At 73.5% G+C, this 56,646-nt stretch carries 48 protein-coding genes, 2 tRNA genes and 1 other RNA gene (2 of these 51 only partly in view); 13 read left to right on the forward strand and 38 right to left on the reverse strand.

From position 1 onward, the window contains the following. Both ACH4OA_RS05705 and clpS read right to left on the reverse strand, forming a co-directional pair. Nucleotides 1-155 carry the beginning of a DUF2017 domain-containing protein gene (locus tag ACH4OA_RS05705; protein WP_397941170.1) on the reverse strand. 451 nt of this gene lie to the left of the window's left edge, so the window shows 155 of its 606 coding nt (coding positions 1-155); the start codon lies at nt 153-155; its stop codon lies off the left edge, out of view. Nucleotides 156-165: 10 nt separating this feature from the next. Then, on the reverse strand, nt 166-474 hold the full coding sequence (clpS, locus tag ACH4OA_RS05710) for an ATP-dependent Clp protease adapter ClpS (RefSeq protein WP_365876676.1): 309 nt from the start codon (nt 472-474) through the stop codon (nt 166-168). Between the two features lie 65 nt (nt 475-539). Between clpS and ACH4OA_RS05715 the strand changes: the two genes are divergently transcribed. Together ACH4OA_RS05715 and ACH4OA_RS05720 are read left to right on the forward strand one after the other, a co-directional pair. Then, complete coding sequence (locus ACH4OA_RS05715; protein WP_365876678.1) at nt 540-1,886, forward strand: nicotinate phosphoribosyltransferase; 1,347 nt, start codon at nt 540-542, stop codon at nt 1,884-1,886. Between the two features lie 97 nt (nt 1,887-1,983). Then, the gene (locus ACH4OA_RS05720) at nt 1,984-2,577 is read left to right on the forward strand and encodes an isochorismatase family protein (protein WP_365876680.1); all 594 of its coding nucleotides are present in this window, start codon (nt 1,984-1,986) and stop codon (nt 2,575-2,577) included. A gap of 7 nt (nt 2,578-2,584) precedes the next feature. Here the strand turns inward: ACH4OA_RS05720 and ACH4OA_RS05725 are convergent, their stop codons facing one another. Together ACH4OA_RS05725 and ACH4OA_RS05730 are read right to left on the reverse strand one after the other, a co-directional pair. Continuing rightward, nucleotides 2,585-2,905 carry a hypothetical protein gene (locus ACH4OA_RS05725; protein ID WP_397941173.1) on the reverse strand — a complete coding sequence of 107 codons (321 nt, stop codon included), beginning with the start codon at nt 2,903-2,905 and terminating at the stop codon, nt 2,585-2,587. A 130-nt stretch (nt 2,906-3,035) separates the two neighbouring features. Further along, entirely contained in the window at nt 3,036-5,393 is a 2,358-nt protein-coding gene (locus ACH4OA_RS05730; RefSeq protein WP_397947361.1) for an immune inhibitor A domain-containing protein, read from the reverse strand. A gap of 360 nt (nt 5,394-5,753) precedes the next feature. On the opposite strand from ACH4OA_RS05730, the gene ACH4OA_RS05735 reads away from it, so the two are divergent. Continuing rightward, nucleotides 5,754-5,990: a hypothetical protein gene (locus tag ACH4OA_RS05735; RefSeq protein ID WP_397941177.1), complete on the forward strand. Its 237-nt coding sequence runs from the start codon at nt 5,754-5,756 to the stop codon at nt 5,988-5,990. Between the two features lie 48 nt (nt 5,991-6,038). Here ACH4OA_RS05735 and ACH4OA_RS05740 read toward each other — a convergent pair whose 3' ends face one another. Further along, nucleotides 6,039-6,773, reverse strand: a complete 735-nt coding sequence (locus tag ACH4OA_RS05740) for an RDD family protein (RefSeq protein ID WP_397967787.1) — start codon at nt 6,771-6,773, stop codon at nt 6,039-6,041. Nucleotides 6,774-6,846: 73 nt separating this feature from the next. Continuing rightward, nucleotides 6,847-8,343, reverse strand: a complete 1,497-nt coding sequence (locus ACH4OA_RS05745) for an RDD family protein (RefSeq protein WP_397967789.1) — start codon at nt 8,341-8,343, stop codon at nt 6,847-6,849. 233 nt (nt 8,344-8,576) lie between these two features. On the opposite strand from ACH4OA_RS05745, the gene ACH4OA_RS05750 reads away from it, so the two are divergent. After that, nucleotides 8,577-8,990 (forward strand): SsgA family sporulation/cell division regulator, encoded by a 414-nt coding sequence (locus tag ACH4OA_RS05750; protein ID WP_365883200.1) that lies wholly within the window; start codon nt 8,577-8,579, stop codon nt 8,988-8,990. Nucleotides 8,991-9,007: 17 nt separating this feature from the next. On the opposite strand, the gene ACH4OA_RS05755 is transcribed toward ACH4OA_RS05750, so the two are convergent. Continuing rightward, the gene (locus ACH4OA_RS05755; RefSeq protein ID WP_397967791.1) at nt 9,008-10,414 is read right to left on the reverse strand and encodes an FAD-binding oxidoreductase; all 1,407 of its coding nucleotides are present in this window, start codon (nt 10,412-10,414) and stop codon (nt 9,008-9,010) included. A 92-nt stretch (nt 10,415-10,506) separates the two neighbouring features. Between ACH4OA_RS05755 and ACH4OA_RS05760 the strand changes: the two genes are divergently transcribed. Continuing rightward, on the forward strand, nt 10,507-11,994 hold the full coding sequence (locus ACH4OA_RS05760) for a tetratricopeptide repeat protein (RefSeq protein WP_397967792.1): 1,488 nt from the start codon (nt 10,507-10,509) through the stop codon (nt 11,992-11,994). A 9-nt stretch (nt 11,995-12,003) separates the two neighbouring features. Here ACH4OA_RS05760 and hppD read toward each other — a convergent pair whose 3' ends face one another. After that, the gene (hppD, locus tag ACH4OA_RS05765; protein ID WP_365883202.1) at nt 12,004-13,152 is read right to left on the reverse strand and encodes a 4-hydroxyphenylpyruvate dioxygenase; all 1,149 of its coding nucleotides are present in this window, start codon (nt 13,150-13,152) and stop codon (nt 12,004-12,006) included. A gap of 122 nt (nt 13,153-13,274) precedes the next feature. Between hppD and ACH4OA_RS05770 the strand changes: the two genes are divergently transcribed. After that, on the forward strand, nt 13,275-13,763 hold the full coding sequence (locus ACH4OA_RS05770; protein ID WP_397941185.1) for an Lrp/AsnC family transcriptional regulator: 489 nt from the start codon (nt 13,275-13,277) through the stop codon (nt 13,761-13,763). A gap of 116 nt (nt 13,764-13,879) precedes the next feature. Here ACH4OA_RS05770 and ACH4OA_RS05775 read toward each other — a convergent pair whose 3' ends face one another. The 4 genes from ACH4OA_RS05775 to ACH4OA_RS05790 form a co-directional block, all read right to left on the reverse strand. Further along, a complete protein-coding gene (locus ACH4OA_RS05775; protein ID WP_397967794.1) occupies nt 13,880-14,671 on the reverse strand; it encodes a S16 family serine protease in 792 nt (263 codons plus the stop codon). Nucleotides 14,672-14,745: 74 nt separating this feature from the next. Beyond that, the gene (locus ACH4OA_RS05780) at nt 14,746-15,387 is read right to left on the reverse strand and encodes a helix-turn-helix domain-containing protein (protein WP_365878707.1); all 642 of its coding nucleotides are present in this window, start codon (nt 15,385-15,387) and stop codon (nt 14,746-14,748) included. 305 nt (nt 15,388-15,692) lie between these two features. Continuing rightward, on the reverse strand, nt 15,693-17,492 hold the full coding sequence (locus tag ACH4OA_RS05785) for a DEAD/DEAH box helicase (protein WP_365878705.1): 1,800 nt from the start codon (nt 17,490-17,492) through the stop codon (nt 15,693-15,695). A 243-nt stretch (nt 17,493-17,735) separates the two neighbouring features. Beyond that, on the reverse strand, nt 17,736-19,178 hold the full coding sequence (locus tag ACH4OA_RS05790; RefSeq protein ID WP_397941189.1) for an MFS transporter: 1,443 nt from the start codon (nt 19,176-19,178) through the stop codon (nt 17,736-17,738). Between the two features lie 217 nt (nt 19,179-19,395). Between ACH4OA_RS05790 and ACH4OA_RS05795 the strand changes: the two genes are divergently transcribed. Next, a tRNA-OTHER gene (locus ACH4OA_RS05795) sits at nt 19,396-19,493 on the forward strand. An 18-nt stretch (nt 19,494-19,511) separates the two neighbouring features. Continuing rightward, nucleotides 19,512-19,586 (forward strand) — tRNA-Cys (locus tag ACH4OA_RS05800). Nucleotides 19,587-19,656: 70 nt separating this feature from the next. On the opposite strand, the gene ACH4OA_RS05805 is transcribed toward ACH4OA_RS05800, so the two are convergent. The 8 genes from ACH4OA_RS05805 to ACH4OA_RS05840 all read right to left on the reverse strand — a co-directional run bounded on the left by ACH4OA_RS05805 (nt 19,657) and on the right by ACH4OA_RS05840 (nt 29,743). Beyond that, nucleotides 19,657-20,814 carry an SUKH-4 family immunity protein gene (locus ACH4OA_RS05805; protein ID WP_397967796.1) on the reverse strand — a complete coding sequence of 386 codons (1,158 nt, stop codon included), beginning with the start codon at nt 20,812-20,814 and terminating at the stop codon, nt 19,657-19,659. Between the two features lie 166 nt (nt 20,815-20,980). Further along, a complete protein-coding gene (locus tag ACH4OA_RS05810) occupies nt 20,981-21,109 on the reverse strand; it encodes a hypothetical protein (protein WP_365878674.1) in 129 nt (42 codons plus the stop codon). Next, entirely contained in the window at nt 21,106-23,415 is a 2,310-nt protein-coding gene (locus ACH4OA_RS05815; RefSeq protein WP_397967797.1) for a xanthine dehydrogenase family protein molybdopterin-binding subunit, read from the reverse strand. Before ACH4OA_RS05815 ends, ACH4OA_RS05810 begins: the two co-directional genes overlap by 4 nt. Next, on the reverse strand, nt 23,412-25,868 hold the full coding sequence (locus ACH4OA_RS05820) for a 2Fe-2S iron-sulfur cluster-binding protein (RefSeq protein WP_397967800.1): 2,457 nt from the start codon (nt 25,866-25,868) through the stop codon (nt 23,412-23,414). The genes ACH4OA_RS05815 and ACH4OA_RS05820 overlap by 4 nt, the downstream gene beginning before the upstream one ends. Beyond that, nucleotides 25,865-26,758: an FAD binding domain-containing protein gene (locus ACH4OA_RS05825; RefSeq protein ID WP_365878668.1), complete on the reverse strand. Its 894-nt coding sequence runs from the start codon at nt 26,756-26,758 to the stop codon at nt 25,865-25,867. Before ACH4OA_RS05825 ends, ACH4OA_RS05820 begins: the two co-directional genes overlap by 4 nt. Before the next feature lie 255 nt (nt 26,759-27,013). After that, nucleotides 27,014-28,651, reverse strand: a complete 1,638-nt coding sequence (locus tag ACH4OA_RS05830) for a beta-N-acetylhexosaminidase (RefSeq protein ID WP_397941237.1) — start codon at nt 28,649-28,651, stop codon at nt 27,014-27,016. Nucleotides 28,652-28,859: 208 nt separating this feature from the next. Then, nucleotides 28,860-29,141: a DUF3039 domain-containing protein gene (locus ACH4OA_RS05835; protein WP_397967802.1), complete on the reverse strand. Its 282-nt coding sequence runs from the start codon at nt 29,139-29,141 to the stop codon at nt 28,860-28,862. Between the two features lie 29 nt (nt 29,142-29,170). Continuing rightward, a complete protein-coding gene (locus ACH4OA_RS05840; RefSeq protein ID WP_365878662.1) occupies nt 29,171-29,743 on the reverse strand; it encodes a YqgE/AlgH family protein in 573 nt (190 codons plus the stop codon). Between the two features lie 274 nt (nt 29,744-30,017). Here ACH4OA_RS05840 and murA point away from each other — a divergent pair, with 274 nt between their 5' ends. Beyond that, the gene (gene murA / locus ACH4OA_RS05845) at nt 30,018-31,358 is read left to right on the forward strand and encodes a UDP-N-acetylglucosamine 1-carboxyvinyltransferase (protein ID WP_365941862.1); all 1,341 of its coding nucleotides are present in this window, start codon (nt 30,018-30,020) and stop codon (nt 31,356-31,358) included. Nucleotides 31,359-31,547: 189 nt separating this feature from the next. Here murA and ACH4OA_RS05850 read toward each other — a convergent pair whose 3' ends face one another. The 8 genes from ACH4OA_RS05850 to ACH4OA_RS05885 all read right to left on the reverse strand — a co-directional run bounded on the left by ACH4OA_RS05850 (nt 31,548) and on the right by ACH4OA_RS05885 (nt 41,506). Beyond that, entirely contained in the window at nt 31,548-31,829 is a 282-nt protein-coding gene (locus tag ACH4OA_RS05850) for an HU family DNA-binding protein (protein WP_023550134.1), read from the reverse strand. A gap of 294 nt (nt 31,830-32,123) precedes the next feature. After that, entirely contained in the window at nt 32,124-33,539 is a 1,416-nt protein-coding gene (locus ACH4OA_RS05855) for an NAD-dependent malic enzyme (RefSeq protein ID WP_397941240.1), read from the reverse strand. 386 nt (nt 33,540-33,925) lie between these two features. Next, nucleotides 33,926-36,313, reverse strand: a complete 2,388-nt coding sequence (locus ACH4OA_RS05860; RefSeq protein WP_397967804.1) for a HelD family protein — start codon at nt 36,311-36,313, stop codon at nt 33,926-33,928. 116 nt (nt 36,314-36,429) lie between these two features. Beyond that, on the reverse strand, nt 36,430-37,194 hold the full coding sequence (locus ACH4OA_RS05865) for a zf-HC2 domain-containing protein (protein ID WP_365871521.1): 765 nt from the start codon (nt 37,192-37,194) through the stop codon (nt 36,430-36,432). A gap of 62 nt (nt 37,195-37,256) precedes the next feature. Beyond that, on the reverse strand, nt 37,257-37,841 hold the full coding sequence (locus ACH4OA_RS05870) for a sigma-70 family RNA polymerase sigma factor (RefSeq protein WP_397941243.1): 585 nt from the start codon (nt 37,839-37,841) through the stop codon (nt 37,257-37,259). Between the two features lie 231 nt (nt 37,842-38,072). Further along, a complete protein-coding gene (locus tag ACH4OA_RS05875; RefSeq protein WP_397967806.1) occupies nt 38,073-38,666 on the reverse strand; it encodes a CGNR zinc finger domain-containing protein in 594 nt (197 codons plus the stop codon). A gap of 229 nt (nt 38,667-38,895) precedes the next feature. After that, nucleotides 38,896-40,047 (reverse strand): uroporphyrinogen-III synthase, encoded by a 1,152-nt coding sequence (locus tag ACH4OA_RS05880; RefSeq protein ID WP_397941246.1) that lies wholly within the window; start codon nt 40,045-40,047, stop codon nt 38,896-38,898. 85 nt (nt 40,048-40,132) lie between these two features. Beyond that, nucleotides 40,133-41,506, reverse strand: a complete 1,374-nt coding sequence (locus ACH4OA_RS05885; RefSeq protein WP_365871529.1) for a nitrate/nitrite transporter — start codon at nt 41,504-41,506, stop codon at nt 40,133-40,135. A 235-nt stretch (nt 41,507-41,741) separates the two neighbouring features. Here ACH4OA_RS05885 and ACH4OA_RS05890 point away from each other — a divergent pair, with 235 nt between their 5' ends. Further along, nucleotides 41,742-42,077 (forward strand): hypothetical protein, encoded by a 336-nt coding sequence (locus ACH4OA_RS05890; protein WP_365871531.1) that lies wholly within the window; start codon nt 41,742-41,744, stop codon nt 42,075-42,077. A gap of 737 nt (nt 42,078-42,814) precedes the next feature. Here the strand turns inward: ACH4OA_RS05890 and ACH4OA_RS05895 are convergent. Further along, the gene (locus tag ACH4OA_RS05895) at nt 42,815-43,792 is read right to left on the reverse strand and encodes a LysR family transcriptional regulator (RefSeq protein WP_397967809.1); all 978 of its coding nucleotides are present in this window, start codon (nt 43,790-43,792) and stop codon (nt 42,815-42,817) included. An 84-nt stretch (nt 43,793-43,876) separates the two neighbouring features. On the opposite strand from ACH4OA_RS05895, the gene ACH4OA_RS05900 reads away from it, so the two are divergent. Further along, nucleotides 43,877-45,130 carry an MFS transporter gene (locus ACH4OA_RS05900; RefSeq protein ID WP_397967812.1) on the forward strand — a complete coding sequence of 418 codons (1,254 nt, stop codon included), beginning with the start codon at nt 43,877-43,879 and terminating at the stop codon, nt 45,128-45,130. Nucleotides 45,131-45,987: 857 nt separating this feature from the next. After that, complete coding sequence (locus tag ACH4OA_RS05905) at nt 45,988-47,316, forward strand: helix-turn-helix transcriptional regulator (protein ID WP_397947376.1); 1,329 nt, start codon at nt 45,988-45,990, stop codon at nt 47,314-47,316. Between the two features lie 75 nt (nt 47,317-47,391). On the opposite strand, the gene ssrA is transcribed toward ACH4OA_RS05905, so the two are convergent. From ssrA to ftsE, 5 genes are all read right to left on the reverse strand, one after another. After that, nucleotides 47,392-47,761: a transfer-messenger RNA gene (ssrA, locus tag ACH4OA_RS05910) on the reverse strand. Nucleotides 47,762-47,854: 93 nt separating this feature from the next. Beyond that, nucleotides 47,855-48,334, reverse strand: coding sequence for an SsrA-binding protein SmpB (gene smpB, locus ACH4OA_RS05915; RefSeq protein WP_365871539.1), 480 nt, complete (start codon nt 48,332-48,334; stop codon nt 47,855-47,857). Between the two features lie 56 nt (nt 48,335-48,390). After that, nucleotides 48,391-49,566, reverse strand: coding sequence for a S41 family peptidase (locus tag ACH4OA_RS05920; protein ID WP_397967814.1), 1,176 nt, complete (start codon nt 49,564-49,566; stop codon nt 48,391-48,393). 68 nt (nt 49,567-49,634) lie between these two features. Then, complete coding sequence (gene ftsX, locus ACH4OA_RS05925) at nt 49,635-50,552, reverse strand: permease-like cell division protein FtsX (RefSeq protein WP_365871543.1); 918 nt, start codon at nt 50,550-50,552, stop codon at nt 49,635-49,637. A gap of 36 nt (nt 50,553-50,588) precedes the next feature. Next, nucleotides 50,589-51,278, reverse strand: coding sequence for a cell division ATP-binding protein FtsE (gene ftsE / locus ACH4OA_RS05930; RefSeq protein ID WP_020940379.1), 690 nt, complete (start codon nt 51,276-51,278; stop codon nt 50,589-50,591). Between the two features lie 263 nt (nt 51,279-51,541). Here ftsE and ACH4OA_RS05935 point away from each other — a divergent pair, with 263 nt between their 5' ends. Continuing rightward, complete coding sequence (locus ACH4OA_RS05935; RefSeq protein ID WP_365871546.1) at nt 51,542-51,742, forward strand: hypothetical protein; 201 nt, start codon at nt 51,542-51,544, stop codon at nt 51,740-51,742. A gap of 82 nt (nt 51,743-51,824) precedes the next feature. Here ACH4OA_RS05935 and ACH4OA_RS05940 read toward each other — a convergent pair whose 3' ends face one another. The 4 genes from ACH4OA_RS05940 to ACH4OA_RS05955 all read right to left on the reverse strand — a co-directional run. After that, entirely contained in the window at nt 51,825-52,847 is a 1,023-nt protein-coding gene (locus tag ACH4OA_RS05940; protein WP_397967817.1) for a hypothetical protein, read from the reverse strand. Nucleotides 52,848-53,143: 296 nt separating this feature from the next. Beyond that, the gene (prfB, locus tag ACH4OA_RS05945) at nt 53,144-54,250 is read right to left on the reverse strand and encodes a peptide chain release factor 2 (protein ID WP_365871549.1); all 1,107 of its coding nucleotides are present in this window, start codon (nt 54,248-54,250) and stop codon (nt 53,144-53,146) included. A gap of 118 nt (nt 54,251-54,368) precedes the next feature. Then, a complete protein-coding gene (locus ACH4OA_RS05950; RefSeq protein WP_397941262.1) occupies nt 54,369-55,598 on the reverse strand; it encodes a serine/threonine-protein kinase in 1,230 nt (409 codons plus the stop codon). A gap of 111 nt (nt 55,599-55,709) precedes the next feature. Continuing rightward, nucleotides 55,710-56,646, reverse strand: the 3' portion of a protein-coding gene (locus ACH4OA_RS05955; protein WP_397967818.1) for a serine/threonine-protein kinase. 800 nt of this gene lie beyond the right edge of the window; the window shows 937 of its 1,737 coding nt (coding positions 801-1,737); its start codon lies off the right edge, out of view; the stop codon is at nt 55,710-55,712.

The following is a 56,646-nucleotide window of genomic DNA, read 5'->3' on the forward strand; positions in this document are numbered from 1 at the left end:
AGCTCGGCGAGCGGGTCGGCCGGGGCGTCGCCGCCGGGGCCGGGGCCGATCAGCTCCAGGAGCTGGACGGCCAGCGACCGGATGATGGAGATCTCGACGTCGTCGAGCGCGACGGCCGCGCCGCCGCCGGGAAGCGGTTCGAAGTGTCCGGGCATCTGGATGCGTTTACTTCCGGTCCTGCTGGAGGGTGGCCCACAGACCGTAGCCGTGCATCGCCTGCACGTCACGCTCCATCTCCTCGCGGCTGCCGCTGGAGACGACCGCCCGGCCCTTGTGGTGGACGTCGAGCATGAGCTTGGTGGCCTTGTCCTTGGAGTAGCCGAAGTACGTCTGGAAGACGTACGTCACGTAGCTCATGAGATTGACCGGGTCGTTGTGCACGATCGTGACCCAGGGGACGTCGGGCTCGGGTACGGCGAAGACCTCCTCCGCCGACTCGGTGCGTTCGGTCTCTACGGGCGCGGGTGACGTCACACAGCCATGCTGCCACGGCGCACAAAAATCGTCACACCGACGAGAAGGGAGTACGATCGCTCCTCATGAACACAGCGGACCTTGGGCTGCCGGTGGATGTTCCGTCGACGGCGCTCTTCACGGACCAGTACGAGCTGACGATGCTGCAGGCCGCCCTGAAGGCCGGTACGGCCGAACGGCGCAGCGTGTTCGAGGTCTTCACCCGGCGGCTGCCGGACGGCCGCCGCTACGGCGTGGTGGCCGGCACCGGGCGCGTCCTGGACGCGGTGGAGAACTTCCGCTTCGACGCGGACGTCCTCGCCTTCCTGCGCGAGCGCGGGATCGTCGACGAGCAGACGCGGGACTGGCTCGCCGGCTACCGGTTCGGCGGGGACATCTGGGGCTATCCCGAGGGCGAGGTGTACTTCCCGGGCTCGCCGGTCCTGCGCGTCGAGGGCAGCTTCGCCGAGTGCGTCCTGCTGGAGACGGTGATCCTCTCCATCCTCAACCACGACTCCGCGATCGCCGCCGCCGCCTCCCGGATGGCCTCCGCCGCCGGCGGCCGGCCGCTGATCGAGATGGGCGCCCGGCGCACCCACGAGCTGTCGGCGGTGGCCGCCGCCCGCGCCGCCTACGTCGGCGGTTTCGCGACCACCTCCGACCTCGCGGCCGGCTTCCGCTACGGCATCCCGACCGTCGGCACCTCGGCCCACGCCTTCACCCTGCTGCACGACCGCGAGCGGGACGCCTTCCAGGCCCAGGTGGACACCCTCGGCCGGGGCACCACCCTGCTGGTGGACACCTACGACGTCGCCGAGGCCGTCCGCACGGCGGTGGAGGTGGCCGGTCCCGAGCTGGGCGCGGTCCGCATCGACTCCGGCGACCTGCTGCTGGTGGCCCACCGGGTGCGCCAGCAGCTCGACGAACTGGGCGCCACCCGCACGAAGATCGTGGTCACCTCCGACCTGGACGAGTACGCCATCGCCTCGCTGGCCGCCGCGCCCGTGGACGCCTACGGCGTCGGCACCCAGCTCGTCACCGGTTCCGGGCACCCGACCAGTTCCATGGTCTACAAGCTGGTGGCGCGCGCCGAGTCCGCCGACCCCGGCGCGCCGCTGGTGCCGGTCGCGAAGAAGTCCAGCGGCGGCAAGGTCTCCGTCGGCGGGCGCAAGTGGGCCGCGCGCCGGCTCGACGCGGACGGGATAGCGGAGGCCGAGGTCGTCGGCACCGGGCAGGTCCCGGCCGAGCTGGCCGGCCGGGAGCTGCTGGTGCCGCTGGTGCGGGGCGGCACGGTGATCGCCCGGGAACCGCTGGACGTGCCCCGCCAGCGCCACATCGCGGCCCGCGCGAACCTGCCGCTGTCCGCCACCCAGCTCTCCCGCGGGGAACCCGTCCTTCCGACGGAGTACGTCCAGGGGCGCTCGGGTAGCTAAACCGCGACCGCCGTCCGCCCCCGTGAACGCCCCCTCCCGCCCGGGCCCCGAAGTCTCTAGGCTCAGTTACTTCACTCTTAGTCGAAGGACATCCAGCATGCGCCGCGCCTTGATCGTCGTAGACGTGCAGAACGACTTCTGCGAGGGGGGCAGCCTCGCGGTGGCCGGCGGGGCGGACGTGGCCGCCGCCGTCACCGAGCTGATCGGCGAGGCGGCGGGCACCGGGTACCGGCACGTGGTGGCCACCCGCGACCACCACATCGCGCCCGGCGGCCACTTCGCCGACGACCCCGACTACGTCCGCTCCTGGCCCGCGCACTGTGTCGCGGGCACGGAGGGCGTGGGCTTCCACCCGAACTTCGCCCCCGCGGTCGCCTCCGGCGCCGTGGACGCCGTGTTCGACAAGGGGGCGTACTCGGCCGCCTACAGCGGTTTCGAGGGCACCGACGAGAACGGCGTCTCGCTGGCCGACTGGCTCCGGGAGCGGGAGATCAGCGAGGTGGACGTGGTGGGCATCGCCACGGACCACTGCGTGCGCGCCACCGCGCTGGACGCGGCGCGGGAGGGCTTCCGCACCCACGTCCTGCTGGACCTGACGGCCGGGGTCGCCCCGGACACCACCGAGCGGGCCCTGGAGGAGCTGCGCGGAGCGGGCGTGGAACTGACCGGCAAGCCGGTGGTGAGCGGCTGAGGGCGCTCTAGCGCACCACGGCCGGTCCCCGCAGCAGCGCCCGGATCGGGCGCCAGGGCTCGGTCCCCGGGACGGCGTCGCCGGTGTGGTCCGTGCGCCATATCAGGCCGTCGGGATGGTGCAGGACCGCCGTGATCTCGTCCGGCGTCGGAGGCGCGGTGTTCCCCCGGAGGTAGACCGCCCGCAGGCCCAGGTTGCGCAGCCTGGTCAGGGCCTGGGCGCGGTTGCGGGCGTGCACCAGTATCCGCACCCCGGCGGCGCCGTACGGCAGGTTCAGCGCCACCACCACCGTGCCGTTCGGCAGCTTGCTGAAGCCTCCAGCGGCCATGCGGTCACCTCTCCGTTCCGGTCGGTCCGGCCGGTGTCAATAAGCGGTCCACAGGACGCACCTAAACACGAACGGCGGCGACCCGCCAGGGGGCCGCCGCCGATACGTCCGTGACCTGCGGTGATGGGGACTACTTCACCGCGGGGCCGACCTTCAGGGAGATCGTCGAGCCGTCCTTGGCCTCCTTGACGATCGTGATCTTGGTGTTGGTGTCAGTGACCTTCACCCCGCCCGTCGGGTTCGACGGGTCGTAGTAGTCGCCGGCGTGGTCGTTGAAGACGCCGACTCCCTTGGAGCCCTTGATCTTCAGCGCGACGTCGGCCTTGTGCAGGGTGATGCCGTCCGTGGCGTAGAGGCTGAACGGCGAGTCGTAGGCCTGGACGCGGTTGCGCAGCAGCGTGCCGTCGGCCCACTTCAGCGCCTTCGGGTGCGAGTCGACCGGCAGGATCAGGCCGGTGCCCGGGTGGCCGTTGGTGCTGTTGGTGTTGTTGTCCGCCTGGGAGGTGTCCCACTTCCAGATCAGCAGGCCGTTCTGGTACGGGTAGTGCTCCACCCAGTCCGGACGCGACGTGAAGCCGAAGTTGTACGGGCCCGTCTTCAGCGTCTTGTCGTACGACACGTACTGGCGGTTCTCGGCGAGGTAGTACTGCTTGTAGTCCTTGGTGAAGGACGCGCCGATGCGGGAGAAGCCGTTCGCGGCCCAGCCGGCGTCCGCCTTCTCGGCGTCGTCCGAGAACAGCGGGGTGCCGTCGGCGGTCACGGTGATCTCGTCGGCCGTGAAGCCGTTCTCCGCGACACCGCCGTCGGTGGCGTAGCGGAAGCGCAGGTCGATCTTCTTGCCCGCGTAGGCGTCGAGCGGGAACGCCAGCTTCTTGTGCGTCTGCGAGAAGCCGCTCAGCGCCGGCTTGCCGCTGGCGTCACGCGGGAGGGCCTGGCCGTCGGCCGTGCCGTCCAGGGCGGTCCAGTTGGCGCCGCCGTCGGTCGACACCTCGGTGTAGACGTAGTCGTAGCCGTCCTCGGTGGCCCACCAGCCGTCCAGGGTGAGGCTCGCCGAGGTCTTGCCGGTGAGGTCCACCGACCGGGTCAGCGTGTTCTTCAGGTCGTTGCCGCTGCCGCTCCACCACTGTGCCGAGCCCTGCGCGGGCTGGGTGATCGTGGTGGTGACCGCCTTGTCCGGGAGGTTGACCACGAGGGCCTGCTTGTCCCAGGTGTTGTACTCGGCGAGGCCCAGCTTGTGCGTGGACTGCTTGCCGGCCGTGGCGGTGTCGTAGTTCAGCCAGCCGAGCTGGAGCTTGTCCCAGGCGTTCATGTCGCCGGGCAGGTCGCCGATGGCGTCCTTGCCCCGGCCGAGCCAGGAACCGGAGGACATCAGGGTCCAGAAACCGGTGGAGTTGTCGCCGCCGGCGGTGTCGTACTCGTCCGGCAGGCCGAGGTCGTGGCCGTACTCGTGGGCGTAGACGCCCAGGCCGCCGTTCTCGGGCTGGATGGTGTAGTCGCCGACCCAGATGCCGGTGTCGCCGACCTGGGTGCCGCCCAGCTTGTTGTTCTGCGGGCCGGTGGCGCCGGCGTCGGTGCCGAAGGCGTACCAGCGGTGGGCCCAGATCGCGTCGGTGCCCTGCGCGCCGCCGCCGGCGGACTCGTCCTCACCGGCGTGCACGATCTGGAAGTGGTCGACGTAGCCGTCCGGCTCGTTGAAGTTGCCGTCGCCGTCGTAGTCGTAGCGGTCCCACTGGTCGTACTGGGCGAGGTCCTTCTTGATGTCGGCGTCGGTGCGGCCGGCCGCCTTCTGCTGGGCGACCCAGGCGCTCAGACCGTCGCTCACGACGTTCCAGACGCTGGAGCAGTTGGTCGAGCCGCAGGCGTTGTTGCCGTAACGGGCCTCGTTGTACGGGACCTTGACCCAGTCCGTGACCTCGCCGGTGACCGAGTAGCGGCCCGAGGACTGCTTCTCGTAGTACTTCTTCAGCGACTCGGTCTTCTTGCCGGTGCCGAAGTAGAGGTCCTGGTAGTGCTTCTGGTCGTAGTCCTTCTGCCAGGCCGTGGAGTTGTCCTTGGCGCGGTCCGGCGCGGCGATCCGGTTGTGCAGCGGGCCCGCGGCGCCGCCGTACTTGGGGTCGGTCTTGTCGCCGAACTCCACCAGGATCGTGAAGATCTTGTCGGTCTTCTCGCGGCCCAGCTCGACGTACTTGCTCTTGCCCTTGCCGCTCTTGAGCTTGACGACCTTGGAGCCGTTGCGCTCCTGAGTGGTGGCCTTGCCCGATATGAGCTGCTTCAGGGCCTCCTCACGCTGGGCGTCCTGGGTCTTGCTCAGGGGGCCGTCCAGGTCGTGCTTCCGCTGCTTCACCGGTGCCGGGTCGTGCCGGTTCGAGGCGGCGGGCCGGGCCTGGGTGCTCGCCTCCGCGACGGCGTACGTCGCGAACGTGGCAGAGGCCGCGGCGAGGGTCACGCCTATGGCGGCCGCTCTGAACGTCCAGGATCTGCTGGTCACTTGAGTTCCTCCCCCGCGCCGCGCACACGGACAGGGGGTTCCGGGTAATGGAGGAATCCGTGCGCGCACGATCAACGCGTGTAGTCAAGTGACGACATTTGACTAGAGGTCTGACGGAAAAGACAGACCTTGACTTGAGCAGGACAAGTGCACTATGCGGAGCCGACGTTCGCTTTACGGACAGGTGTCATCGGACCGGCAACGGCGGTTGCCCGGCGCGACGTTGACTCCGTGCGCCCCCCGTGCACCGGTACCGTGGGTCAGGTCACGCTTACCGGGCTTCCCGCTCGGGCATGCACGCCAAGAAAGTCGCACGGCACCCCCGACTCCCGTCCGCAGACTGCCGAGGACACGATGGCCATGCCTCGTCCGACCGTCGCACAGCTCGCCTACGGTGCCTGCACCGTGGTCTTCTCCACGCTCGCCATGCTGGTGCTCTCCCAGACGGGTTCGGGCCCCGGGATCGTCGTCATCGCCCTGGCGGCACTCGCGCTGGGCCTGCTGGTGGCGTGGACCGTCCCGGCGCCCGGGGCGCGCACGGCGCGGGGGTCCGCCGCGGCCGTGACGGACGAGGAGCGCGTGCCCTCGTCCCTGTGACCGGCGCGGGCCCGGCGGCGCGGGACGCGGGCGCCGGCGGCGCCGTGCTCAACGGGTGGCGACCACCACCGTCTTGGCCGCCTTGTCGTGCAGACCCTGTTTGTACGGCTTGTCGAAGAAGCTCCAGCCGCCCGAGACCGCCGTCCACACGCAGGCGCAGCAGAAGGCGAACGGCACCCACAGCACCAGGGCGCGCAGCAGCGAGGTGCGCACGGACGGGGTGGCGCCGTCCGCGAGGTTGGCCACCCGCAGGCCCAGCCACTTCTTGCCCAGGGTCTGCCCCGACCTGCTGGTCGTGAAGGTGTCGTAGGCGATGTAGAGCACGGCCGCGATGACGGACTGGGCGAGGGAGCGGCCCACCTCGACGCGGTCGCCGTCGACGGTGTACTCGCGCACGCCGAACACCCAGGTGAGCAGCCAGACGACGATGCCGACCAGGATCATGTCCAGGATCCGCGCGACGGTCCGCTTGCCGCTGTCGGCGAGCGGGGGCATGCCGGCCAGCGGGTCGGCGGGGTAGCCGCCGGCACCGGACCCGTAGGGGCCCGCGCCGTACGGGCCGCCGCCCTGCGGACCTCCGCCGTGGGGGCTGCCCCCGTACGGGCTGCCGCCGTACGGGCTGCCGCCGTAGGGGCCGGTTCCGTAGGGCGGCGGCTGCTGCTGGTCGCCGCCGTGCGGGCTGTCGTACGGCGAGCCCGGTCCCTGGTCCGACGGGGGCCGCTTCCTGAACGGGTCGTCCTCGGGGGGCTGCTCTCCGGAGCCGGGGGGCGGTTCGCTGCTCATGGCCCGAGTGGAACCCGGGGGCCGCGGCCGCGCATCCGGCAGACGGCCGTACGGAGTACGCGCCCGCCCCGCCTCAGCCAGCGACGAACGTGTGCGCCGCCTTGTCGTGCCAGCACTGGTGCCAGGGCCGGTCGAACAGGCACCACAGCACGCCCACGATCCCGACGACCAGCAGCCCCGGCACGCTGAACACCAGCCAGCGGCGCAGCGCCGGGCCGAACGCCGGCGGCTCGTGCCCCTCGATGTCCCGTACCTCCAGACCGCACACCCTCTTGCCGAGGGTGCGGCCCCACTTGGCGGTGGGCAGCACCTCGTACAGGACGCCGGCGAGCAGCAGGACCGCGAGGACGATGCCGAGGCTGGTGCCGGTCTGGCCGTCCACCAGCCACACGGTGACCTCGTGGCCGGAGAGCCGGGCCGCGTCGATCTTCTGCTGGACGTGGTCCGCGGCCCGCAGGCCGAGCGGGACCGCGGCGGCGGCCGTCACGGCGCCCACCACCAGCAGGTCGATCAGCCGCGCGGCGCACCGCCTGCCGAGCCCGGCGGGGCGGGCGGCGGCCTGCCGGCGCGCGGCGGCCTGGAAGAGGTCCTCCACCGGCGGCTTCCAGGGCGCCAGGGGCTGTTCGTCCCCGCCCCCGGCGAGCTGGTGCACCTGCTGCGCCCAGGACGCCTGCCCGCCGCCGGGTCCGGTGGTCAGCGGGGTGACGGGAGCGGCGCCCTGGACGGGACCGGCCTGTTGCGGCACCGCGGCGCCCGGCGCGGGCTGCGCCACGGGAGGCGGCTGGGGCGCGGAGGCCGCCGGCGGGGTCTGCGCGGCGGCGGCCCGGGCCGCGGCGGCCTTGCCGGCGCCGAACCCCTGGTGCGCGGGCGCGCCGGCCGGTCCCTGGGGGCCGAAGCCGGCGGCCGGGCCGCTCCCGGCGCCGGGCGGGCCCGCGGGGTCGGCGGGCACCGGGCGGATGATCAACGTGCCGTCGTCGGCGGGGACGGCCGCCGGGCCGGGGACCGGGCGCCGGAAGACGAACGTGCCGGGGTCCGGGGCGCCGCCTCCGTCGGCGGGCGCCGCGGTGCCGTCGGTGCGGGCGGTGCCCTGGCCGGCGGCGCCCGGGCCCTGGGCCGGCACCCGCGGGTCCGCGCCCCGGGCCCCCGCGGGCGCGGCGTCCGCGCCGTAACCGGCCGGCTGGGCGGACCGGCTCCACTGCGCGCCCTGTGCCGCCTGGCCGGCCGGGGCCGGCCGGCCCGCCTGCACGGCCTGGCTGGCCCGGGTCCACGGGCCGGGCGAGCCGGTCCCGTCCGCCCGCGCCGCGGGTTCCGGGTGGCCGGTCTCGAGCCGGCCGTCCAGGGCGGGCGGGTCCTCGTCGAAGAAGTGAGGACCCGTCTCCTCCACGGACGGGACGGCCGGATGGACGCCGGACGGCGGGCTGAGCGGCTCGCCGTCCCGCGGCGCCGGGCGGCTGGTGCCGGGCACCCAGGAGGCGCCGTTCCAGTACCGGACGTAGCCGGGGATGGACGGGTCCGGGTAGTAGCCCTCGCGGGGCCTGTCGTCACCGGGTGCCGGGGTTGGGGCGCTCATGTCCGTCGTCCCGTATCTGCTCGGAGGTGGTAGGGGGCCTCCACATCTATCAGACACGGGCAGTCCGCAGCGCCAGTCCGGCAGGAGCCACTCCTTTCCGGGCAACGCCGTGCCCGCCTCGCACGTACTGCCGAAAAAGATTCCCCCCACTCGCGTAATGCCCCGGCCCGCGCCGCCTCTCCCCGGGCACGGGCCCGGCCGAAGCGGCCCCGGCAGGAAAGGAAACGCAGGTCATGCAGCACATCGTGGTGGAGCGCGAACTGGAACTCGAACTGGTCCTGTCCCCCGGGCACAGCGTCCCGGTACCGGCCCGGCTCGGCTACCGCTCCGACGATCCCTACGCCGTCCACATCGCCTTCCACATCGACTCCGACCACCCCGTCCACTGGACGTTCGCCCGCGAACTGCTGGTGGAAGGGGTGTTCCGGCCGTGCGGGCACGGCGATGTGCGGGTGTGGCCGTCACGCGCGGACGGGCGCGCGGTCGTCCTGATGGCGCTGAGTTCCCCGGCCGGCGACGCGCTGCTCCAGGCGCCGGTCCCACAGGTGTCGGCCTGGCTGGAGCGGACGCTGCGGGCGGTGCCGCCGGGCACGGAGGGCGGGCAGCCGGGCTTGGACGACGCCCTCGACCAGCTACTCGCCCGGTGAGGTGCGCGCGCCCGGACTCAGAACAGCTTGCCCGGGTTGAGGATGCCCAGCGGGTCGAAGACCTGCTTCACCGCCCGCTGCATCTCCACGCCGACCGGGCCGATCTCCCGGGCCAGCCACTCCTTCTTCAGCAGGCCGACCCCGTGTTCGCCGGTGATGGTGCCGCCCAGTTCCAGGCCGAGGGCCATGATCTCGTCGAAGGAGGCGCGGGCCCGGCGGGACTCGTCCGGGTCGCCGGCGTCGAAGCAGACGGTGGGGTGCGTGTTGCCGTCGCCGGCGTGCGCGCAGACGCCGATCGTCAGGCCGTGCTTCGCTGCGATCCGCTCGACGCCGGCCAGCATCTCGCCGAGCCGGGAGCGCGGCACGCACACGTCGTCGATCATCGTCGTGCCCTTGACCGCCTCCAGCGCGGTCAGCGACAGCCGCCGGGCCTGGAGCAGCAGTTCGGACTCGGCTTCGTCGTCGGCCGGGACGACCTGGGTGGCGCCGGCGGCCTCGCACAGGGCGGCGACGGCGGCGAGGTCGGCGGCCGGGTCCGGGGTGTCGAACGCGGCCAGCAGCAGCGCCTCGGTGGTCTCGGGCAGGCCCATGTGGGCGAGGTCGTTGACCGCCTTGACGGTCGTACGGTCCATCAGTTCGAGGAGGGACGGGACGTGGCCGCCCGCCATGATGCGGCAGACGGCGTCGCAGGCGGCGGTCGCGGAGGCGAACTCGGCGGCCAGCACGAGCTGCCGGGGCGGCTTGGGCCGCAGGGCCAGCACCGCGCGCACGACGATGCCGAGGGTGCCCTCGGAGCCGACGAACAGCCGGGTGAGGTCGTAGCCCGCGACGCCCTTCGCGGTGCGGCGGCCGGTGGACAGCAGGCGGCCGTCGGCGAGGACGACGTCCAGACCGAGGACGTACTCGGCGGTCACGCCGTACTTGACGCAGCACAGGCCGCCGGAGGCGGTGCCGATGTTGCCGCCGATGGTGCACGTCTCCCAGCTGGAGGGGTCCGGCGGGTAGTACAGACCGTGTTCCCCGACCGCGCGGGAGAGCGTCGCGTTGATCACGCCCGGTTCGACCACGGCGATCCGGTCGACGGGGCTGATCTCCAGGATGCGGTCCATCTTGGTGAGGGACAGCACGACACAGCCGTCGGTGGCGTTGGCGCCGCCGGACAGGCCGGTGCGGGCGCCCTGCGGGACGACGGGCACGCGCAGCTCGGTGGCGGTGCGCATGACGTGCTGCACCTGCTCGACGGTGCGCGGCAGGACCACGGCCGCGGGAGCGCCGGCCGGGCAGAAGCCGGCCATGTCGCCGGCGTAGGAGGCGGTGACGTCCGGGTCGGTCAGGACGGCCTCGGGCGGCAGGCCGGCCAGGAGCCGGTCGGTGAGGCCACCCGTGTGCGCGTCGCTCGGCGCTTCGATACGGCTCATGATCACAGCGTGGCACTCGCGGCCATCGGTGTGAACCCCGCCCGCGCCGTCCTTGGGCCACCCGGATGTGCTCGTCGTATTGACGCACAGTGAGCGCCATGGACAACCGGCAGAGCGTGGGCACGTCCCTGATCTCCGAGCGGCCGGCGGCGCGCCGGTCCCGGCGGGTGCTGCGGCGGGTGCTGGTCGTCGCGCTGGCGGGCGGTGCGGCCGCGGGCGCGGCGCTGGCGCTGCTGCCCGGGGAGCCGCAGCCGCGGCGGGCGGCCCGGCCGCCCGCCGCCGGCCCGCAGGCAGGGCCCCGGGCCCAGGCGCGGGACCAGGCGCAGGCGCTGACGGCGGTGACCTACGGCGTGCCGGCCGCGCTGCCCGGTCTGACGGCGCTGATCGGACGGCAGGAGCAGCGGGTGCGGGAGCAGCCCGAGGATGCCCGGGCCTGGGCGGTGCTGGGTGCGGCGTACACGGAGCGGGGCCGCCGGGCGGGTGACGCGGCGGACTATCCCAAGGCCGAGCGGGCGCTGCGGGCCTCGCTCCAGGTGCGCGGCACGCCGGGCACCGAGGCGCTGGACGGCCTGACCGCGCTGGCGCTGGCCCGCCGGGACTTCCCGGCGGCGAAACGATACGGCGAACAGGCGCTGAAGGCGGCGCCGAAGCGCTGGTCGGCGTATCCGCCGCTGATCGACGCCTACACCGGGCTGGGCGACTACGCGAAGGCCCGCGCGGCCCTGGACAAGCTGCTGGCCCTGCGCACCGGCGCGGAGGCACGGCCGGCCGTGCGGGCGCGGGCCGCCGCGGTGTACCGGGACCGGGGCTGGCGGGAGGACGCGGTGGCCCAGCTGACCGAGGCGGCCGCCGCCGCCCGCACCCCGGCGGAGCGGGCCGCCTGGCTGGCCGGCGTGGGGCAGCTCGCCTGGGAGCGCGGGGACCTGCCGGAGGCACTGCGGCACTTCGAGGGCGCGCTGCGGCTCGATCCGGACCAGCGGGCGGCGGCGGCCGGGCGGGCCCGGACGCTGGCCGCGCAGGGCCGCACCGCGGAGGCGCTGGCCGCGTACCAGGCCGCCGTCGCGCGGCAACCGCGCCCGGAGGACCTGCTGGAGCTGGGCGAGCTGTACGAGTCGCTGGGGCAGCGGCAGCCGGCCGAGGAGTCGTACGCGCGGCTGCGGGAGGCGGTGGCGCGGTCGGTGGCGGGCGGGGTCGACGAGGAGTTGCTGACCGGACGGTTCGAGGCGGACCACGGGGACCCGTGGGAGGCCGTGGACCGGCTGGAGGAGGAGTGGCGGCGGCAGCCGGGGACCGAGGTGGCCGACGCGCTGGGCTGGGCGCTGCACCGGACCGGCGCGGACCAGGAGGCGCTGGCGTACGCGACCGCCGCGACGGACAAGACGAAGGGCGGCGGGGTGCGCAGCGCGGCGTACGCGTTCCACCTGGGCATGATCGAGGCCGCGGTGGACCGGACCGGGCCCGCGCGGCGGCATCTGGAGGAGGCGCTGCGGATCAACCCGTACTTCTCGCCGCTGCTGGCGCCGGCGGCCCGGGAGGCCCTGCGGGAGCTGGGCGGCGTGCCCGACGAGCCGCCGCCCAGCGAGTGAGCGCCGCCGTTACAGGTTGCCCCGCTTGGCCTGCTCGCGCTCGATCGCCTCGAACAGGGCCTTGAAGTTGCCCTTGCCGAAGCCCATCGAGCCGTGCCGTTCGATGAGTTCGAAGAACACGGTCGGCCGGTCCTGCACCGGCTTGGTGAAGATCTGGAGCAGGTAGCCGTCCTCGTCGCGGTCGACGAGGATCTTCAGCTCGCGCAGGGTGTCGACCGGCACCCGGGTCTCGCCGGCCCACTCGCCGAGGGTGTCGTAGTAGGAGTCCGGGGTGTCGAGGAACTCCACGCCGGCGGCGCGCATGGTGCGGACCGTCTGCACGATGTCGTTGGTGTTGAGCGCGATGTGCTGGACGCCGGCGCCGCCGTAGAACTCCAGGTACTCGTCGATCTGGGACTTCTTCTTGGCGATGGCGGGCTCGTTGATCGGGAACTTGACCTTGAGGGTGCCGTCCGCGACCACCTTCGACATCAGCGCGCTGTACTCGGTGGCGATGTCGTCGCCCACGAACTCCTTCATGTTCGTGAAGCCCATGACCTTGTTGTAGAACCCGACCCACTCGTTCATCCGGCCGAGTTCGACGTTGCCGACGCAGTGGTCGACGGCCTGGAAGGTGCGGGCGGCCGGCGGCTCGACGAGCGGCTTCGCCGCGGTGTAGCCGGGCAGGTAGGGGCCGTCGTAGCCGGAGCGGTCGACCAGGGTGTGGCGGGTCTCGCCGTAGGTGGCGATCGCGGCGAGGACGACCGTGCCGTGCTCGTCCTTCACCTCGTACGGCTCGGTGACGCCCCGCGCGCCCTGCTCGACGGCGTACGCGTACGCCGCGCGGGCGTCCGGGACCTCGATGGCCAGGTCGATGACGCCGTCGCCGTGTTCGGCCACGTGCTGGACCAGGAAGTGGCCCCAGGCGGTGGCCGGCTTGATCACCGAGGTGAACACGAACCGGGCGGAGCCGTTCTCCAGTACGTAGCTGGCGGTCTCGCGGCTGCCGTTCTCCGGTCCGGAGTAGGCGACCAGCCGCATGCCGAAGGCGGTGGAGTAGTAGTGCGCCGCCTGCTTGGCGTTGCCCACGGCGAAGACGACCGCGTCCATTCCCTTGACCGGGAAGGGATCGTCCTGCCGGGTGGCCGTGCCGGGAGTGTGCTCTGTGGTCTGCGTCATAGCGGAAGGGTGGCCCCGCTCTGCAAGGTGCGCAATAGTTCGCGAATCCGCTGGGCAATGTGTTCAGTGGTACGCCGGGTCCGGCGGTCTTTCTGTACAGGATGACCATCTCAGGGGGTTCCGTGGCGATCGATCATCTGGACGGCCGGATCATCGTGCTGCTGGCCGAGGAGCCGCGCATCGGTGTGCTGGAGATGTCCCGGCGGCTGGGCGTGGCCCGGGGCACCGTGCAGGCGCGGCTGGACCGCCTCCGGTCCAACGGCGTCATCCGCGGCTTCGGTCCGCAGGTGGAGCCGGCGGCCCTCGGCTATCCGGTCACCGCGTTCGCCACGCTCCAGATCCGCCAGGGCCAGGGCGCGGACGTGCGGGCACACCTGGCGACCGTGCCGGAGGTGCTGGAGCTGCTGACCACCACCGGCAGCGGGGACATGCTGTGCCGGCTGGTGGCCCGTTCCAACGCCGATCTGCAGCGGGTGATCGACCGGGTGATCGCCTTCGACGGCATCGTGCGGGCGTCCACGGCGATCGTCATGGAGAACCCGGTGCCCTTCCGGATCATCCCGCTGGTGGAGCAGGCGGCCGGGGACCGGACGGAGCAGGACCCGCCGTGAGGCGGGGCCCCCGCCCGGGAGGCCGCCGTGAGACCGGTCCCCCGCCCGGGAGGCCGCCTGCCGTGCGGCGGCGCCCCGCCCGGGAGGCCGCCGTGAGACCGGTCCCCGCGGTCGGTTCAGCAGCTCGGGACCGCGCCCTTGCCCTGCTCCAGCGCCACCAGTGAGCCGACCGCGCCCTTGAGCGTGGTCACCGGGACCAGCCGCAGCCCCTTCGGCAGCTCGGCCTGGGCGTCGGCGCACTCCGCCCGCGGGACCAGGAAGACGGTGGCCCCGTCCCGGCGCGCGGCCTGGGTCTTCAGGGCCACCCCGCCGACCGCGCCGATCCGGCCGTCGGCGTCGATCGTGCCCGTGCCGGCGACGGTGCGGCCGCCGGTGAGGTCGCCGCCGCGGCCGTCGCCGTCCAGCTTGTCGATGACGCCGAGCGAGAACAGCAGGCCCGCGCTGGGGCCGCCCACGTCGGCCAGCCGCAGCGAGACCCGGACCCGGCCGGCGCCGAGCCCGAGGTACCGCAGCGCCGCCTGGGTGGCCGCGTCCTGGGACTGCCGCATCTGCGCCTCGTTGTGCTTCTCGATCTCCTTGACGGTGTCCCCGCTCGGGTAGACCGCGTCGCGCGGCATGACGGCCCGGTCGGTGCGGAACCAGTTGCCGGCCACGTCGGCGAGGGAGACCCGGGCGTCCGGCCCGGTCGCCTCGATGGTGGTCATCCGGAGCTGCCCGCTGGTCTTCCGGGTGGCCGCGCCGGACACGGTGATCACCGGGGTGCCCTGGTTCTCGCCGAGCACGTTCGCCGTCATCCCGGGCTGCGCCACCGAGAACGGCAGCGGCGCGAAGACCGCCGTGGCCAGCAGGGCCACGACGGGCGCCGCGCAGACGGCGAGGGCCTGGGGACGTGTGAGACGTGAGAGCACGGGATCAATCTAACGTGACGGAGCGCCGCGCCCGGCACGGTCCCGGCGGCGGCCGGCACGGACGGGGCCGCCGGTCAGCGCAGGGCCTCCGCGACCTCGCGGGCCGCTTCCATCACCCGCGGTCCGACCCGTTCCGGCACCGCGTCCGCCAGCATCACCACGCCCACGCTGCCCTCGACGCCCGTGACCCCGACCAGCGGCGCGGCGGCCCCGCTCGCCCCGGCCTCCAGTTCGCCGTGCGTGAGGGTGTACCCGGGCCCGGCGGACGGCGTCTGCCGCGCGGCCAGGATCGCCCGGCCCGCGGCGCCCCGGTCCAGGGGATGCCGGAAGCCGGCCCGGTAGGCCACGTGGTAGTCGGTCCACGTCGGCTCCACCACCGCGACGGCGAGTGCCTCCGTCCCGTCCACCAGCGTCAGGTGCGCGGTGGCCCCGATGTCCTCGGCGAGCGAGCGCAGCGCGGGCAGCGCGGCCTCTCGCACCAGCGGGTGCACCTGCCGGCCGAGCCGCAGCACCCCGAGGCCCACCCGGGCCCGGCCGCCGAGGTCACGCCGTACCAGCGCGTGCTGTTCGAGGGTGGCGAGCAACCGGTACACCACGGTCCGGTTCACGCCCAGTTTGGTGGACAACTCGGTGACGGTCAGCCCGTGGTCCGTGTCGGCCAGCAGCTTGAGGACGCGCAGTCCCCGGTCGAGCGTCTGAGAGGTCTCCGCGGTCACGACGCCCACTCCTTCGGCGGTGAGGGTCGGCGGACCCCCGAGCGGCGGATGCGTCACCGAGTCCCGTCGGCGACGCGCTCCAGAGGCCGCCGATCGGCAGGTCGGCCCGGAGGCTCCGGACCCTGTCGCTTCACGGCTGCGCTCCGCGGCGGCGCTGCCACGGGGCGTATGCGTAGCCGGACAGTAGCGAAGCCGGTTCGCTGAGCGGAAGCCTCCGTCCAGAATCCGGGCAAGGCCAGATCCGGCCTGCCTGCTTTCGTCCGGATACGCACACGGGACCGGGGGCCGGACGCCCTCTGACCGGGTCACTTCATACGGGTGGCCCACTCCTGGACCTTGGCGATCCGCTGCCGTAGCTGTCCCGCCGTGGCCTCCGCGCTCGGCGGCCCGCCGCACACCCGCCGCAGCTCGGTGTGGATCACGCCGTGCGGCTTCCCGCTCTGGTGCACGTACGCGCCGACCATCGTGTTGAGCTGCTTGCGCAGCTCCATCAGCTCCTTGTGCGTGACCACCGGGCGCCGCTCGGCGGGCAGCTCCAGCAGGTCGGCGTCGGTGTCCGGCTTCTTCCGGCTGTGCGCGATCTGCCGGGCCTGCCGCTTCTGGAGCAGCAACTGCACCTGCTCGGGCTCCAGCAGGCCCGGGATGCCGAGGTAGTCCTGCTCCTCCTCGCTGCCCGGGTGCGCCTGCATGCCGAACTCGGCGCCGTCGTAGAGCACCCGGTCGAACACGGCGTCGGACTCCAGCGCCTCGAAGGGCAGCATGTCCTGCTCGCCGGTGTCCTCGTCCTGCTGTTGGTTCGCCTCCTCCATCTCCTTCTCGGATTCGGCGTACGGGTCCTCCTCGCCCTCCTTCTTCGGCTTGTCCAGGGCGTGGTCGCGTTCCTTCTCCATCTCGTTGGCGAAGGTCAGCAGGTCGGGCACGGTCGGCAGGAACACGGACGCGGTCTCGCCGCGCCGCCGCGACCGCACGAAACGCCCGACGGCCTGGGCGAAGAACAGCGGGGTCGAGATCGTCGTGGCGTACACGCCCACCGCGAGGCGCGGCACGTCGACGCCCTCGGACACCATGCGCACGGCGACCATCCACCGGTCGTCGCCCGCGCTGAACTCGTCGATCCGCTGCGAGGCGCCGGCGTCGTCGGACAGCACGAGCGTCGCCCTGCTGCCCGTGATCTCCCGGATCAGCTTGGCGTACGCGCGCGCGGAGTCCTGGTCGGAGGCGATGACCAGCGCGCCGGCGTCCGGGATGGCCTTGCGGACCTCGGTCAGCCGCTGGTCGGCGGCGCGCAGCACGCTCGGCATCCAGTCGCCGCGCGGGTCCAGCGCGGTACGCCAGGCCTGGCTGACCGCGTCCTTGGTCATCGGCTCGCCGAGCCGGGCGGCGACCTCGTCACCGGCCTTGGTGCGCCAGCGCATGTTGCCGCTGTAGGAAAGGAAGATCACCGGGCGGACGACGCCGTCCGACAGCGCGGAGCCGTAGCCGTACGTGTAGTCGGCGGAGGACCGCCGGATGCCGTCCTGGCCCTCCTCGTACGTCACGAAGGGGATCGGGTTGGTGTCGGAGCGGAACGGCGTACCGGTCAGGGCCAGCCGCCGGGTGGCCGGCTCGAAGGCCTCCAGGCACGCCTCGCCCCAGGACTTGGAGTCGCCGGCGTGGTGGATCTCGTCCAGGATCACGAGGGTCTTGCGCTGCTCGACCCGGTTGCGGTGCAGCATGGGCCGGACCCCGACACCGGCGTACGTCACGGCGACGCCGTCGTACTCCCGGCCGAGCGGGCCCGCGCTGTACTCCGGGTCCAGCTTGATCCCTATCCGGGCCGCGGCCTCGGCCCACTGCTTCTTCAGGTGCTCGGTGGGCGCGACGACGGTCACCTGCTGCACGACGTGGTGGTGCAGCAGCCAGGACGCCAGCGTCAGCGCGAAGGTCGTCTTGCCGGCGCCGGGCGTGGCGACGGCGAGGAAGTCGCGCGGCTGTTCCTGGATGTACTTCTCCATCGCCCCCTGCTGCCAGGCACGCAGCTTGCTGGCGGTACCCCAGGGGGCCCGGCCCGGGAAGGCGGGCGAGAGGTGGTGGGAGGAGGCGGAGGAAGCGGCGGTGGTAGTCACGGTCTCCGGGCATCAGGGTCGGGCGGCTACGTATGACAACCGGGCCACCCTACCGGCGCCGCCACCCGCCCGCCCCGCGGACGAGCCCGGGTCGCCCGCGGGTGGGAGCCACGTCACAGTGGCCCCGGCGGACCCTCCGGTCACCGGCTCCGCGCCTCCCGGTCACCGGCCCGGCGGACCCTCCGGTCACCGGCCCCGCGCCTCCCGGTCACCGGCCCGGCGGACCCTCCGGTCACCGGCCTGTCACCCGGCGCGCGAGGGCCGTTCCCGCAGCCGCGTCGTCACCCAGGCGCCCGCCAGCGCCACCACCGCCATCGGCAGGAAGACGGCGGCGAAGGCGGCGGGGTGCCCGCCGCCCGCCGTGGTGGCCGCGGTGCTGCCGCCGCCCAGGGCGGCGAAGGCCGCGCCGGTCCCGGCCAGCAGGACCACGTTGGTCAGGGCGTCGGAGATCTGGAGCGCGGCGGAGTTGGCGCCGGCCTGCGCCGGGGCGGACAGCCGCAGCAGCAGCACGCTGGTGGAGGAGATCACCAGGCCCATCCCGAAGCAGCCGACGCCCCAGGCCACGGCCACCGTCCACACGGGCACGGCGTGGATCAGCACGCTCGGCGCGGTCGTGATCGCGGCGGCGGTCAGCACCATGCCGGCGGTCATCAGCCGCTCCCGGTGCGGCGCCAGGCGCGGCCGGGACTGCACGTACGAACCCAGCGCCCAGGTGCCGCCGCCGGCCGCCAGCGAGAACCCGGCGAGCGTCGGCGACAGCCCGCGCTGGGTGACCAGCATCAGCGGCACGAAGGACTCGGCGGAGATGAAGGAACCGGCGGCCAGCCCGCGCAGCAGCACGACGGAGGGCAGCCCGCGGGCCGCCCGGTAGGTGCCGCGCGGGAGCAGGCCGAGCACGGCGGGCACCAGCAGCGCGGCGCCGGCCAGCCCCGGGAGCAGGGAGAGGGGGCGCAGGTCCTGGGCGGCGTACTGGAGGAGCCCGGCACCCAGGGAGATGCCGAGCGCGAGCCGGATGCGCCGCCGGTCGACGGAGCCGGCGCCGGCCCGCCCGTCCACCGGGCCCGCCGCCCTGCGCCGTATCTGGGGCAGGGCGAGGGCGAGCGGGAACACGACGAGGACCGGGATGCCGACGAACACCCAGCGCCAGCCGAGGTGCTCGGTGACGGCGCCGGAGGCCAGGGGGCCGACGATGGACGGGACGACCCAGCCGGCCGCGAACGCCGCCATGATCGCGGGCCGCAGCCGTTCCGGATAGGCCCGGCCCACGACCACGTACAGCGCGACGATCACCAGGCCGCCGCCCAGGCCCTGCACGGCCCGGCCGAGGATGAACACCCACATGGCCTGTGCGGTGCCGGCGACGACGAGCCCCGCCGCGAAGGCGCCGATGCCGGCCGTCAGGGCGCCGAGCGGGCCCCGGCGGTCGGACCACTGTCCGGCGAGCACCATGCCGAAGAGGCTGGTCGTGAAGTAGCCGGAGAAGGCGAACGCGTACAGCGCCACGCCGTCCAGCTCCCGGGCGGCGACCGGCATCGCCGTGCCCACGGCGGTCGCCTCGAAGGCGATCAGCACGACGACGGACACGATCCCGACACTGAGCGCCCGGTAGGCCCGGCTCAGCACGCCGGACGCCTGCTCGGCGGGGGGATCGAGGACGGCGGGGTCACGGGATTCGAGGGCGCTCATGACCGTCAGGGTAAGGCCCGCAACCGACTTTGACCCCTGTCAGAAGACCGACCCGCGCTCCGCCCATGGTCGTAGATCCCGCGCCGTTTCATGAACGGCGTATGGCAGTCGCGTTGCGGCGCCCCACCGCCCCTTGAGCCCCACCGGCCCGCCCCCGTACGTTCGTCTCACGAACCCGGCGGCGTTCCCATCGCGGCCGAGTACGACAACTCAACACGGCCGTGTGCCCGAGTGGTTCAGGGACTCGCCTGCGCTGCATCCATCAGCGAGCTCCGCTCGCGGGGAGTCACGTGGGTCCGATTCCCCCCACGGCCGAGAACGACAACTCAACACGGCCGTGTGCCCGAGTGGTTTAGGGACTCGCCTGCAAAGCGAGTTACGTGGGTTCGATTCCCGCCACGGCCTCCATACCGGTACGCGGTCGGCCACTGGCGGGTGGCCGGCCGCGATGTCGGCGTTCCGTGCGGGGCCGGGGTGTTCAGAAGAGGGTGTCCGGGTCGTTGCGGAGCAGGTCCGTCCAGTAGTGCCAGGTGGTGTCCGGCAGGGTGCCGGTGGGGTCCACGCTGTTCAGGGTGTGGAGCATCGCGGCGGCCAGGTCGTCGTAGGCCCGGGTCGCCAGCTCACCGCCCAGGTGGGCGTCGATCGTGCGCTCGTGGTGGAGCAGCCAGAGGGTGAACGCCAGCGTGGAGACGTCGGTGTTCAGGGCGTTGAGCGTCGCGTCCGGGTGGCTGTAGGTCAGCACCGCGCCCGTTCTGCCGTCGACCACCAGGCTGGTCTCCTCGTCCAGCCGGCCCAGGCGGACCAGGTGGTCGCAGTGGGCCGGGAGCAGCGCGGCGGGACGGCCGGGGTGTTCCTCGGCGAAGTACTCCCGCAGCGTCGGGAGCGGGGCGTCCGTGTCGGCGTGGAAGAAGACCGCCGCCTGCGGCAGTCCCGTCTCGCACAGGAAGCGGCGGGTCGGCCCGTGGGTGAGCGTCGCCGGGAAGTCGACCTCCTCGTGCCGGGTCACCCTGCCGTGCCCGAACTCCTGGTCCAGCACGCGCGCGGGGACGTCCAGGGTGAGCCCGGAGGCCGTGCCGGGGCCGGCGACCAACGCGAGCGGGCGGATGAGGGCCGCCACCTTCCAGTACGGCGGGACGGCGCCGTCCGAGCCCTCCTCGAAGAGGGTGAGGAGGCGCCGGGACGCCTCGGTCACCGTCTGGGGGCCGTAGCGGCCGGCGAGGGCGGCGAACCGGCCGCGCAGGCCCGCCAGTTCCTCGGTGACCGCGGCGAAGCGCAGCAGGGTGTGCAGGGACGGCGCGAACGGGCGCGGCTCGGCCGGGTCGAACAGGAAGGCCGTCGTCAGCTCGCCCGTCGCACCGTCGAGCAGGATCGAGGCGCTCCCCCGGCCGGCCGGGGTGAGGAGTTCGCCGATGACCAGCCGGCCGCGCAGCTCCTCGGCGAGGCGGAAGGGGCCGTCGGCGGCGTCGGCGAGGGTGCGCAGGCCGTGCGTGCGCAGCGGCGAGAAGGTCAGCGCACCGGTCCGGGCGGGCAGGCCGGGGTCCGCGAGCAGGCCGCGCGTCGGCGCGTGGCTGACGTACCGGTCCAGCTCCGCCTCGGTCAGCGTGATCGCCGCGATTCCGGCGTCGGTCGTGCTCATCGCTCCCCCGCGATCTTCCCCGTGCGTGGCAGGCGCGCGCACCGCTTCGTGCGCGCCCCCGGGCAGGTCCCCCCACCACTCGGCACACTACGCCGGCCCACTGACAACGCCCCGCACGAGGGAAGACACCCGGCGGGCCCGGCACACGGTCCCGCCGGCCGGCACCTCAGGTGAGGTAGACGCCGCCCAGCACGACGGCGAGGGCCGCCACCGCGAACACCGCGATCCACAGCAGCAGCCGGCCCGCGCCGGGCGCGGGCTCGTAGCGCGGTCCGCCGGACGGTGGCGGGCTCACCGGTCCGCCACCACCGCCGCCTGCGGGCGGATCGGCAGCCGGTTGACCGGGCGGCCGGTGGCGGCGCGCACCGCGGAGGCGATCGCGGCCGGTGCCGTCACCACCGGGACCGCGCTGACCGACTTGGCGCCGAAGGGCGCCACCACGTCCCGTTCCTCGACCAGTTTCACGATCCGGATGTCCGGGGCGTCCAGCGCGGTCGGCAGGGCGTAGCCGGTGAGGTCGGGGTGGCGGACCAGGCCGCGCGGTGTCCGCAGGTTCTCGGTGAGGGCGATGCCCACGCCCTGGGTGACGCCCGCCTCGATACGGGCGGCGAGCTGGGCCGGGTTGAGGATCCGGCCGACATCCTGCGCGACCGCCAGCTCCACCACCCGGACCGAGCCCAGCTCCACGTCGACGTCCACCACCGCGCGGATCGCGCAGAACGCGAGGCCCACGAAGGCGTCGCCCTGGCCGGCGGCGTCCAGCGGTTCGGTGGGGTGCGGGCGGCACTGGGCCGTGGCCCACAGCTCCTTGCCCTCCAGTGCCTCCGCGACGGTGGTCGACAGCACCCCGTCGTACGAGGTGATCTTGCCGTCGGCGATCTGGAGCAGCTCCGTCGACATGCCGAACTTGTGCGCGAGCGGCTGGAGGAGCTGGGCGCGGACCATCTTCGCCGCGCGCTCCACCGCGCCGCCCGACACCCAGGTGTGCCGGCCCCGGCAGCCCGCGCCGGCCGGCGGCTGGTCGGTGTCGACGGGCGCGACGTGGACCTCCTCGACGCCCAGGGTCTCCTGGACGATCTGCCGGGCCAGCGTGGTGAAGCCCTGGCCGGTCTCCACGGCGGCGCACAGCACGGTCGCCACGCCGTCGTGGACCTTGACGGTGGCCGTGGACACCTCGTCGGCGCCCTCCGCGCCCAGCATGTGCACCATGCCCAGGCCGTAGCCGACGCCCCGGCGCACCGCGCCCGGTTCGCCCGCGCCCTCGGGGCCGCCGGGCAGCAGCCACTCCTCCTCGGGCAGGTCCACCGGCAGCTCGGGCAGCGGGAAGTCCCGGACGGCCTGGAGGAGTTCGGCGACCGGGGCCGGGCAGGTCACGGTCTGGCCGATCGGCAGGACGTCCCCGGTCGCCAGGACGTTGCGCAGGCGCAGGTCGGCCGGGTCCAGGCCCAGTTTCCGCGCCAGTTTGTCCATCTGCGCCTCGTAGGCGGCGCACACCTGCAGGGCGCCCTCGCCGCGTACGTGGCCGGAAGGCGGGTTGTTGGTGCGTACGGCCCAGCCCTCGATGAACGCGTTCGGCACCACGTACGGGCCGCAGGCGAAGGAGACGGCGGCGGCCAGGGCGTCGGCGGAGGTGTCGGCGTACGCGCCCGCGTCCAGCAGGATCTGGGCCTCCACCTTGACGAGTCTGCCCTCGGCGTCGGCGTGGTGGCGGTAGCGCAGCAGGGTGGGGTGGCGGTGGGCGTGGCCGAGGAAGGACTCCTCGCGCGTGGCGGTGAGCTTCACCGGGCAGCCGGTGCGGAGCGCGAGCAGGCCGAGCGGGAGCTGGAAGCCCTGGTCCTCGCGGTCCGCCGTGGCGCCGGGCACCCCGGTGACGACGATCTTCACCCGTTCGGGTGGCAGGCCGTAGCAGGCGGCGGCCGTGTTGCGGTCGGTGTGCGGGTCGGTGGAGGCGAGGTACAGCTCCACCCCGCCGTCGGGGCGCGGTACGGCGAGTCCGGCCTCGGCGCCGATCGGGGCCGGGTCCTGGCGGCCGATGCGGTACAGGCCCTCGACCACGACCTCGCCGGCCGCCTCCGGGTCGCCGTGGCGCAGCGGGATGTGCCGGATCAGGTTGCCGTCGGGGTGCAACGGCTGGGCTTCGAAGGCCCGTTCGGGGTCGGTGACCGGGTCGAGCACCTCGTACTCGACGATGACGGCGGCGGCGGCCATCCGCGCGGTGTCCGGGTGGTCGGCGGCGACCGCGGCGATGGGCTCGCCGTGGTGGCGTACGACGTCGGAGGCGAACACCGGCCGGTCGGGCGTGCCGCGGCCGTGCCGGGGCGTGCCGGGCACGTCCTCGTGGGTGATGACGGCCCGGACGCCGGGCATCTCGCGCGCGTGGGTGGTGTCGATGGACACGATGCGCGCGTGCGCGTGCGGGGAGCGCAGCACGGCGGCCCACAGCAGGCCCTCGGCCCACAGGTCGGCGGCGTACGGGAAGGTGCCCTCGGTCTTGGCCCGGGCGTCCGCGTGCGGCAGGGAGGCGCCGAGGCCGTGCGGCGACGGCTCGGTCGCGGAGGCGGGTTCCGCGGCGGTGGTCGCGATGCCGGCTTCGTTGCTCACGCCTGGCCTCCGTCCTGGCCGTAGTGCTGGTCCTGCGCTCCCGGGTGCTCGTCGGGCGGTCCGGGGGGTGTGCCGTACGCGTCGGGGGCGTCGTACGGGCCGGGTGCCTGGTACGGGCCCGGTGCCTCGTGCGGCTCCCGTGAGCGCGGGGCGGCGAACGCGCCCGGTGCCTCGAAGGCCGACGGGTGGACGCCGCCGGAGCCGGGGGCCGCCTGGTGCGGGATACGGGCCTCGTCCCCGTCCGCCCCGCCACCGCCGTGGGACGCCTCGCGCTCGGCGACGACCTCCTTGACGGCCTCCAGCACGCCCCGGTAGCCCGAGCACCGGCACAGGTTGCCGCACAGGGCCTGCCGGGCCTCCAGCTCGCTCGGCGCCGGGTTGCCCTCCAGCAGGTCGTGCACGGTCATCGCCATGCCCGGTACGCAGAAACCGCACTGCACGGCACCGCACCGGGCCAGCGCGCGCTGGACGTCGGAGGGCTGTCCGTCCACGGCCAGGCCCTCGACGGTGCGCACCTCGCTGCCGGCCGTGGTGACCGCCGGGACCAGGCAGGAGGCCACCAGACGGCCGTCGACCTGCACGTTGCAGGCGCCGCACTCGCCCTGCGAGCAGCCGTCCTTGGCGCCGGCCAGGCCCAGCCGTTCGCGCAGCACGTACAGCAGGGACTCGCCGATCCAGGCGTCGGTGACCGGCCGGTCGGCGCCGTTGACGCGCAGCACGTAGGAGGCGAGCGGGTGGTCGTCGTGCGGCGCCAGGGGCGCGGCGGCCGGTTCCCCGCCGTCCTCGGGCACGGCCGCGGCCACGCCCGCGGCTTCGGCTTCGGTCGCGGCTTCGGCTTCGGCTTCGGCTTCGGTCGCGGCTTCGGCTTCGGCTTCGGCTTCGGTCGCGGCTTCGGCTTCCGGGGCCGGTTCGGCGTCCTCGGGTACGGCGGCTACGGCGGACTCGTCCGGCTCGGCCGCGGCGGGCTCGGGTGCGGCCGCCGGCGCGGCGGGGGCGTCGGGGTCCTGAGGAGCCTCGGCGGCCGTGGTCGCCGCCGTGGCGGACCCGGACGCGTCGGCCGGACCGCTCGGCCGGTCGTGGCCCGCGGGAGCCTCAGCGGGGCGCTCAGGGGCGTCCGCGAGGGCGTGGACCTCCGCCTCCGGCGCCACACCGGGCCCGGTCTGCGGATGCGCCGGTGCGACCGGTTCGCCGGACGCGGCGGCGACGCCGGGCGCGTCGGCACCGCCGGACGCGTCGACAGCACCGGGCGCGTCGGCGTGTCCGGCGTGGGCGTGTTCCGCCTCGGCGTGACTGGCGACCGGGAGACCACCCTCGGTGTGACTGGCGCCCTGGAGACCACCCTCCGGGTGTCCGGTGTCGGCGTGTCCCGTCCCGAAGTACCCGGCGTCCGGGAGGCCACCCTCGGCGTGACCACCCTCGGTGTGACCGGCGTCCGGGAGCACGTCCTCCGGGTGACCGGCGTCCGTGGCACCAGCGTCGTCGGCGTGTTCCGCCCCGCCGTGACCGGCGTCCGCGTGACCGCTGTCGGCGTGTCCGGGCTGCGCGTGGGCACCCTCGGCGTGTCCCGGCTCTACGTGACCAGGCTGTGCGTGAGCACCCTCGGCGTGTCCCGCCTCCGCGTAACCAGGCTGTGCGTGAGCACCCTCGGCGTGTCCGGGCTCTACATGACCAGCCTGCCCGTGAACACCCTCCGCGTGTCCCGCCTCCGCGTCGGCGTTCTCCACGTGGCCAGGCTCCGCGTGACCGGGCTGCAGGTGACCGGGCTCCGCGTGACCGGGCTGCAGGTGACCGGGCTCCGCATGGCCCGGCGCCGGGTAACCGTGCCCCGTGTCCCCCGTGCCGCCCTGGTCGGGTGCCGGGTGTCCGTACCCGGTGGCCGGGGCGTACGCCTGGGGCGCGCCCGCGTCGATGTGGCCGGGGGCGTCCCACGCGTGGCCCGCGCCGTCCGTCGCCCAGGGGGCCGGCGCGCCGCCGGGCAGCGTGGACGGCGCGCCGCCCCACTGCCCGGCCAGCGCGGACGCGGTGAACTCGCCCGACTCGTCGGGGAGGTGGCCCCCGGCGACGGGGATGGACCACTGCCCGGTGACGTCGTGCCCCGGGGCGGCCGGTGCCGCGGGCTCCTCGTAGGCCCACTGCTGGGTGGCCTCGGGCTGGTAGGTGAACCGGTCGTCCGCGGTGTGCGGCGCGGCCCCGGCGTCCGGTCCGGGCCACTGGCCGCCCGCGTCCGGCACCGGCCAGACGGCGGCGCCTTCGGCGTGCGTGGCCGCGATCCGCGGCGGCACGTAGCCGTGCCCGGGCGCGGCCAGCGGGCTGTCGCCGGACAGCAGCGCGTCGATGCCGCCTTCGGGGAGCTTGACGAAGGCGGTGGCGCCGTCGTCGTAGTCGCCCTGGGGCAGCGGGTCCCAGCGTCCGCCGCCCTGGGGCGTGGCCTCTCCGTGCTGGTCGTCGGTCACGACAGCGCCCTCCCCAGTGCTCGTCGGGCCAGCGCGGCGACGGTGCGCCGCAGGTGCAGTACGGCCGGCGGGAGCGGGGCCGCCGAACCGTCCGGCCCGGGGGCCGGGTCGGGGATGCAGGCCGCGGCGACGTACTCGCCGAAGGCGTGCAGGGCCTCCGGTACGAGGGCGCGGTCGTTGTCCCAGTCGATGAGTCCCGCGATCCACTGCTCGGCCTCCAGCGGACGCAGCGGCATCGGCGCGATGGCGCCGACGGCGCAGCGCACACCGCGCCGGGCGGGGTCGAGCACGAGGGCCACGGAGGCCAGCGCGCGGCCCGGGCCGGTGCGTCCGGTGGCCTTCAGGAAGACCTGCGGGGCGTGCAGCAGCGGTACGCGCACATAGCCGATGAGTTCGCCGCCGCGCAGCATCTCCACGCCGGCCAGCAGATGCGACACCGGGATCTCCCGGCGGGCGCCGCCCGGGCCCGCGATGATCAGCGTCGCCTCCAGGGCGGCCAGCACCGGCAGCGCGTCCCCGGTGGGGGCGGCCGAGGCGATGTTGCCGCCCAGGGTGCCGGCGTTGCGGATGTGCGGCGGGCCCGCGGCGCGCGCGGCGGCGGCGAGCGCCGGGATGAGGGCCGCGAAGTCGGGGCGGCCCATGCGCGCGTGCGTGAGGCCGGCGCCGAGCAGCGCGTGGCCGTCCTGGTACTGCCAGCCGCGGATCTCGCTGATCCGGCCGAGTCCCACCAGCGCGGCGGGCCTGAGCTGACCGGAGTTGACGGCGGCCATCAGGTCGGTGCCGCCCGCCACGGGGACGGCGGCGGGCCGGGCGGCCAGGGCCGCGACGGCCTCGTCCAGTGTCGTGGGCAACGTGACGGCCTGCGCCGTCCGCGGTGCGTGCGTGGTCAAACCGGCTGCCCCTTCCCGCTGCCCCACCTGGTCCCGCCTGTGCTGCCGTACGGTACGTGCTGACAGGGCGGACGACGCAACTCTGGCACATCTTCGCTACGCCCGGACGCGGGGGTCCGCTAGGAGGCATTCGCCCGTCTCACCAGGGGGATGGCCCGGTTTCGCACGGCATCACCAGTGCGCGCGGATTGCCACTCTTCGGTGATCCTGGCGGGTTTTACCGTTACGGGTGCGGGGCGGGGCGGCCCCGCGCCGTCACCGGTTCGGGGGCGGCCCGTCGATCGGGCGGCCGGGCACGCCGGGGCGCCGCTGCCAGGGGCGGGGCCCGTCGGCCGGCCGGTAGGCGACGCCGAGGGCGTCGAGCCGCCGGTAGTGGGCGCTCATCCGGCGCGCGAAGCCGGCGTAGTCCCGTTCGGCCGGCGCGGGCAGCGGGCTCCAGGCCACCTCGGCGAAGGCGGCGAGGCGCGGGAAGGCCTGGTAGTCCACCCGCGCGGAGTCCTCCAGCGCCTCGGTCCACACGTTGGCCTGCGTGCCCAGCACCCGGCGGGCCTCCTCGGCGGTGAGCGCGGCCGGCACCGGCTCGAACCGGTAGACGTCCTCCAGGGTGCGGACGAAGCCGATGGGCACGGGTTCGTCGTCGCCCGGGGCCTGCCGGTGGTCCAGGTAGACGTACTGCTCGGGGCACATGACCACGTCGTGGCCGGCCCGCGCGGCGGCGACGCCGCCCGCGTAGCCGCGCCAGGAGGAGACCGCCGCGCCCGGCGCGAGCCCGCCCTCCAGGATCTCGTCCCAGCCGATGAGGCGGCGCCCGCGCGCGGCGAGCCAGGCGTCGAAGTGGCCGATGAACCAGGACTGGAGCTGGTCCTCGTCGGTGAGGCCGAGGTCGGCGATGCGGGTCTTGGCGGTGACGGACTCGGTCCACTGCTCCTTGCGGCACTCGTCGCCGCCGACGTGCACGAACGCGGAGAACTCGGCGGCGCCGGCCGGGAACAGCTCCAGCACTTCCTCGAACACGCCTTCGTAGAAGCGCAGGGTGGTGTCGGTGGGGGCCAGCACGTTGGCGGAGATGCCCCAGGTGTCCCAGACGGACAGGGCGGCGGTGTCGACGACATCGGTGTTGCCGAGTTCCGGGTACGCGGCGATGGCGGCCTGCGAGTGGCCCGGCACGTCGATCTCGGGGACGACGCTGATGTGCCGCTCGGCGGCGTAGGCGACGATCTCCCGGATGTCGTCCTGGGTGTAGTACCCGCCGTGCGGTTTCTCGTCCCACAGCGGTGAGGCGCGGTGGCCGAATTTCGTCCGGGTACGCCAGGAGGCGATCTCGGTCAGTTTCGGATACCGCTTGATCTCGATGCGCCAGCCCTGATCGTCCGTCAGATGCAAGTGCAGGACGTTGAGTTTGTGCGCGGCCATCAGGTCCAGATAGCGCAGCACGCCCTCCTTGGGCATGAAGTGCCGGGCGACGTCGAGGAGGAGGCCGCGCCAGCGGAACCGCGGGGCGTCCTCGACGGCCGTGGCGGGCACGGCGGGGGCGGCGTCCGGCCGTACGGGGGCGCGCCGGAAGGCGTCGGGGCCGAGGAGCTGGCGCAGAGTCTGGGCGCCCCAGAACACGCCGGCGGGCCCGCCGCCGCGGATCTCCACGCCGCTGCCCGCGCAGGCGTCGAGCCGGTACGCCTCCGGCTCCAGGGTGTCGTCCAGGACCAGCCGTACGCCGTCGCGGGCGTCCCGGGGCCCGGGACGCAGCGGCAGGCCCAGGGCCGCGCCGAGCGTGGCGCGCAGCCAGCGTTCGGCGCGCTCGGCGCCGGGGGCGGCCCACAGGGTGGTGTCCGGCCCGAGGGGCACGTCCGGTCCCGCCGGCTCCCGCACGGCGCGCGGCGCCGGAATCAGTTCCACGTCATCAGCCCCTCACCCCGCAAGCGCGTTGCACCATTTGCAACGCGCATTGCTTGACACACAACGGAGATACGCACCCCGAAGGCTAGGCACTGCGCACGGCGCCCACAAGAGGTCTGGACCAGTCGGCGGCCGGAAAACACGGAGATCCCCGGGACGCGCCACTTCCGCGCACCCCGGGGATCTCGCCGTCCGGCCGGACGGGGACCTACTTGCCGTCGCCGCCCTTGCCGTCGCCGCCGCTGCCCATGGACTCGTAGATCTCCTTGCACATGGGGCACACGGGGTACTTCTTCGGGTCGCGGCCCGGCACCCAGACCTTGCCGCACAGCGCCACGACGGGGGTGCCGTCGAGGGCGCTCGCCATGATCTTGTCCTTCTGGACGTAGTGGGCGAAGCGCTCGTGGTCGCCGTCGCCGTGGGACACCTGCGGCGTCGGTTCGACGAGGGTCCCCGTACCAGTCCCGCGCTCGGGCTCGAGAGTGCTCATATCAGCAAGAGTACTGAAGCGTCCCGGCATCAGTTGAGCGAAGGGTCGTCCGGATAGGTGGCCACCATGGCCAGCTCGTTGCGCTGGCGGCGCAGCACCTCGCGCCACAACCGCTCGGGGGCCGGCGAGGACACGTCCCCCGGTTCGGACTCGACCACGTACCAGGCGCCTTCGACCAGCTCGTCCTCCAGCTGGCCCGGACCCCAGCCGGCGTAACCGGCGAAGATCCGCAGGCTGCCCACGGCCGAGGCGAGCAGTTCCGGCGGGGCCTCCAGGTCCACCAGGCCGATCGCCCCGTACACCCGCCGCCAGCCGAGCGGGGCCCGGTCGGCGTCCGCGCCGCCCGGGATGACCGCCACGCCCAGCGCCGAGTCCAGCGACACCGGTCCGCCCTGGAAGACCACGCCCGGCTCGCCGGCGAGGTCGGCCCAGCCCTCCAGGATGTCGCCTACGTCCACCGGGGTGGGGCGGTTGAGGACGACACCGAGGGAGCCCTCCTCGTCGTGGTCGAGGAGGAGCACCACCGCGCGGTCGAAGTTCGGGTCCGCCAGAGCGGGAGTGGCCACGAGCAGCCGCCCTGTGAGCGAGGACACCTCGGTCATGCCAGACATGATCCCGCATCTTCCCCGGGTGTGGGGACCCAATCGGGGCAACGGGGGTGAAGCGGGGCGGGACGGGGCGGCGCCACCGGCGCACGCCCGGCCCGCGGTGACCCGACGTGCCCGGCGGCGGACAATTCGTGTTGTGACACAGCTATGACGGGCCGGCCGGGACTTGGGCTTACGGGAGGGGGGTAATCGGCGATTACGCTGTCTTCCCGGCCCCCGCGCACAATGATCGGCCGGCCCCTGCCCAACTCATCGGAACGCGAGATTCATGACCGTCAACGACGATGTCCTGCTTGTCCACGGCGGAACCCCGCTGGAGGGCGAGATCCGTGTCCGCGGTGCGAAGAACCTCGTACCGAAGGCCATGGTCGCCGCCCTGCTCGGCGGCGAGCCGAGCCGACTGCGCAATGTTCCGGACATCCGTGACGTGCGGGTCGTCCGCGGCCTGCTCCAGCTGCACGGGGTGACGGTCCGTCCGGGCGAGGAGCCCGGCGAACTGGTGCTGGACCCGACGCACGTCGAGAGCGCCAACGTGGCCGACATCGACGCCCACGCCGGTTCCAGCCGTATCCCGATCCTCTTCTGCGGTCCGCTGCTGCACCGTCTCGGCCACGCGTTCATCCCGGGCCTGGGCGGCTGCGACATCGGCGGCCGGCCCATCGACTTCCACTTCGACGTGCTGCGGCAGTTCGGCGCGGTCATCGAGAAGCGGGCCGACGGGCAGTACCTGGAGGCGCCGCAGCGGCTGCGCGGCACGAAGATCCGGCTGCCGTACCCGTCCGTCGGCGCGACCGAGCAGGTGCTGCTGACGGCCGTACTCGCCGAAGGCGTGACCGAGTTGTCCAACGCGGCCGTCGAGCCGGAGATCGAGGACCTCATCTGCGTGCTGCAGAAGATGGGCGCGATCATCGCGATGGACACCGACCGCACGATCCGCATCACCGGTGTGGACAAGCTGGGCGGCTACAACCACCGCGCCCTGCCCGACCGCCTGGAGGCCGCCTCCTGGGCGTCGGCGGCGCTGGCGACCAACGGCGACATCTACGTCCGCGGCGCCCAGCAGCGCTCGATGATGACGTTCCTGAACACCTACCGCAAGGTGGGCGGCGCCTTCACGATCGACGACGAGGGCATCCGGTTCTGGCACCCGGGCGGGCAGCTCAAGTCCATCGCCCTGGAGACGGACGTGCACCCCGGTTTCCAGACCGACTGGCAGCAGCCGCTGGTGGTGGCGCTGACCCAGGCCACGGGTCTGTCCATCATCCACGAGACGGTGTACGAGTCCCGGCTCGGCTTCACCTCCGCGCTGAACCAGATGGGCGCGCACATCCAGCTCTACCGCGAGTGCCTGGGCGGCTCCGCCTGCCGCTTCGGCGCGCGCAACTTCCTGCACTCCGCGGTCGTCTCCGGGCCCACCCGGCTCCAGGGCGCCGATCTGGTCATCCCCGACCTGCGCGGCGGCTTCTCGTACCTGATCGCGGCCCTGGCCGCCGAGGGCACGTCCCGGGTGCACGGCATCGACCTGATCAACCGCGGCTACGAGAACTTCATGGAGAAGCTGGTGGAGCTGGGCGCGAAGGTCGAGCTGCCCGGCAAGGCGCTCGGTTAGCGGTCACGAACGGCAAAGGGCGGCCCCCCTCGCGAGAGGGGGGCCGCCCTTTTGGCGTCTCCGGCCGGGCACGCCCCGAAGGGGCGCGGGGCCGTGTCGAACTGGCGGCTCCGCCGCGGGGCGCGACCGGCCGCGAGGGACCGGCAGTCGACCACGGCGCCGAAGCGGGCCGGCGCTCGAAGCGGGGCCTTACTTGCCCTTGGCGGCTTCCTTGAGCTTGCTGCCCGCGGTGACCTTCACGCTGTAACCGGCCGGGATGTTGATGGGCTCGCCGGTCTGCGGGTTGCGCGCGGTGCGCGCGGCACGGTGGGTGCGCTCGAAGGTCAGGAAGCCAGGGATGGTGACCTTCTCGTCGCCCTTGGCGACGATCTCGCCGACGGTCTCGGCGAACGCGGCCAGCACGGCGTCGGCGTCCTTGCGGGTCACCTCGGCGCGGTCGGCCAGCGCGGCCACCAGCTCACTGCGGTTCATGTTGTTACTCCCGTGTTTTTCTTGCCGTTGGGGTGTGCCACGCGGCGGAAGCCGCCCGAGGCACTGCGATGCCGATGCGCTCGCGCCCAGGGAGGCATCCTGCCCCTACCTGCGGCGGGAAAGCCAATCCGGCACCCGCAGCAGTCGTGAGAACACCCTGGGGAGTCACACGAAAAGCGCCCGCTCGGCCGTCACCCTAGAGGGCACCGGGCACCGCGTGGTTCCACGACGCGCCGGTGCGGGGGGCCGCAGTGGTCATGCTCACAGCCCCCCGCACCGCGCAGCGCGCCGCGCTCAGACCGTCGCGCCGGCCGCCTTGGCCGCCTCGCGGACCGCTCCGGCCACCGCGCCCGCGACCTTGTCGTTGAAGACGCTGGGGACGATGTAGTTCGGGTTCAGCTCGTCCTCGCTCACCACGTCGGCGAGGGCCTTCGCGGCGGCGAGCATCATCTCGGTGTTGACCGTGCGGGACTGGGCGTCCAGCAGGCCGCGGAAGACACCCGGGAAGACCAGCACGTTGTTGATCTGGTTCGGGAAGTCGGAGCGGCCGGTGGCCACGACGGCCGCCGTCTGCCGGGCGATGGCCGGGTCGACCTCGGGGTCCGGGTTCGCGAGCGCGAAGACGATGGCGTCGTCGGCCATGGCGGCCACGTCGGCGCCGTCCAGGACGTTCGGGGCGGAGACGCCGATGAAGACGTCGGCGCCGCGCACGGCCTCCTTCAGGGTGCCGGTCAGGCCCTCGTGGTTGGTGTTGTCGGCGATCCAGCGCAGCGGCGAGTCGGCCGGGGCGTCCACCAGGTCCGCGCGGCCCGCGTGGACGACACCGTGGATGTCGGCGACGACCGCGCTCTTCACTCCGGCCGCGAGCAGCAGCTTGAGGATGGCCGTGCCGGCCGCGCCGGCACCGGACATCACGACCCGGATGTTCTCGATCGCCTTGTCCGTCACGCGCAGGGCGTTGGTGAGGGCGGCGAGGACCACGATGGCGGTGCCGTGCTGGTCGTCGTGGAAGACGGGGATGTCGAGCGCCTCGCGCAGCCGGGCCTCGATCTCGAAGCAACGCGGCGCGGAGATGTCCTCCAGGTTGATGCCGGCGAAGCCCGGGGCGATGGCCTTGACGATCTCCACGATGGCGTCGGTGTCCTGGGTGTCCAGGCACAGCGGCCAGGCGTCGATGCCGGCGAACCGCTTGAAGAGGGCCGCCTTGCCCTCCATGACGGGCAGCGCGGCCTTGGGGCCGATGTTGCCCAGGCCGAGCACGGCGGAACCGTCCGTCACGACCGCAACGGAGTTGCGCTTGATGGTGAGGCGGCGGGCGTCCTCGGGGTTCTCGGCGATGGCCATGCAGACCCGGGCCACGCCGGGCGTGTAGATCATCGACAGGTCGTCACGGTTGCGGATGGGGTGCTTGGACGCCATCTCGATCTTGCCGCCGAGGTGCATCAGGAACGTACGGTCGGAGACCTTGCCCAGCGTGACGCCCTCGATGCCGCGCAGCTGCTCGACGATCTCCTCGGCGTGGGCCGTGGAACTGGCCGCGATGGTGACGTCGATCCGGAGCTTCTCGTGGCCGGACGCGGTGACGTCGAGGCCGGTCACCGAGCCTCCGGAGGACTCCACGGCGGTGGTGAGCTGCGATACGGCGGTTCCGCTCGCGGGCACCTCCAGCCGGATCGTCATCGAGTAGGAGACGCTGGGCGCCGTTGCCATGGCCGACTTCCTCTGCTTTCACCGTGTCGCGGGTTGTGCCGTCCGATCGTCGCACCTACCGCCCAGTACGTGGTAGCCGCCCCGGGTTGCGGACGTTGTGTTCACGCGAGGTTCGCTGCGGGTGCACGGTTTCGGAAAACGACTTCCACCATACGAGAAACGGTCGGGCGAGGAAAGAGGCCGCCGGGGCAAAGAAAGAGGCCCACGTCACATCCGTGACGTGGGCCTCCCACGTAGGTGACACCGACCCGCCATGCTCGCCTCGCGGCAAGTGGTCGCTCGTAGCGACGAAGGTTGGGCCCGGGGGCTTGGATCGGGCCGGTGTCACGTCAAGGCTAACAAACGGATCCCGGAAGCCATTCCCCCTGCGCCGCCTTCCTCGGAAATCAGTCCCGGAGCAGGTCCGGCACGCCCGCCGCGTCCGGCTGGTCCCGCTCCCCGGAGACCACCGTGAGCTGCTGCGTCGCCCGGGTCAGCGCCACGTACAGCACGCGCAGGCCGGCCGGCGACTCGTCGGCGATCTCCGCGGGCGAGACGACCACCGTCGCGTCGTACTCCAGGCCCTTGGCCTCCAGGCTGCCGAGGGCCACCACCCGGTCGCCGAGCCCGGCCAGCCAGCGCCGGGCCTCCTCGCGCCGGTTCATCGCCACGACCACGCCGACGGTGCCGTCCACCAGGTCCAGCAGCCGTCCGGCCTCCGCGCGCACGGTCTGCTCCAGTGCCTGTCCGGCGACGGTGAACCGGGGCTCGACCCCGGTCGAGCGCACGGCGGACGGGGCCTCGGCGCCGGGCATGGCGAGCGCCAGCACGCGCGCGGCCAGCTCGGCGATCTCGGCCGGGTTGCGGTAGTTCACGGTGAGCTGGAAGCGGCGCCGGGGCCGGGTGCCGAGCGCCTCGTCCCGGGCCTCGGCCGCCTCGTCCGGGTCGGACCAGGAGGACTGCGCCGGGTCGCCGACGACCGTCCAGGTGGCGTGCCGGCCCCGGCGGCCGACCATGCGCCACTGCATCGGCGTGAGGTCCTGCGCCTCGTCCACGATCACGTGCGCGTACTCGGTGCGCTCCTGCGCCAGCCGCTCGGCCCGCTCGCGCTGGGTCTCCTCGCGCACCGGCATCAGCTCCTCCAGCCCGGTGAGCTGGTCCAGCGGGTCCAGCTCGCGCTTGCGGCGGGGCCGGGCGGGCGCGCCGAGGACCGCGTGGAGCTCGTCGAGCAGGGCGATGTCGTGCACGGAGAAGCCGTCGCGTCTGAGCGAGCGGGCGACCTTGCGGACCTCGCCCGGGTTCAGGATGCGCCGGGCCCAGCGGCCGAGCCGCTTGTCGTCGGCCATGGCGGTGAGCACCGACTTCGGGGTCAGCTCGGGCCACCAGGCGTCGAGGAAGGCGGTGAAGGAGTCCTCGCCCGCGACGTCCTCGTCGAAGGACGACCGCAGCTCGGCGGCCAGCTCCGGGTCGGTGTGCCGGGTCTGGGAGCCGGACTTGGCCCACAGGGCGTCCAGCAGCAGCCTGCGGGCGCGCGGGCGGAGCAGGTTGACCGGCGCGGTGCCGCCGAGGGCGGTGCGGCGGATGCGTTCCAGCTCGTCGGCCTCCAGTTCGAGCCGGCGCCCGAAGGCGACGACCCGGAGGCGGGCGGGCGGCCCGCCGGCCGGCCGGCGCGCGCCGTCCCCGGTGTCCGCGGTGCCCGCGTTGTCAGCGGTCTCCGCGCTGTCCGCCGGTACGGCCGGGCCCAGCTCCAGGGCGCCCCGGGCGGCCTTCCGCAGCACCTTCAGCATCCGGTACGAGCCCTTGGCGCGGGCCACGGCCGGGGAGTCGTACAAGGTGGCCTCGACGCCGTCGACCAGCGAGCCGATCGCGCGGATGGCGACCTGGCCCTCCTCGCCCAGCGAGGGCAGCACGCCCTCGGTGTAGGCGACGAGCAGCGGCGTCGGCGAGACGATCAGGATGCCGCCCGCGTAGCGCCTGCGGTCCTGGTAGAGCAGGTAGGCGGCGCGGTGCAGGGCGACGGCGGTCTTGCCGGTGCCCGGACCGCCCTCCACCTGGGTGACGGAGGCGGCGGGTGCCCGGATGACGAGGTCCTGTTCGGCCTGGATGGAGGAGACGATGTCCCGCATGGTGTGGCCGCGGGCCTGGCCGAGCGCGGCCATCAGGGCGCCGTCGCCGATGACGGGCAGTTCCCGGCCGTCCAGGAAGGCCGTCAGCTCGGGCCGCATCAGGTCGTCCTCGACGCCGAGCACCCGGCGTCCCTTGGAGCGGATGACCCGGCGCCGCACCACCCGGCCCGGCTCCACGGGCGTGGCCCGGTAGAAGGGCGCGGCGGCCGGCGCCCGCCAGTCGATGACCAGCGGGGAGTAGTCCTGGTCGAGGACGCCGATCCGGCCGATGTGCAGGGTCTCGGCGATGTCGGCGGTGTCGTCGTCGCGTACGGCGCCCTCCGCCGGCTCGACCGCCGTGTAGGCCCCGTCGGGCCCCTTCTTGCCGTCCTTGCCGGGCAACAGGTCGATGCGTCCGAAGAGGAAGTCCTCGAACTCGTTGTTCAGCCGGTTCAGATGGACACCGGCCCGGAAGACCTGCGCGTCCCGCTCGGCGAGCGCGCCCGGGGTGCCGACCTGGCCGCGCTGGGCCGCGTCGTGCATGAGGAACTCGGCCTCGTGGATCTTCTCCTCCAGCCGCCGGTACACCCGGTCCAGGTGTTCCTGTTCGACGCTGATCTCTCGGTCGCGCACGGAATCGTGCGCCTCGTGTACCGAGCCGACCGCGGACTGCTGAACCTGAGCGGCCACCGGGCCCCCTTCTGACGTGCTGGGCAGCCGTCAACCGTACGCGAAGGGGACCCGTCGGGGCTACGGGGCGGCGGCTCGCCGGGGGCGCGGCGCGCGGCCCCGGCGGACGGCGCCCGCTACGCGCCGACCTGCACCAGCTTCTTCCCCTCGAACGTCACGACCTCGAAGTGGTCGATCTCGTTCGGCTGGAAGGCCGCCGCACCGCCGATGTACAGCGGCTTCTTGGCCTCCTCGGTCCGCGCGCCCGGGACGCCGTAGCCCCAGTCGGGCACGGACCACGAGGACATGGTCACGCGCTGCCCGTTCTTGGCGACGAGCACCAGGGAGCACTTCAGCGGGCCCTTGACGTTCTTCAGCTCCAGCACCGCCTGGGTGCCCCAGTCCTTGCCCGCCAGGGCGACGGTCGCGCTCACCCGGGTCGCCGCGTCCGTGGCGGACTTCTTGTCGGACATGGTGCGGAAGGCCGCCTGGGCGGGCGTGGCGGTGACCTGCCCGCCGTCCCCACCGCCGTCGACCGCGAGGGCGGCCAGCGGGCCCCCGATGATCAGCGCGGCCGCCGCCGCGACCAGGTAGAAGCCGCGGCGGCGCTTGCGGGCGCGCTGCTCGGCGACCTCGTCGACCAGGTTCTCCGCCAGCCGGGGGCTCGGCCGGGCGGACAGCGACTCGCCGATCGGGGGCGTGCCGCCGGAGCCGGGCAGGTCGGCGAGCGCGGCCAGCATCGGTTCCATGCCGGCCAGTTCGTCCAGTTGCCGGGCGCACCACTCGCAGCCGGCGAGGTGCGCCTCGAAGGCGGTCGCCTCGGCGTCGTCGAGGATGCCGAGGGCGTACGCGCCGACGGTCTCGTGCTCGCTCGGCACCGGAGATCCCTGGCTGGGGCTCATGGGCCCAGACATACCCGGACCTCCCGGTCCGAATCCCTGCATTCCCCCGTACCCCTCGCTCATCACGCCGTCACCCCCCGCTCCTCCAGTGCCAGCTTCATCGACCGCAGGGCGTAGAACACCCGGGAGCGGACCGTCCCGCTCGGGATGCCCAGCGTCTCGGCCGCCTCATTGACGGTACGCCCCTTGAAGTACGTCTCGACGAGAACCTCCCGGTGGGCCGGGGTCAGGTCGTCGAGCGCGTCCGACAGCGTCATCAGCCACAGCGCCTTGTCGATCTCGTCCTCCGCGGGGATGACCTCCAGCGGCGACGGATCGACCTCCTGCGGCCGGGCCTGCCGGCTGCGGTGGCCGTCGATGACGATGCGGCGCGCGACCGTCACCAGCCAGGGGCGTACCGATCCGGTCGCCCGGTTGAGCTGACCGGCGTTCTTCCAGGCACGGATGAGCGTTTCCTGTACGACGTCCTCGGCGCGCTGGCGGTCACCGGCGACCAGCCGCAGGACGTACGCGAGCAGAGGTCCGGCGTGCTCTCGGTACAGCGCGCGCATCAGCTCCTCGTCAGGCTCCGGAGACTGTGAGGACATGCGATGTCGGGCCCTCGTTCCACGTTCGTTGGCCACGGCCGCATCCTTGCGCACGCCCACCTCCGGTGTCCGGGGGTTCCCCCAGTCGGTCGCTCGCCCACCGGTACGGGCCCGGGCGGCCCGGTGTTCAAACCGGAGGGACGGATTTCCCAAGGCCGGGGTGACGAGCGGGACATGCGCGCACATTCCCACCGCACGATCTTCACTTTCCCGGCACGGCACCGGGCGGGCCGCGCGCTGCCCGCGTAGCGGGCGGCCGTCCGCGCTGTAGCGGACATCACGTCGCGGGCGTCAGCTCCGCGCGAGCGCGGCCCGCCGCCGGTGCCGGGCGACGCGCTCCCGGTTGCCGCACCCCTCGCTGGAGCACCAGCGCCGGCGCCGCCCGCGGGAGGCGTCCAGGTACACGAGCGGGCAGTCGTCCGCCGCGCAGCGCCGTACGGCGGCCCGCGCGACGGGATCGGTGAGCAGGTCCACGGCGTCCCGGGCGACGACGGCGAGCAGCGCGGCGCAGCCGGGCGGCCCGGCCAGCTCCCGCACCGGCCGCCCGTCCGGACCGGGTACGGCGACGGGCGCGGGGGTCGGGCACCGGGCGGCCTCGTTGACCCGTCCGAGTGCGGGCCCGTACGCCGGTGACGGCGCGGCCAGCATGCCCCGCACCACGTGCCCGACGCTCTCGCGCAGGTCCTGGAAGGCGGCCGGCCACGATCCGTCGGCGTGTCCGAGGGGCGTACCGTCCGGCACCAGTCCGGCGTCCGCGATCCACGCGCGCAACGCGCCCACGCCGTCTAGGCGTTCGTCCGGGTGCAGGGTGGCGAGCAGGTCCAGACAGACCCGTCCGGCGTCGAACCGCGGCGCGTGCGCGGGCGGGGCGCTTCCCGGTGCCATGTGCCAGTCACCGCCTAGGCGAGAGCCGCGCGGCAGCGTGCGGGGCGCCGCGCGGACGGCATGCGGGGCCCGGTCCGCCCCGCCCCTCCACAGTGCCCGCCCGCGGCACCCGCCGGAACCCCCCGTACCGGCCGCGGTCGTCCCGGCCCCGGACCCGCGCCGGCCGCCGTGGCCCCGCCCGGGACGCGCGGGGGCGGGCCGCGGTGCCGGGACGCGGGCGCGGGCCGGCTCAGGAGTCCGCGTACTTCGCGTCCGCCGCCGGGTCCAGGGCCAGCCGGTAGCCGCGCTTGACCACCGTCTGGATCAGTTTCGGCGCGCCGAGCGCCGTACGGAGGCGGGCCATCGCCGTCTCCACGGCGTGCTCGTCCCGGCCCGCGCCGGGCAGCGCCCGCAGCAGGTCCGCGCGGGGCACCACCCAGCCGGGCCGGCGGGCCAGGGCGCGCAGCAGGGACATCCCGGCCGGCGGGACCGGCTTGAGGTCGCCGTCGACCAGGACCGCGTGGCCGCGGATCTCCACCCGGTGCCCGGCGACGGGCAAGGTCCGTGCCCGGCCCGGGAGTTCCTGGCACAGGAGCTGGACCAGGGGGCCCAGCCGGAAGCGTTCCGGCTGCACGGTGTCCACGCCGTGGGCCTGGAGCGGGACCGCGGTGACCGGGCCGACACAGGCCGGCAGGACGTCGTGGGCGAGGGCGGAGACCAGCTCGTCCAGCAGGCCCCGGTCCTGTGCCCGGGCCAGGAGGGAGGCGGCGGCGGGCGCACTGGTGAAGGTGAGCGCGTCCAGGCCGCGGGTGACGGCCGCGTCCAGCAGGCGGTCCAGCGGGCCGATGTCCTCCGGCGGCATCCAGCGGTAGACCGGCACCGGGAGCACCTCCGCCCCGGCCGCCCGCAGCGACTCCACGAAGCCGGGCAGGGGTTCGCCGTGCAACTGGACGGCGACCCGGTCGCCGTCGACGCCCTCCTCCAGCAGCCGGTCGAGCACCTCGGCCAGCGACTCCGAGGCCGGCGACCACTCCTCGGTGAGGCCCGCCGCGCGGATCGCGCCCTTGACCTTGGGCCCGCGCGCCAGCAGCCGTGCCCCGCGCAGCCGGCCCACCAACTGTTCCCCCAGGCCCCAGCCGTCGGCGGCCTCGACCCAGCCCCGGAAGCCGATCGCCGTGGTGGCCACGACGACGTCGGGCACCTGGTCGATGATCTCCTTCGTCGCGGCGAGCAGTTCGCCGTCGTCGGCGAGCGGCACGATCCGCAGCGCGGGCGCGTGCAGGACGGTGGCACCGCGCCGCTGGAGCAGGGCGCTCAGCTCCTCGGCGCGGCGCGCCGCGGTGACGCCCACGGTGAACCCGGCGAGGGGGCCGTGCTCGGGTTGCTGGTCTTCGTCGTACATGGCTCTCCTAGCTGGCCGGCACGCCGACCGAGCCTGTCAACACGGCGTGACAGGCTCGGTACGGATCGATGTCGCCGGTGTTACGTCACACCTCTGCATAACCGAGCCGGGCCGTCGTCTCCGAAGCCGGCGCCGTGGCCGGAATCCGCCCCGGGGAGCGGCGAAGGTATACGACCCAGGTGACCGCGAAGCACAGGCCGTAGTAGGCGAGGAAGGCGACAAACGCGCCGGTGCCGGAGCCGTAGGCGAGGAACGACTGGCGGAACGCCAGGTTGATGCCGACTCCGCCGAGCGCGCCGACCGCGCCGATCAGGCCCATGGCCGCGCCGGACAGCCGCCGGCCGTGGGCCACGGCCGCCTCGCCCTCAAGCCCCCGGGCCAGTGCCTTGGCCTGGAAGATGCCGGGGATCATCTTGAACGTCGAACCGTTGCCGAGGCCGCTGAGCACGAACAGGACGACGAACACGGACACGAACAGCGGCAGCGACTTCTGCATGCCGGCGACGATGAGTACGGCGGTGGCTGCGGCCATGCCGACATAGTTCCACAGGGTGATGCGGGCACCGCCGTAGCGGTCGGCGAGGCGGCCGCCCAGCGGACGGATGAGGGAGCCGAGCAGCGGGCCGATGAAGGTGAGGTAGGCCGCCTGGAGCGGGGTCCGGCCGAACTGGTTCGTGAGCACCTGGCCGAAGGCGAAGCTGTAGCCGATGAACGAGCCGAAGGTGCCGATGTAGAGCACGGCCATGATCCAGGTGTGGGCGTCCCGGACGGCGTCCTTGGCGGCGCCGGTGTCGTTGCGCACGGAGGCGAGGTTGTCCATGCGCAGCCCGGCGAGCACGGCGGCCACGACGATCAGCGGGATGTAGATCCCGAGCAGCACGCGCGGGCCGCCGCCGGCGCCGATGATGGCGAGCGAGACGAGCTGGATGACGGGCACGCCGATGTTGCCGCCGCCGGCGTTGAGCCCGAGCGCCCAGCCCTTCTTCCGCAGCGGGAAGAAGGCGTTGATGTTGGTCATGGAGGAGGCGAAGTTGCCGCCGCCGATGCCGGCCAGCAGGCCCACGAGGAGGAAGGTCGTGAAGGACGTCCCCGGCTCCATCACGGCGAACGCGGCGACGGTCGGGACGAGCAGCAGACTCGCCGAGATGATCGTCCAGTTGCGGCCGCCGAAGACCGCCACGGCGAAGGTGTACGGCACCCGGACCACCGCGCCGACCAGCGTGACCGCCGAGGTCAGCAGGAACTTGTCGGCCGGGGTCAGCCCGTACTCGGGTCCCATGAACAGCACCAGCACGGACCACAGGGTCCACACGGAGAAGCCGATGTGCTCGGAGAGCACGGAGAACCACAGGTTCCGGCGCGCGGTCCGCTCCCCGGTCGCGCTCCAGAACGCCTCGTCCTCCGGATCCCAGTGCTCGATCCAGCGGCCACTGCGACGGGTTGGGGCTGGGGCTGTCATCACGCCTCCACGGGTGCTCCGGCTGCTCGGTCTGCCGACCACTGACTCGGTCCGAAGGTAGGGAGGGTGCGTTTCCGGCCTGTGGCTGTGGGTGACCGGAAGAAAACGATGCTCTCACTCGGCCCGGGAGCGGCCGGTGAGGCGTCCCGCCCGGCCCCCGGCCCCGGCCGGCGCGAAGCTCTGGAACTGCTCAACCGGTGTGGACCGGGCGGCGGGCGGGAGCGACCATGATCGTATGAAGGCATTCGCGGGATGGGGCAAGAGGCTGGACTGCGTTCTGGTCATCCGGGACTCGGACCTCGTCGCGGCGGCGCTGCGGGAGGCGCTGGCCGGGGCACCGGAGGACGAGCGGCCGGGTCTGGAGCGGGCCGCCGCGCTCGTCGAGGCGACCGCGGACGCCGGTGAGGGGCCGCTGCGGGCCGCATGGGTGCGGTCGCGGCTGGCCGGCGTCGGGTTCACCGGGGACATCACCTCGGTCGCCGCGGTGAAGGCCCTGCGCCAGGCGGAACCGGACCTGAGCCTGCTCGCGGCGGTGCAATTGCAGAAGGAAGCCGTGGCACATCCGGAGTAGGCCACACCGGGGGGAGGCCCCACGGGGTGAGCCCCCAGACGGCGGGGCCGCACCGGGGTAGGCCCCCACGGGGCGGGCCACCACGGGGCGGGGTCGCCACGGGGTGAGGCCCCCGCCGGAGAGGGCCCGTCACCGGAGAGGGCTCGCTCCGCGAGGGGGCCGCCACCGGGGTGAGGCCGCACCGGGGCGGGGCCGCGACGGGGTGAGGCCCTCCGCCGGGAAGGCCCGCCGCCGGAGAGGGCCCGCTCCGCCGGTGAGGCCCGCCGCGGGAGAGGGCCCGCTCCGCCAGGGCGCCGCCACCGGAGTGAGGCCGCACCGGGGTGGGGCCACCACGGGGCGGGGCCGCCACGGAGTGAGGCCGCCACAGGGTGAGGCCGCCACGGGGTGGGGCCCGCCGCCGGAGAGGGCCCGCTCCGCCAGGGCGCCGCCACCGGGAAAGGCCCATCACCCGAGAGGGCCCGCCTCGCAAGAGGACCGTCCCGCAAGGGGGCCGGTCGTGACGTCACATGCGGGGCCCGCCACCGGAGAATGCCCGCCTCACAGGGAGCCCGCCCCGCAGGGGGACCCGCCCCGCAGGGGACCGCTCCGCAAGGCCCGCGCCGCAGGGCCCACCTCGCACGGAGCCCGCGCCGCAGGGGCCCACCCCGCGAGCCCGCGCCGCTGGGGCCCGCCCCGCAAGGCCCGCCCCACAGGAGCCCGCCGCAGGGGCCCACCCCGCAAGGGCCCCGCCCCGCAGATCACGTGCAGGCGGTCATCGTTTCCTCGTCCTCCGGCGGGAGCCAGCCGTCGGGGGGCCGGCGCAGCCAGTCCTCGGTTCGGGAAAGTCCGGCCGCCGCCTCGCGCAGTGCGGCCAGGCCGGGGTGGACCAGTCCCCTGCGCCACACCAGGGACACGGGGGACAGCGGGACGGGATCGACGAGCGGCCGCACCACCGTGCCGGGCAGCGCCGGGAAGTCCACCACGGCCAGCACCGGGTTCCCGGTCTTCGCCATGACGCGGCCGAACTCCTCGTCGCCGACGGCCAGCGGGAGCGGCGGGGCCGGCCGGACGCCCCGGCCCGTGAAGAGCCGCAGGGCCAGGTCGGTCCACTCCCGGGTGCGCGGGTTGCCGGCACCGGCGTACACCGTCTCCCCGGCCAGCGCGGACAGGGGCACCTCGGGCGAGCGGGCCAGCGGATGGTCCTCGGGCAGGACGACCGCCATCGGCTCGTACCGCACCGGCTGCTGCGCCAGGCCGGAACGCAGCGCCGGGTCCAGGCCGGCGAAGCGGCCGAAGGAGGCGTCCAGGCGGCCGGCCAGCAGATCGGCGGCGGCACCGGTCAGGCCGCTCTCGTAGCGGGCCATCAGCTCGTGCGCGGGGGCCAGTTCGCGGGCCCGGTACAGCACCCGGCGGCCGGTGGCCAGACCCGCCGAGTTGAGGTCGACCAGCAGCGGGCGGGACCGGCCGGCCGCGCACGCGGCGAGCAGGTCGTCCTGGGCGGCGAGGACACGGCGCGCGTACGGCAGCAGGCGTTCGCCGTCCGGGGTCAGGGTGACCTGCCGGGTGGTGCGCACGAACAGTTCGGCGCCCAACTCCCGCTCCAGCCGCCGCACATCACGGCTGAGCGCCTGCTGGGCGACGTACAGGCGGGCCGCGGCCCGGGTGAAGTGCAGTTCCTCGGCGACCGTGACGAAGGCGCGCAGCAGGCGCGGGTCGATGAAGGCGGCGGCGGGCATGACGGCGAACTTACAATGCAAGTGCGTCAATCGGCGCGCCGAAGGTGTTGGACCCGGTGATCCGCCCCGGGCGACCGTGGATCCATGCCGCACCAGACCGCGCCGCCCGCGCCCCCGCATCCACCTCGACGCGCCCTCCGGAGCCGCCGCATACCCCGCGGCGGGCGGCCGGGCACCGGCTACCGGCGGCTCTTCGCCGTCCCCGGCGCCCGTGCCTTCACCGCCGGCAACCTGCTCGCCCGCCTTCCCACCGGCATGTTCAGCGTGAGCGCGGTCGTGATGATCGCCGGCTCCCGCGGCTCGTACGCCCTCGCCGGTGCCGTCACGGCGACCGGACTCGCGGCGACCGCGGCGGCCGGGCCCTGGCTGGCCCGGCTGGTCGACCAGCACGGGCAGGCCCGGATCGCGCTGCCGGCCACGGTCGTCTCGGTGCTCGGCAGCCTGGCGTTGCTGCTGTGCGTCCACTACGACGCACCCGGCTGGACCCTGTTCGCCGCGTACGCCGCCACCGCCGCCACGCCCAACGTGGGCGGTCTGTCCCGGGCCCGCTGGGCCCATCTGCTGCGGGACGAGCCCGGCGCGCTGCACGCGGCGAACGCGTTCGAGCAGGCCGCGGACGAGCTGTGCTTCATGCTCGGGCCGGTGCTCGCCTCCTTCCTGACCGGCACCTTCTTCCCGGAGGCGGGCACCCTCGCGGGGGCGGGCCTGCTGCTCGCCGGGATGGTGCTGTTCACCGCGCAGCGGGCGACCGAACCGCCGCCGGCGGCCCGCACGAGGGCGCCGTCGCCGCTGCGCGCGCCCGGCGTCCCGGCGCTGTTGGTCTGTTTCACGGCGACCGGCGCGGTGTTCGGCGCGATGGAGGTGGCGACGATCGCCTTCGCCGACGCGCGCGGAGAGCGTGCCGCGGCGGGCGCGGTGCTCGCTTTGCAGGCGGCGGGGTCGTGCGCGGCGGGGCTGGTGTACGGGGCGCTCGGGCCGGCCGCCGTCCGGCTGACCCGGTGCCTGGCGGCCATGGCCGTCCTCATGGCGCTGCCCTGGGCGGCGGCCGGCACCGGTTCGCTGCCGGTGCTCGCCGGTGCGCTGCTGGTCGCGGGCATGGCGACCGCGCCGACCATGGTGACGGCGATGAGCCTGGTGCAGCGGCGCACGCCCGCCGGCCGGCTGAACGAGGGCATGAGCCTGATGGTGACCGGGCTGCTCACCGGCATCGCCTGCGGCTCGGCGACGGGCGGCTGGGCGACGGACCGCCTCTCCCCCGTGACCGCCTTCGCGGTCCCGGCGTCGGCCGCCGTCCTGGCCCTGCTCGTCGGCCTGGCCGGCCGGGACCGCACGGCCTGACCACACGCTTACGGAAGGCGACGTGAAGTGGGCGGATGGTGACCGATGTGATCGACAACACATGATCGATTTCGTCTACGACCGGAAACGTCGACGGCCCGCGGACGGCGTCTGCCCACTCCGCGCACGTCACACCGGCCCGGCGTACCCGTAGCGGCTGTGAACTGCGGCAACGGTCGGCAGCCCGGCCCGCGGCCCCGGGAGCCGACGGAACGGTCCGGCACCCTACGGACAAGTACGGCAATCAACTGATCGTCAAACGGACAACCTGCAACGGAGTTGGGGCCCGACGCGCTCTGAACTCGACCTGTGTGACGCGTGTGACCGGGTAGGCTCATCACACATCGTCTCTCGTGACGCGCTTCGCGATCGGTTCGCCCGATCGGGGCCGATCGCCCCGCGACCGAGAGGAGGTGTGCGCGTGGAGAATCCGCCGGAAGGCGGCGGGCGGGACAACCGGAAGACCGTGAGGAAGATCCTCGGTTGGCTGGCGCTCCAGGCACTGGGTGCCTGGCTGCGACACCAGCTGGAAAGTCTCTTCTGACGGCGGAAGGCCCTCTGCGGCAACAGAGGGCCTTCGAAGTCTCGCTCCCACACGCCGGCCCTGTGCCCCCGCCAACGGCCTGACAACCGTGGGGGCCAGGGCCACTTTCACCATCGATCCACATGGACCGCAGTCACCAACCTGGGCCCGACGTCGTCCAACCTCGCGCATTTCAGCGGGCGCATCCACCTGTTCAGCCGCCTAAAAGCAAGCCGGGCCAGGTGAGCCGCTCCCGCGGACCGTCGACGGACGACCGTCGTGACGCAGGAATGGTACCCCTAAAGTGGTCCTCCCGAAGAGGAAGAGCACAGGCATGGCGCGGGGACTGGCCGATTTCAGCCCGTCGGAGCTGCGCGCTCTCCGGATGAACCTCCACGCGCGTCCGGGCGCGACGGCCATGACGGCGGAGGAGCTGGCGCGGGCCGTCGGCACCACCAAGGCCCAGATACTGGCCTACGAGAACGGGCACCGAGTGCCAGATCCGCCCCGCATCCGCGCCCTCGCCCGGGCCCTGGGCACCCACCCCTCCTTCCTGATGAACGACCGGCTGCACGCCCCCTGGGGCATCGCCGACACCCGCCGCGCCTGCGGCCTGCGGGCCCGGGACGTGGTGGAGGCGCTCGGTGTGTCGCCCAAGAACTACCGGCGGTTCGAGAACGAGGGCATCGTGCCCAGCCGGCGGCCGTGCTTCCTCGACGAGGTGGCGGCGCTGTTCGGCGTCTCCCGCGCCGTCCTGGAGCGCGCCGTCAACCGCACCCCGGCCGTCCGCAGACGCCAGGAGCGGGCCGCCGAGCTGATCGAGACCCTGGCCGACCGCTATGTACCGGCGCCGGGACCGTGGAAGGGCCCGGCGCCCGACGACCCGGACCTGATCGAGCTGGCCACCGCCTACGGCCGGCCCGTGCAGCGCACCCGCCGGGTGCTGGCCCACGAACTGGGCGAGCTGCGCCAGACCCGGGTGCGGGCGGAGCGGGAACGGGTGATCGCCGACTTCGACACCGACCGGGACCGGCAGGCCAACGCCCGGCTCGCCCTGCTGCGCTGGACCCACGTCTACGCCCGGGAGCTGACCCGGATCGCTCCGCGCATGGAGCAGTTCCACCGCAACGCGCAGCCCTCCACCCACTGGCAGCTGCTCGTGGACCTGTTCAACGTGGAGGCCCACGCGTCCCGGGCCGAGGGCGGGCTGTGGGCGGTGGCCGGGCTGCTCTCCGCCCACGCCGAGCGGCTGCCGCCCCACCTGGTCGAACGGCGGCGGATCGAGGACGTCTGCGTGTGCCGGCTGACGGCGGCCGGGCTCGCCCACCTCAACACCTTCGCCGGCCTGTACGCGGCGCTGTATCCGGGCGTCCGCCGGCCGCTGCGCTCCGCGCCCCGCTCCGGCGGGTCACGCGGCCGGCCGCCGGCCGGGGCCGAGACCTTCGGCGTGCCCCAGCACGCCGAGCGGCTGGTGGTGCCGCTGCCCGCGCTGGAGGCGTTCCGTAGCGTGGTGGCGCGCACCAAGTCGTTCGTGACCGTGGAACTCAGCCCGCATCTGCGGCTGACGGTCGGACCGCACTCCGTGACGGCCGCGCCCGTCGAGGGCGAGCTGCCCGAACCGGGGGCCCCGGAGGAGGGCGGGCCCGGCCCCGGCCAGGCATAGGACAAGACGAAGGCCCCGCGGCACGCTCGCCGCGGGGCCTTCGCCCACATGGGTGGGAGGCCGGTGGCCTCCCGATCGTGGAGATGGCGGGAATCGAACCCGCGTCCAACGGTGCGGAATCAGGGCTTCTCCGTGTGCAGTCCGCTACGTTTTTCTCGGCCCCGGAGATCACGCGGACAAGTCTCCGACGGGCTCAGTCACTGTGTGATTTCCCTCTACACCCCGTGACCGGGTCTAGAGGTTTAGTTCCCTAGCTGATGCCAGGATCCGGGTCGGGAACAGCCCCGGGCTGACACTTCGCAAGTCGCTACTTAGGCAGCGAGGGCGAAGGAATCGCGCTTGGTGTTGGCGATTATTTTTTTCGGCCTGTGGTTTACGAGATCATGGCCGCTTCCTCGACACGCTTCCCCTGCTTCGACAGCCGCTGTCGAAACCGATCATCCCCATGTTGATTTCTCAAGGTGCGCACCAGGCGCGAGCGTCCGGTGCTGTGTCCCATCGTACGGGAACAACGCGGGCGGGGGCCAGCGCATTCCCGCTAGGCGCGCTGCCGGCGCCGGACCGCCGAGATCACCCGCTCCGCCTCGCGCCGGTCCTGCTTCTCCCGCAGGGTCTGGCGCTTGTCGTACTCCTTCTTGCCCCGGGCGAGCGCGATCTCGACCTTCGCCCGGCCGTCCTTGAAGTACAGCGCGAGGGGCACGATCGTGTGACCCGTCTCCTGCGACTTCGCCTCCAGCTTGTCGATCTCGGAGCGGTGCAGCAGCAGCTTCCGCTTGCGGCGGGCGCTGTGGTTGGTCCACGTGCCCTGGCTGTACTCGGGGACGTGCACGTTGTGCAGCCACGCCTCGTGGCCGTCGAGCTGCACGAAGCCGTCGACCAGCGACGCCCGGCCCTGGCGCAGCGACTTCACCTCGGTGCCCATGAGGACCAGACCGGCCTCGTAGGTGTCGAGGATGTGGTAGTCGTGCCGCGCCTTCTTGTTCTGCGCGATCAGCTTGCGCCCTGTTTCCTTAGCCATAGTGCCGACCATTTTCGCACCAGGCGGGGGGTGCGAGTACAGCGGTTTACCCGTGGCTACGACGGATCGCCCAGTCCTTCGAGGACCGTCTCGGCCCGTTGCAGGGCCCGCGCGCCCGCCTCCAGGTCGGGAGTGATGCCCCGGCCGTCGACCGTGCGCCCGGACGGGGTGCGGTAGTGGCCGACGGTCAGCTCGGCCACGGAGCCGTCGGGCAGGCTCACCGGCATCTGGACCGAGCCCTTGCCGAAGGTGCGGGAGCCGATGACCACGGCGCGGCCCCGGTCCTGGAGGGCGCCGGTGAGCAGCTCGGCCGCGCTCATGGTGCCGCCGTCGACGAGGACGACGAGGGGCCGGGCGGTGTCACCGCCCGGCGCGGCGTGCAGGGCGCGCTGGACGCCGTCGACGTCGTAGGTGGCGACCAGGCCGCCGTCGAGGAAGGCGGAGGCGGTGTCCACGGCCTCGGTGACCAGGCCGCCGGAGTTGCCGCGCAGGTCGAGGACGGTGCGGCCGTCCGCCGGGGCCGTGCGCAGGGCCGCGCGGACCGCGCCGGCGGAGCCCTTGGTGAACGCGGAGACCTTCAGGACGGTGACCCCGCCGGGCAGCCGGCACACGGTCACGGAGTCGGTGGACAGCCGGGCCCGGCGCAGCGTCTCGGTCCAGGCGCGGGCGCCGCGCCGGAGGCCGAGCGTGACCGTCGTGCCGGCCGGGGCCTCCGCGCGCGGCGCGTCGCCGCGGAGCAGGGCGATCACCTCGGTGACCGGGCGCCCGTCGACCGGGCGGCCGTCGACGCTGCGCAGCCGGTCGCCGGCGCGGATCCCGGCACGGGCGGCGGGCGAGCCGGCCCGCACCCTCGTGATCTCGATCCGGCCGTCCGGCTGCTGCCGCGCCCACAGGCCGACCCCGGTGTAGCGGCCGTCCAGCGCGTCCTGGAACTCCTCGTACTCGTCCTCGGAGTAGACCGCGGCCCAGCGGTCGCCACTGCGGCTGACGGCCCGTTCGGCGGCCTCCATGGGGGACGTGCCGGCGGCCAGCGCCTCGGCGGCGGCCTTCTCCACGGCCGTGTGCCGGGCGACCGGGTCCGCCGGTCCGACCGGCGTCCGCCGCGCCGGTGCGCCGGGCCCCGGGAGGGAGCCGGTGGCGGCGCCGGCGATCAGCACGCCGGCGAAGACCAGGGTCAGGGCGGCCCCGCGGCGGGTGCGGCGGGTCTCGTGGAACGGGTCGCGGCCTGACATGGCGGTGAGTCTAGGACAACGCGAAGGGCCGTACGGACGGATGCCCGTACGGCCCTTCTTGGTGTGCGTCACACCTTCAAGTACTTGCGCAGGGCGAAGAACGCCGCGAGCGACGGCATCAGCACGCTGGTCGCGAGGATCAGCGGCAGCTTGGTCAACACCGCGTCCCAGCCGACGAAGTTGATGAGGGTGAGCTTGTGGGAGAGGTCCATGCCGTGGTCGATGGTGAAGTACCGGCCGAGCACGAGCGCCACACAGGCGAGGCCGCCGCCGATGAGCCCGGCGACCGCGGCCTCGGCGATGAACGGCGCCTGGATGTAGAAGCCCGAGGCGCCGACCAGCCGCATGATGCCGGTCTCGCGCCGGCGGCTGAACGCCGAGACGCGCACGGTGTTGACGATCAGCAGCAGCGCGACGATCAGCATCATCGCCATCACGCCGAGCGCGCCCCGGTTCATCAGGTTCAGCAGCTGGAAGAGGTTGTCCAGGATGCCCTTCTGGTCCTGCACCGACTGCACGCCGTCCCGCCCGTTGAACGCGGTCGCGATCACCTGGTACTTCTGCGGGTCCTTGAGCTTGATCCGGTACGACTCCTGCATCTGGTCCGGCGTCAGCGAGCCGGCCAGCGGTGAGTTGCCGAACTGCTGCTTGTAGTGCTTGTACGCCTCGTCCTGGGACTCGTAGGTCACCTTGTCGACGACCGGCATGCCCTTCAGGTCGGTGAGGATCTGCTTCTTCTGGTCCTCGGTGACCGCGCCCTTGGCGCAGTGCACGTCGTTCTCCGCGTCGTGCTTGTTGCACAGGAAGATCGAGACGTTGACCTTGTCGTACCAGTAGCCCTTCATGGTGCTCACCTGGTCGCTCATCAGCAGCGAGCCGCCGAACAGGGCCAGGGACAGGGCGACGGAGACGATGACGGCGAAGGTCATCGTCAGGTTGCGGCGGAGACCGACACCGATCTCCGACAGGACGAACTGGGCGCGCATGGCTACTTCTTCAGGCCTTTCGGGAGCTGGGTGCGGTCAGTGCTGGTAGCCGTAGACGCCGCGGGCCTGGTCGCGGACGAGGCGGCCCTTCTCCAGCTCGATGACGCGCTTGCGCATCTGGTCCACGATGTTCTGGTCGTGCGTCGCCATGATGACGGTGGTGCCCGTCCGGTTGATCCGGTCGAGCAGCTTCATGATGCCGACGGAGGTCTGCGGGTCGAGGTTGCCGGTGGGTTCGTCGGCGATCAGCAGCTTGGGCCGGTTGACGAACGCGCGCGCGATGGCGACGCGCTGCTGCTCACCGCCGGACAGCTCGCCGGGCCTGCGGTCCTCCTTGCCGCCGAGGCCGACGAGGTCGAGGACCTGCGGCACGGACTTGCGGATCTCGCCGCGGGACTTGCCGATGACCTCCTGGGCGAAGGCCACGTTCTCCGCGACCGTCTTGTTCGGCAGCAGCCGGAAGTCCTGGAAGACCGTGCCCAGCTGGCGCCGCATCTGCGGCACCTTCCAGTTGGACAGGCGCGCGAGGTCCTTGCCCAGCACGTGCACCTGGCCGTGGCTGCACCGCTCCTCGCGGAGGACGAGCCTGAGGAAGGTGGACTTTCCGGAGCCGGAGGACCCCACGAGGAAGACGAATTCGCCCTTCTCCACCTCCAGGGAGACATCCCTGAGTGCGGGGCGGGTCTGCTTGGGGTAGACCTTGGAGACGTTGTCGAATCGGATCACGGATGCACCACGGGTCGCCGGGGGTAGATGAGCGTGACCATACGCGAACCGGGTGCGCGAGCGCAGTCGCAGGCTGAGGTTGGGCAAGACTTGTACGTTTTTGTACCGCTCCCTGTTCGTGCCCCCGGGTACGGAGGCCCCGCGCGGGCTCCGCGGGAACCTGGCACAGTGGAGGGGAGACGGAGACGACGCCGGACGCGGGGGAACGTTCCCGGCCCCGTGAGCGTTGTACAGGTGATGGCCGGTGCGAGGAGGGCGAGCGCATGACGTACGACCGGTTGGTGTGCGCGAACTGCGCGGCGCCCGTGAACGAGGGCCGGTGCCCGGTGTGCCGTGCCAACCGCGAGCGACTGCAGCAGGAGGGCTTCTTCCAGGGCCTGTCCGGGCTGAACCCGATGGCGCTGATCGCGCTGCTGGCGGTGCTGATCGCCGCGGTGGCGCTGCTGGCACACCAGGGCGCGTAGGCCCGTCCGAGACGTCGTAAGGGCCCGGAGCCTGAGGCTCCGGGCCCTTACGTGCATGCCCAGCGTGAGCGTGCGGCTACGGTCAGGCGGTGGCGCCGCCCCGGCCGCTCACCAGACGCGGCAGGACGCGGAAGCCGATACCGCCGGCGATCATCGTCGCGGCGCCCACGAGCAGGAACGCGGTCTGGCCGGCACCGGTCTCGGCGAGCTGCTTGTCGCCGCCCTGGACCGAGGTGTCGGAACCGGTGTCCGTCAGCGCCGAGGAGCCCTCGTCCTGCGGGACGTTGTTGTTGCCGCCCTCGGGCGTGGTGTGGTTGCCACCGGTGCCGGTGCCGCCGTCGGTGGAACCACCGGTGGAGCCGGTGCCGCCGTCGGTCGAGCCGCCATCGGTGGAGCCGCCGGTGGTGGAGCCGCCGCCGGTGGTCGAACCGCCGTCGGTGGAACCGCCGGAGTTGCCGGAACCGCCGCCGGTGGAACCGCCGGAGCCGCTGTCGCCGCCCGAGGTGCCGTTGCCACCGTCGGTGCCGGTGCCGCCCGAGGTGCCGTTGCCACCATCGGTGCCGGTGCCGCCCGAGGTGCCGTTGCCACCATCGGTGCCGTTGCCACCCGAGTTGCCGTTACCGCCGTCGGTGCCGTTGCCACCCGAGTTGCCGTTGCCACCATCGGTGCCGTTACCGCCGTCGGTGCCGTTACCGCCGTCGGTGCCGCTGTCGCCGCCGATAGAAGCGTCACCACCGATCGAGGCGTCACCGCCGATGGAAGCGTCGCCACCGATGGAAGCGTCACCACCGATCGAGGCGTCGCCACCGATGGAAGCGTCACCGCCGATCGAGGTGTCGCCACCGATGGTGTCGTGACCGCCGATCGAGGCGCCACCGCCGTCGGGCCCCTCGGACACACCGATGGTCGCGCCCGCGATGGCACCGCCGTCGGTGTTACCGCCGTCCGTGTTGCCGCCGTCGGCGCCGACCCCGCTCACACCCAGGCTGATCGGGCCCCCGAGGTCCAGGGCGGAGGCCGCACCGGCGGCCGTCAGGGACGCACCGGCCGCGATCACGGCGCCGGCGGCTATCCGCGCGACCCGGATACGCGTCTTCTTCGTCATATGGTTGCTACCCCCAGTAGCTGTTCGTCCGTGGGGCGTCGCGTGGGGCGTGCCGTGATCGACGGGGGCGGCTGGTGACGCAGTGGCGTCAACTCGATCCCCCGGTTCACATGCGCCCCTCATACACGCATGCCGCGGCTCACCCTTCCCATTTTTCAAAGCAACGTCAAGGGCGTTGCGGGCGCGATGTCCGGCGGGAGGGCGTTTGCGGTGAGTTGAAACCTGTGAGTGTGACGCAAAACCCAGACAAAAGAACAACTGCCGTCCACGGGACGGCAGTTGTCATGTCGACAAAGTTACTTCTCCTGCTGCTTGCGCCAGCGAATTCCGGCCTCCAGGAACCCGTCGATCTCGCCGTTGAACACGGCCTCCGGGTTGCCCACCTCGAAGTCGGTGCGCAGGTCCTTGACCATCTGGTACGGGTGCAGCACATAGGAACGCATCTGGTTGCCCCAGGAGTTGCCGCCGTCGCCCTTGAGGGCGTCCATCTTGGCCTGCTCCTCCTGCCGGCGCCGCTCCAGCAGCTTGGCCTGGAGGACGTTCATCGCGGTGGCCTTGTTCTGGATCTGCGACCGCTCGTTCTGACAGGAGACGACGATGCCGGTGGGCAGGTGGGTGATGCGGACCGCGGAGTCCGTCGTGTTCACGCCCTGGCCGCCGGGCCCGGAGGACCGGTAGACGTCGATCCGCAGCTCGCTCTCGTCGATCTCGACGTGGTCGGACTGCTCGACGACGGGCAGCACCTCGACACCGGCGAAGGAGGTCTGGCGGCGGCCCTGGTTGTCGTAGGGCGAGATGCGCACCAGGCGGTGCGTGCCCTGCTCGACGGAGAGGGTGCCGTAGGCGTACGGCGCCTGGACGGCGAAGGTGGTCGACTTGATGCCGGCCTCTTCGGCGTACGACGTCTCGATCAGCTCGGTCTTGTAGCCGCGCTGCTCGGCCCAGCGCAGGTACATGCGCTGGAGCTTCTCGGCGAAGTCGGCGGCGTCGACGCCACCGGCCTCGGCGCGGATGTTGACGAGCGCCTCGCGGGAGTCGTACTCGTTGGACAGGAGGGTGCGGACCTCCATCTCGTCCAGCGCCTTGCGCACGGAGACCAGCTCGGACTCGGCCTCGGCACGGGTGTCCGAGTCGTCCTCCTCCTCGGCCATCTCGAACAGGACCGCGAGGTCGTCGATCCGGCCGCGCAGCGCCTCCGCCTTCCTGACCTCGGCCTGGAGGTGGGAGAGCTTGCTGGTGACCTTCTGCGCCTCGTCCGGGTTGTCCCACAGGGACGGCGCGGCCGCCTGCTCCTCGAGCACGGCGATATCTGCCCTCATCTTGTCGAGGTCCAGGACGGCCTCGATCGACTCCATGGTCGAGGAGAGGGACTTCAGCTCTTCGGATACATCGACGACTGCCACGCCTCCAGCGTAACGGCTCCGCCGGGCACCCAGTGAGCGCTTCGTTCCGCCGCCGGCCGCGGGCGCCTCCCGCCGCCCTCCTCGTCCGCTCCCGCCCGGCTCGGCGGGCGGGGCGGGATCAGGGGGTCGCCGTGCTCTGGGGCGGACGGGGCGGTTCCGGGTCCTGGCCGGTGGACGCCCACCAGGCTCCGACGCCCACGAGGGCCGCCACGGCCGCTCCCGCCACGCTCAGCGTGATCCGGCGGCGCCGCACCGTGGCGCGGTGGCGGGCCGAGCCGGGGCGCGGGGCGCCGGTGGCGCGCGGGGCGCGCGCGGTTCCGTGGGCGCCGCCGGCCAGCTCGTCCGGTCCCGGCACCCGCATCGACGTGTGCGTGTCCCGGTTGGAGTCCGGCCTGGCCCCGGGCACCAGGGACACCGCGCCGCGCCGCCGTACCGGCGTGCCCGCCGGGGAGGCCGCCGGTGCGGGCTCCTCGGGCTCCTCGTCCTCGGCGAGGCCCGGCTCGTCCACGTCCAGCGGCGGCAGCCCGGCCAGCAGCGGGAGCTGCTCGCGCAGCCGCGCCGCCAGCTCCGAGGCGCGCAGCCGGGAGGCGGGGGCCTTCGCCAGGCACTGCACCAGCAGCTGCCACAGCTCCTCGGGGATGCCGGGGAGCGGTACGACGGTCTCGGTGACGTGCCGGCGCAGCACCGCGCCCGGGTGGCCGCCGCCGAACGGCGTGAAGCCGGCCAGCAGCTCGTACAGGACCGTCGCCAGCGCGTAGATGTCGACCGCGGCGCGCGGCGGCAGACCCTCCACGATCTCCGGGGCGAGGTAGTCCGGCGTACCGATGATCTTCGTGGCGCGGGTCCGCTTCGGCGAGTCGATCAGCTTGGCGACGCCGAAGTCGGTGAGCAGGGCCGGATGGGCGCCGCCCGGGCCGAGCGGGCCCTGCATGTCCAGCAGGACGTTCTCGGGCTTGACGTCCCGGTGGACGATCCCGGCCGCGTGGGCCGCGGCCAGCGCGTCGGCGACGTCGGCGACGATCGCCACGGCCGCCTCGGGCGCGAGCCGCCGCTCCCGTTCCAGCCGGGTGCGCAGGTCGGTGCCGCGCACCAGGTCCATGACCAGGGCCAGGTCGTTGCCGTCGACGACCAGGTCCCGCACGGTGACGATGTGCGGGTGTTCCAGGCCGAGCAGCGCGGTGCGCTCCTGGACGAAGCGTCCGACGAGTTCCTGGTCGGAGGCGAGGTCCTCGCGCAGCAGCTTGATGGCGACGGGGCCGTCCGGTCCCTCGCCGAGCCACACCGTCCCGGCGCTCCCCCGCCCCAGGATCTGGTGCGCGGTGTACCGGCTGCCGATCTTCCGTGCCAAGACTGCTCCTACAGACGCGTGTTGTCGCCAAAACTACGCGTCCGACGAGCCAACCTTCACCGCGGAGGCGGAAATCACCCGGCAGATGTCGACAAATCTCCGAACCGGCGGTCAGTTGCCGCCCGAGGAGCCGCCCAGGTTGTTCAGCCAGTCGCCCAGCCGGCCCGCCCAGTCGCTGAGCTGGTCCCAGTAGCCCTTGCCGGTGCCGATCCAGTCCTGGAGCGGGGTCAGCTCCCAGACCAGCCAGCTCGCGACCACCAGGATGACGATCGTGAACAGGCAGCCCTTCAGACAGCCCAGACCGGGGATCTTCATCGGGTTGGCGCCGCGCTGCCGCGGCGCGCGGGGCTCGCGCGCGGGCCGCCGCGGCTCGGCCGGGGCCGGCGGCGCGTACCGCTGAGGCTGCTGGGCGGGCTGCGGCGGCTGCGGGGTGGAGTACCGCGGGGACTGCTGCTGCGGGGAGCCGTAGCCCGGTGCCTGCTGCTGCCGGCCGCGCGGCTGGGGCTGCTGCGGGCGGGGCTGCGGGGCCGGGCGCGGCTGCTGCTGGGGGCGGGCGACCTGCCGCTGGGGCCGGCGGCGCAGCGGGTCCTCGTCCGGGTCCAGGTACTGGATCTGCGTCTGCTCGTTGCGGTCGCGGGCGGCGCGGAGCTGCGACTGCCAGGGATGCGGCTGCCCGGGCTGCTGCCCGTCCTGCCCCTCCTGGCCGTACGGGCCCTGCTGGCCGGGCTGGCCCTGGGGCACGGGCGGCAGGACGGCCGTCGGGTCCGCGGCGCCCGTGTGCGGCAGGACGGCGGTGGGGTCGGCGGCGCCGGCCGGGCCGCCGGTGTGCGGCAGCACGCTGGTCGCGCCGTCCGGGTCGTACGCCCCCTGCGGCGCGTTCGCCGGCAGCACCTGGGTGGGGTCGGCGGCCCCGGGCACGCCCGGGACGGCGGCCGGCGCCGGGTCGGGCGCGAGCAGCGCGCCCACGGCGTCGGCGGCGGCGATCCGCGCGGCGTCCGCGTGCACGCCGACGCCCTCGGCGACGACCCGCAGGCCGCGCGCGAGGTTC

Origin of the sequence: Streptomyces sp. NPDC017095 (genome assembly GCF_044332325.1) — a bacterium.
Taxonomy (GTDB): Bacteria; Actinomycetota; Actinomycetes; order Streptomycetales; family Streptomycetaceae; genus Streptomyces.

Bases quoted from the DNA above. Each gene is read 5' to 3' on its own strand.
- ACH4OA_RS05750 (WP_365883200.1), top strand. From the start codon at position 8,577: ATGCAGCACATCGTGGTGGAGCGCGAACTGGAACTCGAACTGGTCCTG.
- murA (WP_365941862.1), top strand. From the start codon at position 30,018: ATGACCGTCAACGACGATGTCCTGCTTGTCCACGGCGGAACCCCGCTG.
- ACH4OA_RS05850 (WP_023550134.1), bottom strand. From the start codon at position 31,829: ATGAACCGCAGTGAGCTGGTGGCCGCGCTGGCCGACCGCGCCGAGGTG.
- ACH4OA_RS05760 (WP_397967792.1), top strand. From the start codon at position 10,507: ATGGACAACCGGCAGAGCGTGGGCACGTCCCTGATCTCCGAGCGGCCG.
- ACH4OA_RS05940 (WP_397967817.1), bottom strand. From the start codon at position 52,847: ATGACGAAGAAGACGCGTATCCGGGTCGCGCGGATAGCCGCCGGCGCC.
- ACH4OA_RS05890 (WP_365871531.1), top strand. From the start codon at position 41,742: ATGAAGGCATTCGCGGGATGGGGCAAGAGGCTGGACTGCGTTCTGGTC.
- ACH4OA_RS05895 (WP_397967809.1), bottom strand. From the start codon at position 43,792: ATGCCCGCCGCCGCCTTCATCGACCCGCGCCTGCTGCGCGCCTTCGTC.
- ACH4OA_RS05900 (WP_397967812.1), top strand. From the start codon at position 43,877: ATGCCGCACCAGACCGCGCCGCCCGCGCCCCCGCATCCACCTCGACGC.
- ftsX (WP_365871543.1), bottom strand. From the start codon at position 50,552: ATGCGCGCCCAGTTCGTCCTGTCGGAGATCGGTGTCGGTCTCCGCCGC.
- ACH4OA_RS05935 (WP_365871546.1), top strand. From the start codon at position 51,542: ATGACGTACGACCGGTTGGTGTGCGCGAACTGCGCGGCGCCCGTGAAC.
- ACH4OA_RS05855 (WP_397941240.1), bottom strand. From the start codon at position 33,539: ATGGCAACGGCGCCCAGCGTCTCCTACTCGATGACGATCCGGCTGGAG.
- ACH4OA_RS05880 (WP_397941246.1), bottom strand. From the start codon at position 40,047: ATGTACGACGAAGACCAGCAACCCGAGCACGGCCCCCTCGCCGGGTTC.
- hppD (WP_365883202.1), bottom strand. From the start codon at position 13,152: ATGACGCAGACCACAGAGCACACTCCCGGCACGGCCACCCGGCAGGAC.
- ACH4OA_RS05905 (WP_397947376.1), top strand. From the start codon at position 45,988: ATGGCGCGGGGACTGGCCGATTTCAGCCCGTCGGAGCTGCGCGCTCTC.
- ACH4OA_RS05885 (WP_365871529.1), bottom strand. From the start codon at position 41,506: ATGACAGCCCCAGCCCCAACCCGTCGCAGTGGCCGCTGGATCGAGCAC.
- ACH4OA_RS05715 (WP_365876678.1), top strand. From the start codon at position 540: ATGAACACAGCGGACCTTGGGCTGCCGGTGGATGTTCCGTCGACGGCG.
- ACH4OA_RS05840 (WP_365878662.1), bottom strand. From the start codon at position 29,743: ATGACCGAGGTGTCCTCGCTCACAGGGCGGCTGCTCGTGGCCACTCCC.
- ACH4OA_RS05735 (WP_397941177.1), top strand. From the start codon at position 5,754: ATGCCTCGTCCGACCGTCGCACAGCTCGCCTACGGTGCCTGCACCGTG.
- ACH4OA_RS05740 (WP_397967787.1), bottom strand. From the start codon at position 6,773: ATGAGCAGCGAACCGCCCCCCGGCTCCGGAGAGCAGCCCCCCGAGGAC.
- ACH4OA_RS05875 (WP_397967806.1), bottom strand. From the start codon at position 38,666: ATGGCACCGGGAAGCGCCCCGCCCGCGCACGCGCCGCGGTTCGACGCC.
- ACH4OA_RS05835 (WP_397967802.1), bottom strand. From the start codon at position 29,141: ATGAGCACTCTCGAGCCCGAGCGCGGGACTGGTACGGGGACCCTCGTC.
- ACH4OA_RS05745 (WP_397967789.1), bottom strand. From the start codon at position 8,343: ATGAGCGCCCCAACCCCGGCACCCGGTGACGACAGGCCCCGCGAGGGC.
- ACH4OA_RS05920 (WP_397967814.1), bottom strand. From the start codon at position 49,566: ATGTCAGGCCGCGACCCGTTCCACGAGACCCGCCGCACCCGCCGCGGG.
- ACH4OA_RS05720 (WP_365876680.1), top strand. From the start codon at position 1,984: ATGCGCCGCGCCTTGATCGTCGTAGACGTGCAGAACGACTTCTGCGAG.
- ACH4OA_RS05865 (WP_365871521.1), bottom strand. From the start codon at position 37,194: ATGAGCCCCAGCCAGGGATCTCCGGTGCCGAGCGAGCACGAGACCGTC.
- ACH4OA_RS05790 (WP_397941189.1), bottom strand. From the start codon at position 19,178: ATGAGCGCCCTCGAATCCCGTGACCCCGCCGTCCTCGATCCCCCCGCC.
- ACH4OA_RS05805 (WP_397967796.1), bottom strand. From the start codon at position 20,814: ATGAGCACGACCGACGCCGGAATCGCGGCGATCACGCTGACCGAGGCG.
- ACH4OA_RS05725 (WP_397941173.1), bottom strand. From the start codon at position 2,905: ATGGCCGCTGGAGGCTTCAGCAAGCTGCCGAACGGCACGGTGGTGGTG.
- smpB (WP_365871539.1), bottom strand. From the start codon at position 48,334: ATGGCTAAGGAAACAGGGCGCAAGCTGATCGCGCAGAACAAGAAGGCG.